The sequence below is a fragment of the Streptomyces sp. NPDC050548 genome (assembly GCF_044457385.1).
Classification (GTDB): domain Bacteria; phylum Actinomycetota; class Actinomycetes; order Streptomycetales; family Streptomycetaceae; genus Streptomyces.
The window spans coordinates 47,058-102,466 of record NZ_JBITGV010000029.1 but is presented as its reverse complement, the minus strand read 5'-3'; the positions used below and the strand labels follow the sequence as shown (position 1 = coordinate 102,466).

The window sequence follows — 55,409 nt, the reverse complement described above, 5'->3', positions numbered from 1 at the left end:
TGGACGGGTGGATCGGGCACGCGCGCGTGGTGGTGCATTTCTCGACGCGGGGCGACGACGGGCGGTGGGCGGTCGAGCTGCGGGACCCGGACGGGAAGGGCACCTCACGCGCGCGTGCGGGCGGCCCGGCGGGGACGGAGATACGGCTGCCCGGGGACGCGCGGCTGGCCTTGGAGGAGCCGCTGAGCGCTCGGGGCGAGCGGTTGTGGTGGGCGCGGGTGTCCGGTTCGGGGGTGGCCGAGCTGTTGGGTGAGCACGGGCGGCCCATCCGCTACTCCTATACGGAGCGGGATCAGCCGCTGTCCGTCTACCAGACGGTGTTCTCCTTGCCGGCCGAGGACGGGGTCGGCAGTGCGGAGATGCCGAGTGCCGCGCGGCCCTTCACGGCGCGGATGGTGGCGGAGCTGGTGAGTCGGGGGGTGCAGTTCGCGCCGATCACCCTGCACACGGGGGTGGCGTCGGCCGAGGTGCACGAGCCGCCGTATCCGGAGCGGTTCGCGGTGTCGGAGGCGTCGGCCCGGTTGATCAATGCCGTCCGCGCGGGGGACGGGCGGGTGATCGCGGTGGGGACCACCGCCGTGCGGGCCGTCGAGTCCGCAGTCGGCAGTGATGGGGTCGTACGCGCGCGTGCCGCGTGGACGGATCTCGTCGTCACACCGGAGCGGGGGGTGCGGGTGGTGGACGGGTTGCTGACGGGGCTGCACGAGCCGGAGGCCTCGCATCTGCTGATGCTGGAGGCGGTCGCCGGGCGGGCCGCTGTCGACCGCAGTTATGAGGAGGCGTTGTGCGGGCTCTACCTGTGGCACGAGTTCGGGGACGTGCACCTCATCCTCCCGGAGGAGGGTCCTCACCCAGTGAGTTGCTCCAGCAACTGCGGGTGAGGTTGCTGGGGCTCCGGTGTGAGCCCGCACATAGGGCGCAGATCACGTACTAGGACACATAGGAGATAAACCCGACCCGCTTGAGCGGGACAGACGGACCCATCTGTCCCGTTTTGCCCTTCCCTGCTCCACTACCGGGGATCGTACGTCACACCTTTGCCACAGGTTTTTGCGACCGCTAAGAATTGCAGCCGTCGCTCAGCGCCGCGGATCCCGTCCGCGGCGTTTGTGCCGGAAGCACCCGCGTCCCCGCCGGACGGTGAGCGACCTCCGCACCATTCGAAGAGGTCCATCCGCCATGCCCGAGAACACGAACACTCCCGGTCGTAGCCGCCTGGCCAAGCTGACGAAGCAGCACAGGATCGCGCTCGCCGGTGTCGCCACGCTCGGCGCCGCCGCCCTCGCCTTCTCCGCGGTGCCCAGCGACGCGGGGACGACCACCACCGACGCCGCGTCCACGGCGAAGGTGGCGTACAGCACGGAGCCCATCAAGGGTGTCAAGGCCAGCGTCACCGACCAGCTCGCCGGTGCCAGCCTCAAGACCGAGGCGATCCAGGCGAAGGCCGACGCGAAGGCGAAGGCGGCCAAGGCCAAGGCGGACGCCGCCGCGAAGAAGAAGGCCGCCGAAGCCGCCGCCAAGAAGAAGGCGGAGGCCGCGCGCAAGGCCAAGAAGGCCGCGAGCCGCTCCAGCCAGCGCGTCAAGCTCCAGCCCGTCGCCGCGACGACCTACGCCAACAACCTCAACGGCTGGATCAACCACGCCCTGGCGATCATGAAGGCGAAGGGCATCCCGGGCTCGTACAACGGCCTGTACAAGAACATCATGCGGGAGTCCTCGGGCAACCCGAGCGCCGTCAACGGCTGGGACGTCAACGCGGTCAACGGCACCCCGTCGATCGGTCTGCTCCAGGTCATCCAGCCGACGTTCAACGCGTACCACGTCTCCGGTACCTCGACGAACATCTACGACCCGGTCGCCAACATCACCGCCGCGGCCAACTACGCCGCCGCGCGGTACGGCTCGATCGACAACGTCAACAGCGCGTACTGAGACGTGTACTGAGGCCTCCGGCGGACCTCTGGGTCTCGGTACCGACATCGAAGGGCGGCACCCGTGTGAGGGGTGCCGCCCTTCGGTGTCGTACAGGATCCGCTGCTACTTGCGCATGACCTCGGGCTCGTGGCGGCGCAGGAAGCGGGCCACGAAGAAGCCGCAGATGACGCCGAGGGCGATCAGGGCGGCCATGTCCATGCCCCAGGCGCCGACGGTGTGCTCCCACAGCGGGTCCGTGCTGTCGCCGGGCTTCGGCGGGCTGATCTTGTTGAAGTCCAGCGTGGCGCCCGCGGCACCGACCGCCCAGCGCGAGGGCATCAGGTACGAGAACTGGTTGACGCCGATCGCGCCGTTGAGCGTGAACAGGCAGCCGGTGAACACGACCTGGATGATCGCGAACATCACCAGCAGCGGCATGGTCTTCTCGGCCGTCTTGACCAGCGAGGAGATGATCAGACCGAACATCATCGCGGTGAAGCCGAGACCCATGATCGGGATGCAGAGTTCGAGCATCGTCTGGCTGCCGAGGACCAGGCCCTGTTTCGGGATCTCCCGGCTGGAGAAGCCGATGACACCGACCATCAGGCCCTGCAGCGCGGTGATCACGCCGAGCACGAACACCTTGGACATCAGATACGCGGAACGGGACAGCCCCGTCGCGCGCTCCCGTTCGTAGATGACCCGTTCCTTGATCAGCTCACGGACCGAGTTGGCCGCGCCGGCGAAACAGGCGCCGACCGCGAGGATCAGCAGGACCGTGGTGGCCGTGCCGTTCGGGATGATGGTGCCGTTCGCCCTGGCCGGGTTGGGCAGCAGGCTGTTGCCCGAGTCGATGAGCAGGCTCACCGCGCCCAGCACGCCCGGCAGGATCACCATGAGGGCCAGGAAGCCCTTGTCGGAGGCGATCACCGTGACGTAGCGGCGGACCAGCGTGACGAACTGCGACATCCAGCCCTGTGGCTTCGGCGGTTTCATCGCCTGCATCGGCGGCATCTGTACGGACTGCGGAGCAATCGCGTCGATGTCGGCGGCGTACATCTGGTAGTGCTGCGAGCCCTTCCAGCGGCCCGCCCAGTCGTAGTCGCGGTAGTTCTCGAAGGCGGAGAAGACATCGGCCCAGGTGTCGTAGCCGAAGAAGTTCAGCGCCTCCTCGGGCGGCCCGAAGTAGGCGACGGCACCGCCCGGAGCCATCACCAACAGCTTGTCGCAGATCGCCAGTTCGGCCACGGAGTGGGTGACGACGAGGACCGTGCGGCCGTCGTCGGCGAGGCCGCGCAGCAGCTGCATGACATCGCGGTCCATGCCCGGGTCGAGGCCCGAGGTGGGCTCGTCCAGGAAGATCAGCGAGGGCTTGGTGAGGAGTTCCAGGGCCACCGAGACACGCTTGCGCTGGCCGCCGGAGAGAGAAGTGATCTTCTTCTCCTTGTGGATGTCGAGCTTCAGCTCGCGCAGCACCTCGTCGATGCGGGCTTCGCGCTCGTCGCCGGTGGTGTCGGCGGGAAAGCGCAGCTTGGCCGCGTACTTGAGGGCCTTCTTGACGGTCAGTTCCTTGTGCAGGATGTCGTCCTGCGGGACCAGACCGATGCGCTGGCGCAGCTCGGCGAACTGCTTGTACAGGTTGCGGTTGTCGTAGAGGACGTCGCCCTGGTTGGCGGGCCGGTAGCCGGTGAGCGCCTTGAGCAGGGTCGACTTTCCGGAGCCCGACGGGCCGATGACCGCGATCAGCGACTTCTCCGGTACGCCGAAGGAGACGTCCTTGAGGATCTGCTTGCCGCCGTCGACCGTCACCGTCAAGTGCCGGGCGGAGAAGGAGACTTCACCGGTGTCGACGAACTCTTCGAGCCGGTCCCCGACCAGGCGGAACGTGGAGTGGCCGACGCCGACGATGTCGTTCGGGCCGAGCAGCGCCGAGCCGCCCTTGGTGATCGGCTGGCCGTTGACGTACGTGCCGTTGTGCGAGCCGAGGTCACGGATCTCGAAGCGGCCGTCGAGCGTCGCGTGGAACTCGGCGTGGTGGCGCGAGACTTGGAGGTCGGAGACCACCAACTCGTTCTCCAGCGCACGGCCGATGCGCATCACGCGGTCCAGCGAGAACTGGTGGAACGTGGTCGGGCTGCGGTCGCCGTAGACCGGCGGCGCCCCCGCGCCGACACCGGCTCCCGGCTGCTGCGGAATCTGCGCGGCGGCCGACGGCTGGAAACGCTGCTGCTCAGGCGTCTGCTGCGGCGGCGCCTGCTGGGCCCAGCCGGGGCCCGCGCCCTGTGCCGCGTACGGCTGTTGCTGCGGCTGGGCCTGCGGACTCGCCACCGCGGCAGCGGCGCCGGACAGGCTCAGGCTCGGGCCGTCGGTCGCGTTGCCCAGATACACGGACGAGCCGGGGCCGATCTCCATCTGATGGATGCGCTGGCCCTGCACGAACGTGCCATTGGTGCTGCCGTGGTCGTCGATGACCCAACTCCGGCCGCTCCAGCTGATCGTGGCGTGCCGCCAGGAGACCCTGGCGTCGTCGACCACGATGTCCCCCTGCGGATCACGTCCGAGGGTGTAGGTCCTGGACGCGTCGAGCGTCCAGGTCCGTCCATTCAATTCCAGTACGAGTTCCGGCACTCCATGCCCCACTGAGTAGTCCCCCGAGTTACCCCCATCACAGGGAGTCTAGGGATGTCGAACATCGTCGGGAACTATTTCAGGCTGCACCCCCTGACCGAAAGTCGGGCCTTGTGAAGAGCACGCTGTTACACCTTCGGTGGTTCCGTTGACGGGGTTGAAACCGACCCGGAGAGTGGTAATCCACGCGAGGGGGACATGCGTGGTGTCCGCACCACGCCGTGCCGCGGATCGGGGGGTCTGCCATGAACTCAGCGACGAGTGTCAGGACGGCGCACTACGACACGAGGGTGCCCTGGGGTGACGTCCTGCTGTCCGCGATCGCCGCGGTGAGTTGGGCGTTGATAGGGATGGCCGGCACCGCGGCGCTCGGCCTGCATCTGCTGGGCGCCGACGCGACGGGCTCGCTCGGCCCGATGACCGCGGCGGTGGTGGCGCTCGGCGCGGGCGGTTCGGTCACCCCGACCGGCGACGTCTCGGCGTTCGGTCTGACCGGCGCCCAGGCGACCACGGCCGTGACGATCACGCCGTTGGGCGTGAGCCTGGCAGGAGCACTGCTTCTGTCGTACTTCTTCCTACGGTCCTTGCGGGCGGCCGGAGTTGTGATCGCACCGGCCGAACTCCTCGCGCGCGCGGGCTCGGTGGTCGCGCTCTTCGTGGCGATGCTCGGCGGCCTGGCCTGGGCCGGGCACGACGTCATCACGATCGACGGCAGCAAGCTGGGCCTCGACAAGATCACGGGCGGCGGTAGCGGCGGCGGGGTGAACATCCCCGGCATCGGTGACATCGGTGACATCGGCGGCCTGTTGCCCGGCAAGATCAGCGACCTGGTCAAGGCGAAGGCCGCGGTCGGCTTCACCGTCGACACGGCGCCGACCCTGCTGGGCGGCCTGGCCTGGTCGGCCGGCATCCTCCTCATCGCCCTGCTGGCCTCCCGCCGCACACCGCTCCCCCGTGGCTGGGAGGCCGTCCACCGTGTCGTACGGCCGGCCGCGTCCGCGCTCGTCGCGGTGCTGCTGGTCGCGGTGGCGGCCGGGCTCGCGGCGGCCGCGTACGCCGCGATCGGCGACGACCACCCGAAACGGATCGCGGGCGCCGCGCTGCTCGGCGCGCCCAACGGGGTCTGGCTCGGCATCCCGATCGGCCTCTTCGTCCCCTGGGACGGAAAGGCGACGGGCGAACTGGCGAAGCTGCTCCCCCACCCCCTCGACGACCTCCTGAGCGTGAAGTCCGATCAGCCGGTGACACTGGGACGACTGGCCGAACTGGACAACCGCGTATGGCTGTTGGGGGTCGCCGCGGCCCTGATGATGCTGCTGGCGGGCGTGCTCACCGCGGCGCGGACGCCACTGGGCGCGAAGGGCGTCGGTGGTGGTCCGGGGGCACTCGGTTTCGCCGGGCGGTGCGCCTTACGACTGGGGGTCGTGACCGCGCTGACGCTGCCGCTGCTGGCCTGGCTGACGGATGTGTCGGTGGACGCCTCGCTGTCGGTGCTGGGGTTCGACGCGTTCGGCGCCGGGATCGAGTTGCACGGGCATCTGGGCATGGCACTGCTGCTGGGCGCGGTGTGGGGTGCGGGTGCGGGAGGCGTCGGGGGGCTGCTCGCGTATGCGACGGGGGCGGCGGGACGGCGCGCCGCGCCGCTGGCACTGGGTGACGTGGGGGCGGCGGGGCCGGGAGCGGGGCTGGGGCCGGACACCGGGGCGCCGGGGTACGAAGGCCATCCGGAACACGCGCAGCCTGCGGGGAGCACGGGACACACGGGCCCCTATGTGCCGACCACGCCGTACCGCGCGCCCAACCCCGCGACGAACCCGTATCTCCAACTGCCCGATGAGCTACGGCAACCGGAGGGAGGCGGGGCGGCGGGCGGTGCGGGGGCGAGCGGCGCGCGGTCCGGCACCGGTGCTCGGTCTCCTGACTCTGGACCAGGGTGGCCGCCGGACTCAGGTCCGCCTCAAGAGGGTGCATGGCCGCCGGGCGGCGCGGGAACAGGCGGCGCGCGGCCCGGCGCCGGTACTCGGCCTCCCGGACCGGAATGGCCGCCGCAATCGGGCCCGCCCCAGGAGGGTGCCTGGCCGCCGGGTGCCCGGTCGCCGCGTGGAGGCGGTCGGCCGCCCGCCGGAGAGTCGTGGCCGTCCGGTGCGCCGGGTGGCGCGGGGCGGTCCGGGTCCGGCCCGGCGGACGACGACACTCGTCCCTACGGCGAACCGCAGTCCTACGACGAGCCTCGGTCCTACGGTGACCCGCCGTCGCCCGGCACCCCTGTGCCGCCCGCCGATCTGTACGGCGCTCCGACCATGGCCCAGCCCTACGAGCCGCCGTCCCGGCCGCCCCGGCGGCGGCCCGGCGCGCCTTCGCGGGACTGGCCGGGCGACGACTCGGACGACGGGCAGCAACCCCCGCCGCCACCGCCCCCTCCGGGGAGGCCCAAGGGGCGCCGGTGATCCACTTCGCTGTGACGCGAACCGTCGCGCCCCACTCGTCCGGCCGTATCCCCCGCACCCGGAGCCGTAGCGGTCGCCGTCTGCCCGGCGCCCCGCCAACTCCTGATCGGCACCGCACCCCACCGCGACCGCCTCGACGCGTCTCCTGACCGTCCCCGAACCGGCTCGTGACCGCCCGCCAATGCCTTCGTGATCGCCCCTTAAGATTCCCGCCACCGATCCGACACCCACTGTTCCGTGTCCGCTGGGCGGACCTCTGCGGCATAAGGCACTCCGTGCCGGATACGGTGGGTACACCATGAGCGCTTCGCAGACCTCTGACGTCCCCACCCTCCTCGTCAAGATCTTCGGCAAGGACAGGCCGGGCATCACGGCCGGACTCTTCGACACCCTCGCCGCCTACTCCGTCGACGTGGTCGACATCGAGCAGGTCGTCACCCGTGGCCGGATGGTGCTGTGCGCGCTGGTGACGCCGCCGCCCGCCGGGCTCGAAGGGGATCTGCGGGCCACCGTGCACAGCTGGGCCGAGTCGATGAAGATGCAGGCGGAGATCATCTCCGGCCTCGGCGACAACCGGCCGCGCGGGCTCGGGCGTTCGCTCGTGACCGTGCTGGGCCATCCCCTCACCGCGGAGTCCACCGCCGCGATCGCCGCCCGTATCACCAAGGCCGGCGGCAACATCGACCGAATCTTCCGGCTCGCCAAGTACCCCGTGACAGCGGTCGAGTTCGCGGTGTCCGGGGTGGAGACCGAGCCCCTGCGCACCGCCCTCGCCACCCACGCCGCGGCGCTCGGCGTCGATGTCGCCGTCGTGGCGGCGGGGCTGCACCGGCGGGCCCAGCGGCTCGTCGTCATGGACGTCGACTCCACGCTCATCCAGGACGAGGTCATCGAACTCTTCGCCGCGCACGCCGGCTGCGAGGACGAGGTCGCCGAGGTGACCGCCGCCGCGATGCGCGGGGAACTGGACTTCGAGCAGTCGCTGCACGCGCGCGTGGCGCTGCTCGCGGGGCTGGACGCCTCGGTCGTCGACAAGGTGCGCAGCGAGGTGCGGCTGACGCCCGGCGCGCGCACCCTGATCCGTACGCTCAAGCGGCTCGGCTATCAAGTCGGCGTCGTGTCGGGCGGGTTCACCCAGGTCACCGACGACCTCAAGGACCGGCTCGGGCTCGACTTCGCCCAGGCGAACACGCTGGAGATCGTCGACGGGAAGCTGACCGGCAAGGTCACCGGCGAGATCGTCGACCGCGCGGGCAAGGCGCGGCTGCTGCGCCGGTTCGCCGCGGAGGCGGGCGTACCGCTCGCGCAGACCGTGGCGATCGGCGACGGCGCCAACGACCTGGACATGCTCAACGCGGCCGGTCTCGGCGTCGCCTTCAACGCGAAGCCGGTCGTACGGCAGGCCGCGCACACGGCGGTGAACGTGCCCTTCCTCGACACCGTGCTGTATCTGCTGGGCGTCACCCGCGAAGAGGTCGAGGCGGCGGACACCCACGACGAGGACTGACCCCCGGACACTTCAGGACCTTCAGGGGCCCGGCACCGCTCGGTGCCGGGCCCCTTGTCGTGCGGGTCTGCGGGATTGCGGATCTACGGGTCTACTCGGACGGCGCCCAGTAGTCGGTCAGGGTCGCCACGCCCGGCTCCAGGGACTTCCAGGAGCCGTCGAAGGTCAGCACGGCGAAGGCGGCGGTCGAGAAGCCGCGGCGGGTCAGCCGCTCGCGGGCTTCGCCGGTGTCCGGTCCGGAGAGGATCTCGGTCAGGCCCTGGACGCCCGGGTTGTGGCCGATGAGGATCAGGTTCCGCGAGTCGTCGGGCGTCTCGTTCAGTACGGCGATCAGCTCGCCGGGTGAGGCTTCGTAGAGCCTCTCCTCGTAGACGGTTTTCGGCCGGTGCGCGAGTGCGTGGACGGCCAGCTTCCAGGTCTCCCGGGTGCGGGTCGCGGTGGAGCAGAGGGCCAGATCGAAGGGGATGCCGGTGTCGGCCAGTCTGCTTCCGGCGGTGGCCGCGTCCAGGCGGCCCCGCTCAGCGAGCGGCCGCTCGTGATCGGTCACCTCGGGCCAGTCGGCCTTCGCATGCCGGAAGAGGACAATCCTGCGGGGTTCTGCGACGCTCATGGGATCCAGCTTCGCATGAAACAGGCCACGGGGCGCAGGGAGTTGACGGGCGGCTTCGCCCGTGCTCAGCGGGCTATGAGCTGCTGCGCGCGCTCGAAGAGGTGGGTGATCATCGGGTCCGAGGCCGCCGCTTGCGCGTCCGTCGGGTTGAGCATCATCACGAGCAGCACGACGAAGGCGAGCGCCGGCAGGGCGAGGGCCCACCACGGCAACCTGATGTCGACGCCGCCCGTGGTCGCCGGGTGGGGCCGGGTGTGCGTTGGGGCCGACATGGGTGCCTCCGCTGGTCTCCGAGTGGTCCGCGATCCGCTTCTCGCGGTCACACTTCGAAGTTACGGAACGCGCGGCCCCCAACCCATCCGGAGATCCACCCACTTGACCCTGAGCCTCACCCCCTAGGGGATGGGGGGAGAACCCCACCATCGACTCAGACGCGTGTGGTCACGGGGACGCGATCGTCGCGATGATGGCGATGACGATGAAGATGGCGAAGAACGAGCCGAAGACGATGAGCATCTTCCGCTGGCCGTTCTGGGGGTTCGGGTCGAGCACTGGCATACGGCAAGTCTCGCACCCCTCGTCCGTGCGGTGTCCGCCGGGGCGGGTTCAGCGGGCCGCCTCGTCCTCCACCGTACGGTCGCGGCCCGCGAGGACGCCGACGGCCATCTGCGGGACCATCAGTCCGGCCATGAGGGCGATCGGCAGTCCCCAGCCGCCGCTGTGCTGGTAGAGCACGCCGACCAGGAGCGGCCCCGGGATGGAGATGAGGTACCCGGCGCTCTGCGCGAAGGCCGACAGCTGGGCGACGCCCGCGCCGGTCCTGGCCCGCATGCCGACCATCGTCAGGGCCAGCGGGAAGGCGCAGTTGGCGATGCCGAGCAGCAGGGCCCAGGCCCAGGCTCCGCCGGCCGGCGCGAGGTACAGGCCCGCGTATCCGGCGAGACCGCAGAGGCCGAGCACGACGACGATCGGCCCCTGGTGGGGCAGCCGGGTGGCCACGCGCGGGATGACGAAGGCCAGGGGCACGCCCATCGCCATGGTGACGGCCAGCAGCAGGCCGGCCGTGCTCGCGGAGACGCCCGCGTCCCGGAAGATCTGCGCCATCCAGCCCATCGTGATGTACGCGGCGGTGGCCTGGAGCCCGAAGAACACGGCGAGCGCCCAGGCGGTACGGCTGCGGGTGATCCGCAGTTCGGGCCGCGCCCGCTCGGTCTCCCGCGCGCGGGAGGGCGATTCCGCGGGCGCCTCCCGGTGTCGTACGAGAGCGGTCCACGGGACTACGGCGGCTGCGGCCAGCCCCGCCCACACGGCGAGGCCGGAGCGCCAACTGCCGCCCAGGGCATCGGTCATGGGCACGGCGACCGCGGCCGCGGCGGCCGTGCCGAGGGCGAGGGCCATCGAGTACAGGCCGGTCATGGAGCCGACCCGGTCGGGGAACCAGCGCTTGACGATCACCGGCATCAGGACGTTGCTCACCGCGATGCCCATGAGCGCGAGCGCGCTGCCGGCCAGGAAGCCCGCCGTACCGCCGACGTACGGCCGTATCAGCAGGCCCGCGGTGATGGCGACCATGCCGGCGCAGACCACCGTGCTCGGGCCGAAGCGGCGGGCGAGTCGCGGGGCCATGACGCCGAAGGCGGCGAAGCACAACGGGGGTACGGACGTGAGCAGTCCGGCGACGCTGCCGCTCATGCCGAGGCCGTCGCGGACCTCTTCGAGGAGGGCGCCGAGGCTGGTGATGGCGGGGCGGAGGTTCAGCGCGGCGAGCACGATGCCGACGACGACCAGACGCGTCGTCCACGCGCGCGTGGACGGTCCTCCGCTTGATATCGCAGGGTCGCTCGCGGCCGGGCCGCCGGTGTCGGTCGTCGTGGACTTCAGTGTCCGGGTTTCCTCGCTCGCCATGCCGACCATCATAGAATCATGGGATGATTGGTTGTCCACCCCCGGGCGGCCCGTTCCCGCCCCGCACATGCGAAGGTGTGCCATGCCCCTGAGCCACCCCCGTCGTTCGGCGCTCTCCGAGCAGGTCATCGCCGCGCTGCGGAACGAGATCACCTCGGGCGAGTGGCCGGTCGGCTCCCGGATCCCGACCGAGCCGGAGCTGGTCGAGCAGCTCGGGGTCGCCCGCAACACGGTCCGCGAGGCCGTCCGCGCCCTCGCGCACAACGGTCTGCTGGACATCCGCCAGGGCTCCGGCACCTACGTCGTGGCGACCAGCGAGCTGGCGGGCGTGATGCACCGCCGCTTCGCGGACGCCGACCCCCGGCACATCGCCGAACTGCGTTCCACCCTGGAGTCGGCGGCGGCGCAGCTGGCGGCCGAGCGGCGCACCGAGAAGGACCTCAAGCAGCTGGACGCCCTGCTGGTACGGCGTGAGGAGGCCTGGGAGTCCGGCGACACGGAGGCCTTCGTGACGGCCGACGCGACCCTGCACATGGCCGTGGTGTCCGCCTCGCACAACGACGTCATGACAGCGATGTACGCCGACCTCGGCGAGGTGCTGCGGGACTGGCTGCGCGCGGACGTCGGCGAGGAGCTGACTCCGGAGTCGTACATGGACCACACGCGGCTCGTGGACGCGATCCGCGCGGGTGACGCGCGGGCGGCTGCCGCGGAGGCCGCGGGCTATCCGTTCCTGTGTCGCCCGGGGCGGTTGGACCCGCCCGCTCCCGAGGGACTCAGCTCGCCCGCTTCTGGTGGCTGACCCACACCGCGCGGACATCCTCCCAGCAGCGGCCGGCCAGCCGTACGGTCTGCGCCGGACCCGCGTCGACGGCGGTGCCGTCGCTGTCGATGTCCCACCAGCGGTCGCACTCGATGTGCAGGGCGACGCGGTCGGTCAGGGGGTACGGGTTGTGGCAGTACGCGATCACATGCGAGCCGTGGACGGCGGTGCGGCACGCGGCGCCGAACAGCTGGGGGGCGGCGGCCGGTTTCCGGGCCTCCACGCGTGCGTGGGGCATCGCCTCGTACGCCAGGGAGATGACGAGCGCGACGGCGGCGGTCACTGAGGCCAGGCTGCGGGACAGGCGCACAAGGGGAACCTCCTCGGTGGTGCTGGGGAGGAAATCGCGTGGTGAACGCGTAATCCAGAGTGCGCAGTTGTGGCCCGACCCCGCCCGGTCTACGGGGCCGAACGGGTGACGCCCCGCTGCCCGCGCGGTGCGGGAAACGGGGCGTCGACGCCGTACAAGAAGTCGGGCCGGAAAGTCAGGCGCCGATGGCGTGCAGGCCGCCGTCCACGTGGATGATCTCGCCCGTGGTCTTCGGGAACCAGTCGCTCAGCAGGGCGACGATGCCCTTGCCGGCCGGCTCCGGGTCCTTGAGGTCCCACTCCAGGGGGGAGCGGTTGTCCCACACGGCGGCCAGGTCGCTGAAGCCCGGGATGGACTTGGCGGCCATCGAGGCGAGCGGGCCCGCGGAGATGAGGTTGCAGCGGATGTTCTGCTTGCCCAGGTCACGCGCCACATAACGGCTGGTGGCCTCCAGGGCGGCCTTGGCCGGACCCATCCAGTCGTACTGCGGCCAGGCGTACTGCGCGTCGAAGGTGAGGCCGACGACCGAGCCGCCGTTCTGCATCAGCGGCAGGCAGGCCATGGTCAGCGACTTCAGGGAGAACGCCGAGACGTGCATGGCGGTGGCGACCGACTCGAACGGCGTGTTGAGGAAGTTCCCGCCGAGCGCGTCCTGCGGCGCGAAGCCGATGGAGTGCACGACGCCGTCCAGGCCGCCCAGCTCCTCGCCGACGAGGTCGGCGAGGCGGGCGAGGTGCTCCTCGTTCGTCACGTCCAGCTCGATGACCTTGGTGGGCTTCGGCAGCTTCTTGGCGATGCGCTCGGTCAGGGTGGGCCGCGGGAAAGCGGTCAGGATGATCTCGGCACCCTGCTCCTGGGCCTGCTTGGCGGCGTGGAAGGCGATGGAGGACTCCATCAGCACACCGGTGATCAGGACGCGCTTGCCCTCAAGAATTCCGCTCATGGTGATCAGTGACCCATTCCCAGTCCGCCGTCAACAGGGATGACGGCTCCAGTGATGTACGAGGCGTCGTCGGAGGCGAGGAACCGCACCGTCGCGGCCACCTCCTCGGGCTGCGCGTAACGGCCGAGCGGCACCTGCTTCACGATGTTCTCGCGCTGCTCGTCGCTGAGCACCTTGGTCATGTCGGTGTCGACGAAACCGGGCGCGACGACGTTGAAGGTGATGTTGCGCGACCCCAGCTCGCGGGCGAGCGAGCGCGCGAAGCCGACCAGGGCCGCCTTGGAGGCGGAGTAGTTCGACTGACCGGCCGCACCCAGCAGGCCGACGACCGACGAGATGAGGACGACACGGCCCTTCTTGGCGCGCAGCATGCCGCGGTTGGCACGCTTGACGACGCGGAAGGTGCCGGTGAGGTTGGTGTCGACGACCGAGGTGAAGTCCTCCTCGGACATGCGCATCAGGAGCGTGTCCTTGGTGACACCCGCGTTGGCGACCAGGACCTCGACGGGGCCGTGCGCGGCCTCGATCTCCTTGTAGGCCTGCTCCACCTGCTCGGTGTCGGTGATGTCGCACTTCACGGCCAGGCAGCCCAATTCAAGGAGGGCGGCCGGCGGTTCACCCGAGCGGTACGTGATCGCGACCTTGTCTCCGGCGTCGGCGAACGCATGGGCGATGGCGAGGCCGATGCCCCGGTTGCCTCCGGTGACGAGAACCGAGCGGCTCAACGGATCACCCTTTCGATAGCTGTCCTGCGCGCCTGCCCGGTGCACCCTGGTCGGCAGACGGCCTTATCGAAAACCTATCGGTCGGCCCGCGCCACGGGACAATCGGGCACCGACAGTGGCACAGGGGACTCGCTGTCGGGTCTCTACAGAAAGTGCCGACGCCGAGCGGAAACGTGTGGTCCCCGCACCTGTCCGCGCGACATGATCGGACTCCACAGGCCACGACAGCAGGGAGACCTCCGTGCCTCATTCCATCGACGAAGCCTTCACGGCACTTCCGCTACGCGCCCTGGCCGATGCCGCGCTGGCACGCGCGCGTGCGCTCGGGGCGGAGCACGCGGACTTCCGGTTCGAGCGGGTGCGCAGCGCGTCCTGGCGGCTGCGGGACGCCCGCCCGGCCGGTACGTCGGACACCACCGACCTCGGGTACGCGGTGCGGGTCGTGCACGGCGGCACCTGGGGCTTCGCGTCGGGCGTGGACCTGAGCCTGGACGCCGCGGCCAAGGTCGCCTCGCAGGCGGTGGCGATGGCCAAGCTCTCCGCCCAGGTGATCAAGGCGGCCGGTTCTGACGAGCGCGTCGAACTGGCCGCCGAGCCCGTGCACGAGGAGCGGACGTGGATCTCGTCGTACGAGATCGACCCGTTCTCGGTGCCCGACGAGGAGAAGGCGGGGCTGCTGGCGGACTGGAGCGCCCGGCTGCTCGCGGCGGACGGCGTCAACCATGTCGACGCGTCGCTGCTCACCGTGCACGAGAACAAGTTCTACGCCGACACCGCGGGAACCGTGACCACCCAGCAGCGCGTGCGGCTGCACCCGCAGCTGAACGCGGTGTCGGTCGACGAGTCGAGCGGCGAGTTCGACTCGATGCGCACCATCGCACCGCCCGTGGGCCGCGGCTGGGAGTACCTCACGGGCACCGGCTGGGACTGGGACGAGGAGCTGGCGCGGATCCCCGAACTGCTCGCCGAGAAGATGCGGGCCCCGAGCGTCGAGGCGGGCCTCTACGATCTCGTCGTGGACCCGTCCAACCTCTGGCTGACGATCCACGAGTCCATCGGCCACGCCACCGAACTGGACCGCGCGCTCGGCTACGAGGCCGCCTACGCCGGCACCTCCTTCGCCACCTTCGACAAGCTCGGCAAGCTCAAGTACGGCTCCGAGCGCATGAACGTCACCGGCGACCGCACCGCCGAACACGGCCTCGCGACCATCGGCTACGACGACGAGGGCGTCGAGGGCCAGTCCTGGGACCTCGTCAAGGACGGCACCCTGGTGGGCTACCAACTCGACCGCCGCATCGCCAAGTTGACCGGCTTCGACCGCTCCAACGGCTGCGCGTACGCCGACTCCCCCGGCCATGTCCCCGTACAGCGCATGGCCAACGTGTCACTGCAGCCGGACCCGGCCGGGCTGTCCACGGAGGATCTGATCGGCGGGGTCGACCGCGGGATCTACGTGGTCGGCGACCGGTCGTGGTCGATCGACATGCAGAGGTACAACTTCCAGTTCACCGGGCAACGGTTCTTCAAGATCGAGAACGGGCGGATCACCGGGCAGCTGCGGGACGTCGCCTACCAGGCGACGACCACCGACTTCTGGGGGTCCATGGCGGCCGTCGGCGGTCCGGGGACCTACGTCCTGGGCGGCGCCTTCAACTGCGGCAAGGCCCAGCCGGGCCAGGTCGCGGCGGTCTCGCACGGCTGCCCGTCCGCACTGTTCACGGGAGTCAACATCCTCAACACCACTCAGGAGGCCGGTCGATGAGCGCCCGTACGAACAAGCCGCACGAGATCGTCGAGCGCGCCCTCGAACTGTCCCGGGCCGACGGCTGTGTCGTGATCGCCGACGAGCACTCCACCGCCAACCTCCGCTGGGCGGGCAACGCGCTGACCACGAACGGTGTCACGCGCGGGCGCACGCTCACCGTCATCGCGACCGTCGACGGCAAGGAGGGCACCGCCTCGGGGGTCGTGTCCCGGTCCGCCGTCACCCCGGAGGAGCTGGAGCCGCTGGTGCGGGCCGCCGAGGCAGCCGCGCGCGGGGCCGAGCCCGCGGAGGACGCGCAGCCGCTCGTCACGGGCGTGGCCGCGTCGCCCGACTTCACGGACGGCCCCGCCGAGACCTCGTCCTCCGTGTTCACCGACTTCGCCCCGGCACTCGGCGAATCGTTCGCACGCGCGCGTGCGGGCGGTCGCGAGCTGTACGGCTTCGCCAACCACGAGCTGGTGACCAGCTACCTCGGTACGTCGACCGGGCTGCGCCTGCGCCACGACCAGCCCAACGGCACGCTGGAGCTGAACGCCAAGTCCCCGGACCGTACGCGCTCGGCCTGGGCCGGCCGCTCGACCCGGGACTTCAAGGACGTCGACCCGGCGGCCCTGGACGCCGAGTTGGCCGTACGACTGGGCTGGGCCGAGCGGAAGATCGAGCTGCCCGCCGGGCGGTACGAGACGCTGCTGCCGCCGACCGCGGTCGCGGACCTGTTGATCTACCAGATGTGGTCGGCGTCGGGGCGCGACGCGGTCGAGGGGCGCACGGTGTTCTCCAAGCCGGGCGGTGGCACCCGCGTCGGCGAGAAGCTCAGCGAGCTGCCGCTGACGCTGCGCAGCGACCCGAACGAACCGGGCCTGGAGTCCGCCCCGTTCGTGCTCGCGCACACCTCCGGGGGCGACCAGTCGGTGTTCGACAACGGGCTGCCGCTGACGGCCACCGACTGGGTGCGCGAGGGCGAGCTGCGACACCTGTTGACCAGCCGGCACAGCGCGGGTCTCACCGGGCTGCCGGTGGCGCCGTCGATCGACAACCTGATCCTCAGCGGGGGCGAGGACCGCTCCCTGGAGGAGATGGTCGCGAACACCGAGCGCGGACTGCTGCTCACCTGCCTCTGGTACATCCGCGAGGTCGACCCGGCGACCCTGCTGCTCACCGGGCTGACCCGGGACGGCGTCTACCTCGTCGAGAACGGCGAGGTGGCGGGCGAGGTGAACAACTTCCGGTTCAACGAGTCGCCGGTGGATCTGCTGGGGCGGGCGACCGAGGCCGGGCGCACGGAAAAGACGCTGCCCAGGGAGTGGAGCGACTGGTTCACTAGGGCTGCGATGCCCGCGCTGCGGGTGCCGGACTTCAATATGAGCTCTGTCAGTCAGGGCGTATAACCTCGTACCTGATCCACGAGACCATCCCAAGGAGATACGAGAACCGTGACGGACATCGTCGACGAGCTGAAGTGGCGCGGGCTGTTCGCCCTGTCCACCGACGAAGATGCTTTGCGCAAGGCGCTCGCGGACGGTCCCGTCACGTTCTATTGCGGTTTCGACCCCACCGCGCCCTCCCTCCACCTGGGACACCTGGTGCAGGTGCTCACCGTGCGCCGGCTGCAGCGGGCCGGCCACCGGCCGCTGGCGCTGGTCGGCGGCGCCACGGGTCAGATCGGTGACCCCCGCCCGACGGCGGAGCGCACGCTGAACGATCCGGAGACGGTCGCCGGCTGGGTCCGGAAACTGCGCCACCAGATCGAGCCGTTCCTGTCCTTCGAGGGCGAGAACGCGGCGGTCATGGTCAACAACCTGGACTGGACGGCGAACCTCTCCGCGATCGAGTTCCTGCGGGACATCGGCAAGCACTTCCGCGTCAACAAGATGCTGGCGAAGGACTCGGTCGCCAAGCGTCTGGACTCCGAACAGGGCATCAGCTACACGGAGTTCAGCTACCAGATCCTCCAGGGCATGGACTTCCTCCAGCTCTACCGGAGGTACGGCTGCACGCTCCAGCAGGGCGGCAGCGACCAGTGGGGCAACCTCACGGCGGGCCTGGACCTGATCCACCGCCTGGAGCCGGACGCCACGGTGCACGCCTACGGCACACCGCTGATGACCAAGGCCGACGGCACGAAGTTCAGCAAGTCCGAGGGCACCGCCATCTGGCTCGACCCGGAGATGACCACGCCGTACGCGTTCTACCAGTTCTGGCTGAACACGGACGACCGGGACATCTCCACGTACGCGCGCATGCTGTCCTTCAAGTCCCGTGCGGAGCTTGAGGAGCTGGAGCGGCAGACCGAGGAGCGCCCCCAGGTCCGTGCCGCGCAGCGCGCGCTGGCCGAGGAGCTGACGACGCTGGTGCACGGCGCCGAGCAGACGGCCGCGGTCACCGCCGCGTCCAGGGCTCTCTTCGGGCAGGGCGAGCTGGCGGAGCTGGACGAGAAGACGCTGGCCGCGTCCCTCTCCGAGGTCCCGCACATCCAGGTGGCCGAACTCGGCCCGGTCGTCGACCTGTTCGCCGAGGTCGGCCTGGTGGCGAGCAAGTCCGCCGCGCGGCGGACCGTGAAGGAGGGCGGGGCCTACGTGAACAACGCGAAGGTCACCGCGGAGGACGCCGTGCCGGGCACGGAGGATCTCCTTCACGGGCGGTGGCTGGTGCTGCGGCGGGGCAAGAAGAACCTTGCCGCCGTGGAGGTCACGGGGGCGTGAGCGCAGGACGAAGGGGCGGTTCCCGGTTCGGGAGGCCGCCCCTTCGTCGTACGGATGTCAGGCTCGTTGTTTGTTCTTGCCGATTGTCGCCATGTAGGCCATGTCGACCACGAAGACGATGATGATCGCGGCGATGAGCTGGAACGCGTGGCGGCTCCAGTCGATGCCCCTGGTCGCGTCGACGCCGAACGCCCGGGCGATCGCGTTGCCGACGATGGCGCCGAGAATGCCGCAGATGGTGGTCAGCCAGAGCGGACTGTGCTGCTTGCCCGGGATGATCGCCTTCGCGATCAGACCCAGCACGAATCCCACGATGATCGCCCACAACCAGCCCATGGCTGCCTCCTTGTACGGCTCGACGTGAGCATTACGCCAAGTGTGGGCCCGGTCGCGCTACGCCGCATGTCGGGTACGGCCGTACGTGGTGCGGCGCAGGTCGCTCGCCCGGACCCGGGGTGCCCCGGTCTCGAAGGCGGCGCAGGCGCGGCGTAACGTTGGAGGTGTCGGGGCCCGGTTCCCGGATCGGGTGCGAACCGGGGTGCGGGCCGGGGAGAGTCCGATGCGGGCGGATGGTGGAATGTGATGCGGAAGCTGCACGGCGAAGGCAACGCCCAGGTGTTCCGGATCACCGGAGCCCGGACGGGACTCGCGGAGGACGTCCGCGGTCGGCAGCGCCGGTATGTCATCTCGATGTCGATCCGTACGGTGTCGGTGATTCTCGCCTGTTCCCTGTGGAACGTCGAACGGCACGTCGCGATCGTCGCGTTGGTGCTCGGTGTGCTCCTCCCCTATGTCGCCGTGGTGATCGCGAACGCCGGGCGGGAGAACGCGCCCGGTCTGCCGTCGACGTTCGTCACCGCGCCGCTGCGGCCGATGATCACGCCGCCGCGGCCGGACGAGGGCGTCGCGGAACCCGTCCCGGAAGGGGTCGTGCCCGAGCCTACGCCGGGTGCGCGGGGCGAACCGTAGGGCCGGTCGTGACCATGGGGAACGTGCCATAAACGGAAGTCGGCTCCGCACCAAGCTCAAGAAAAGCTCAGATCAATCATGTTGTTCCGGTGCCGAGCGACCGGTTACCCGTGACATACTTCGTACGCGCTCCGCATCCCCCGTCGGAGCGACAGACCGACGCCGGGCAGCTCCCCCCGTGGCTGCTCGGCGTCGCCTTTTCAGCGCATCTGTGAGACGAATTCCGTGAGTTCCCGTGAGTGACGAGACACCGATCTGCTCCGCGAAGGACTGCCGCGCGGACGCCGTGTGGGTCCTCGTGTGGAACAACCCGAAGGTCCACACGCCGGAGCGGCGCAAGACGTGGCTCGCGTGCGAGGAGCATCGCGAGCATCTGTCCCAGTTCCTCGGTGTACGCGGCTTCCTGAAGGACGTCGTCAAGTTCGAGGACTGGGAAGCGCCCGAGATCCCGTAAGGCTCACCGGAAGTTCCGCAGCGCCTCTTCGCCTACGACCGCTGCTCAGCCGCCGATCGCCGACATCGGTCGGTCCGGCTGGAGGAACGACGGGTCGTCCAGGCCCGAGCCCGCCTTCTTGCCCCACATCGCCTGGCGCCAGATACGGGCGATCTCCTCGTCCGGGGCGTCGGAGCGCAGGGCCGTGCGGAGGTCGGTCTCCTCGCGGGCGAACAGGCAGTTGCGTATCTGGCCGTCGGCAGTGAGGCGGGTGCGGTCGCAGGCCCCGCAGAACGGGCGGGTGACCGAGGCGATGACGCCCACGCGGTGCGCGCCGCCGTCCACGATCCAGCGCTCGGCCGGGGCCGAGCCGCGCTCGTCGGTGCCTTCGGAGGTCAGCTCGAAGCGGGTGCGGAGGGAGGCGAGGATGTCGCCGGCCGTGACCATGCCCTCGCGCTTCCAGCCGTGCTGGGCGTCCAGGGGCATCTGCTCGATGAAGCGCAGTTCGTAGTCGTGCGCCACGGCCCAGGACAGCAGGTCCGGGGCCTCGTCGGCGTTGAGCCCGGGCATCAGCACCGAGTTGATCTTCACCGGGGTCAGGCCCGCGTCGTGGGCGGCTTCCAGGCCCGCGAGGACGTCCTTGAGTCGGTCGCGGCGGGTGAGGGTCTTGAAGACGTCCGGGCGCAGGGTGTCCAGGGAGACGTTGACCCGGTCCAGGCCCGCCTTCTTCAGGGCGGTCGCCGTGCGCTTGAGGCCGATGCCGTTGGTGGTGAGGGACATCCGGGGGCGGGGCTCCAGGGCCGCGACCCGCTCGACGATGCCGACCAGGCCGGGGCGCAGCAGGGGCTCGCCGCCGGTGAAGCGGACCTCCTCGATACCGAGGGAGGTGACCGCGATGTCGATCAGGCGGACGATCTCGTCGTCCGTGAGGAGGTCGGGCTTCGCCAGCCACTGCAGGCCCTCCTCGGGCATGCAGTACGTGCACCGGAGGTTGCACCGGTCGGTCAGCGAAACCCTCAGGTCGGTGGCCACTCGGCCATAGGTGTCGATGAGCACGTGGGCCTCCTCCCTCGATTCGGATCGCATGTTTTCCGACACCTGCGAGCCTACGCGACACCTCTGACAACGAGAGCGGCCCGATCCCACGAGGTACGACGAGGCCGCGTCGTAGGGATCTACGACGCGGCCGTCGGCGTGGGGAGACTCGGAGCGGCTCAGTGGGCTCCGGTGCCGGTCAGGGACCGTACCTCCAGCTCCGCGTACTTGGCGGTGTCGGGCTCCTCCTTGGAGAGGATCGTGCCGAGCCAGCCCAGCAGGAAACCGACCGGGATGGAGATGATGCCGGGGTTCTCCAGGGGGAACCAGTGGAAGTCGACGTCCGGGAACATCGAGGTGGGTTTGCCGGAGACGACCGGCGAGAACAGGACCAGGCCGACCGCGGTGACGAGGCCGCCGTAGATCGACCACAGGGCCCCGGAAGTGGTGAAGCGCTTCCAGAAGAGGCTGTAGAGGATCGTCGGGAGGTTGGCGGAGGCGGCGACCGCGAAGGCGAGGGCGACCAGGCCGGCGACGTTCAGGTCGCGGGCGAGGGCGCCGAGGAGGATGGAGACGGCGCCGATGCCGACCGTGGCGTACCGGGCGGCGGACATCTCCTGTTTCTCCGTCGCCTGTCCCCGCTTGATGACGTTGGCGTAGATGTCGTGGGCGAAGGAGGAGGACGAGGCCAGGGTGAGGCCGGCGACGACCGCGAGGATCGTGGCGAAGGCGACCGCCGAGATGCTGGCCAGGAGGATGGCGCCCCAGTTGGAGTCGACTCCGCCCAGGTGGAGGGCCAGGAGGGGGGCCGCCGTGTTGCCCGCCTTGTTGGAGGCGATGATCTCGTCCGGTTTGATCAGTGCCGCGGCGCCGAAGCCGAGGGCCAGCGTCATCAGGTAGAAGGCGCCGATGAGGCCGATGGCCCAGTTGACCGACTTACGGGCGGCCTTGGAGGTGGGCACCGTGTAGAAGCGGATCAGGATGTGCGGCAGGCCCGCGGTGCCGAGGACCAGGGCGATGCCCAGGGAGATGAAGTCCAGCTTGGTCGTGCCGGTGGCGCCGTACTTGAGGCCGGGGTTCAGGAAGGCGGAGCCCTTGCCGCTGTTGTCGGCGGCCTTGCCGAGCAGGTCGGAGATGTTGAAGTTGAACTTGAGCATCACCAGGAAGGTGAGCAGCAGGGCACCGGCGATGAGCAGGCAGGCCTTGACCATCTGGACCCAGGTGGTGCCCTTCATGCCGCCGATGGTGACGTACACGATCATCAGGACGCCGACCAGGGCGACGATGCCGATCTTGCCCGCGTCGGATGTGATGCCCAGGAGCAGGGAGACCAGGACGCCCGCGCCTGCCATCTGGGCCAGCAGGTAGAAGATCGACACCACGATGGTGGAGGTGCCGGCCGCCGTACGGACCGGGCGCTGGCGCATGCGGTAGGCGAGGACGTCGCCCATGGTGTAGCGGCCGGAGTTGCGCAGCGGTTCGGCCACCAGGAGGAGGGCGACCAGCCAGGCGACCAGGAAGCCGATGGAGTACAGGAAGCCGTCGTAGCCGAAGAGGGCGATGGCGCCGGCGATGCCGAGGAAGGACGCGGCTGACATGTAGTCGCCGGAGACGGCCAGGCCGTTCTGGAAGGCGGTGAACTGCCGGCCGCCCGCGTAGAAGTCGGCGGCGTTCTTGGTCTGGCGGCCCGCCCAGACGGTGATGACGAGCGTCGCGGCGACGAAGACCGCGAACAGGGTGATGATCAGCGGCCGGTGCTGGCTCGCCTCGCCGGCGGCCAGGGTGATCGCGGGGCTCATGCGCCGCCCTCCATCCGGGACTTGATGGCTTCGGCCTTGGGGTCGAGCTTCGCGGCGGAGTACCGCGAGTACCACCAGGCGATGAGGAACGTGGTGAGGAACTGGCCGAGGCCCAGAACGAGGGCGACGTTGATGTTGCCGACGACCTTGGTGTCCATGAAGTCGTCCGCGTAGTTGCACAGCAGGACGTACAGGAGATACCAGGCGATGAAGGCGACGGTCAGCGGGAAGGCGAAGGAGCGGTGGGCGCGGCGCAGTTCGGCGAACTCCGCGCTCTCCTGGACCTGTTCGAACTCCTCGGTACTGGGGAGTTTGTGTTCGGCTTTCGAGGGTGGTGGTGTCTCGGTGGCCACGGTGTCTCCTCGCGTTGCGGACATGCTGGTTGCGACCTCACAGACCTACGGATCACGCCACCAGGAGCGATCGATCGACTCCCCTACGTGAAATCGAGGGGTTCTCGATCCTGCTGGCGCTTCCTGCCCAGGGTCACGGCGCCACGCGTGGACCGGTTCAACTCCTTTGACTTCTTTCAGGACTCGCCTTGGGGAAGTCATTGCTGGCCAGCCCTCGCGGGAGATAACTTCAGCTGGCACCACTAGTCATGTACCTGCCCGAGAGGCACCACGTCTCGGGCCTTTTCGTTTCAGGATGATGTGGAGATCCCATGGCTCATCTGCGCCCCAGACACCGGCTCGCCCTCGCCGTACCGGTCGTGCTGTCGCTGACCGCCTCGCTCGGTTTCCTCCCGTCGGCGGCTTCGGCGGTCCCGATCACGGAGACCACCGCGCAGACCGCCGACGCGCCCAACCTCTCGTATGTGGTCAACACCCGGCTGGACCACCGGACGATCAACACGGTCAAGAAAGCGATCAATGCGGCCGGCGGCAGCATCGTGGAGACGTACGAGCAGATCGGCGTGATCGTCGTGCACTCGGCGAACCCCGACTTCGGGCTGATCATCCGCAAGGTGCCCGGTGTGCAGTCGGCCGGTGCCACGCGCACCGCGCCGCTGAGCCTCGCCTCGACGACGGACGAGGGCGCGGTGCAGTACCTCTCCAAGGAACAGGCCGCGAAGACGACGAAGGCCTCCGCCGCGGCCGGTGACAGCGAGCCCCTCGAAGCCGACCAGTGGGACCTGCCCGCGATCGGCGCCGACAAGGCCGCGAAGATCAACCCGGGCAGCAAGAGCGTGACGGTCGCCGTCATCGACGTCGGCGTCGACGACACCCACCCGGACATCGCCCCGAACTTCTCCCCCTCGCAGTCCGCCAACTGCGTGGGCGGCAAGGCCGATACGACGTACGGCTCCTGGCGTCCCGTGGACTCCGCCCACTACCACGGCACGCATGTCGCGGGTGAGATCGCCGCCGCCCGCAACGGCATCGGTGTGGCGGGGGTCGCCCCGGGCGTGAAGGTCGCCGGGATCACGGTGGCCGAGCCGGACTCGACCCAGCTGTTCTACCCGGAGAGTGTGGTCTGCGCGTTCGTGTTCGCCGCGGATCACGGCGTGGAGATCACCAACAACAGCTACTACGTTGATCCTTGGCTGTACAACTGCATGGACGACCCCGATCAACGTGCCATCGTCGACGCGGTCAACAGGGCCCAGTTGTACGCGCAGCACAAGGGCACGCTCAATGTCGCGGCGGCCGGCAACTCCAACGACGACCTCGACTCCGACGCCCTGATCGACGCCTCCAGCCCCGACGACTCGACCGCGACGACCCGTACGGTCGACCCGCACGAGTGCTTCGACGTACCGACCCAGTTGCCGGGTGTCGTCACGGTCAGCTCGGTCGGCGTCACCAAGGCCAAGTCGTACTTCTCCAGCTACGGCAAGGGCGTGATCGACGTGGCGGCGCCGGGCGGGGACGCCCGGCAGATCCCGGACACCCCGTCGAAGAACGGCCGCATCCTGTCCACGCTGCCGAACAACACGTACGGCTATCTCCAGGGCACGTCGATGGCGACCCCGCACGTCGCCGCCGTGGCCGCGCTGCTCAAGTCCACGCACCCGTACGCCTCTCCGGCCCAGTTGCAGGCGCTGCTGAAGGCCGAGGCGGACAACCCGGGCTGCCCGACCGACGTGTACGACACCAACGGCGACGGCATCGCGGACGCGACCTGCGTCGGCGGCAAGCGCGTCAACGGCTTCTACGGGTTCGGCATCGTCAACGCGCTGCGGGCGGTGAAGTAGACAGGACACCCGCCAACGGGCCGGGCGGATCTCCGCCCGGCCCGTTCATGTCTGCATCACCACCCACATATATTGATTGAATCAATACTGCATAGTGCAGTCATGACTGACATCAAGGTGGCATGGGACGCGCTGGGCGGCGATCCCGCACTGGTCCCGCGTATCTCGACCGTCGCGCGCCACGGAGCGCTCGAAGCGCGGCTTCCCGTACGGGAGTTGGCGCGGGCCTGCGTGGGAGCGTGCGCGCTGGCCGCCGCCGAGTTGGGGGCGCGGCGGGCCGGGCGCACGGAGGTGCCCGGGGTGCGGGTGGACGACGGGACCGTCGCCACGGCGTTCGTCAGCGAGCGGCATCTGCTGATCGACGGGCGGGCGCCGGCCTCCTTCGCACCGCTGTCACGGTTCTGGCGGACGGCCGACGGCTGGGTCCGCACCCACGCGAACTATCCGCACCACCGGGCGCGACTGCTGGACGCGTTGCAGCTGCCGGATGACGCCTCCGCGGAGGACATGGCCGACGTGCTCGCCGAACGGTCCGCGTCCGAGGTGGAGGAGACCGTGTACGGCGCCGGAGGCCTCGCGGTCGCGCTGCGCACGGCGGCGGAGTGGGCCGTACACCCGCAGGGAGTCGCGGTGGCCGGGCGACCTCTCGTCGAGCGCGAGCGGCTCGGTACAGCACGCGCGCGTGCGCTGCCGCCCCTCGACGGCGATCCGCTGCTGCCGGCCGCCGGAGTGCGTGTGTTGGATCTGACCCGCGTGATCGCCGGCCCGGTCGCCACGCGCACGCTCGCGCTGCTGGGCGCGGACGTCCTGCGCGTCGACGCCCCGCAGTTGCCGGAGGATCCCGACGCGCACGCGGACACCGGTTTCGGGAAGCGGTCGACCCGGCTGGATCTCGGCCTGGCGGCCGACCGGAGGACCTTCGAGGAACTGCTCGGGCAAGCCGATGTGGTCGTCACCGGGTATCGGCCAGGCGCCCTGGACCGGTTCGGGCTCTCCCCCGAGGCGCTGGCCGGCCGTCGGCCCGGGCTGATCGTGGCGCAGCTGTCGGCGTGGGGCGCGTACGGGCCGTGGGGCGGGCGGCGCGGGTTCGACAGCCTGGTGCAGGTCGCCACCGGCATCGCGGCCACCGAGGGGTCGCCGGAGCGGCCCGGCGCGCTGCCCGCGCAGGCCCTCGACCACGGGACCGGGTATCTGCTGGCGGCCGCGGTACTGCGGGCATTGACGGAACAGACGGAGCAAGGTCATGGCCTCGTCCTGCGACTGGCGCTCGCGCGAACCGCCGCCTGGCTGATGACACCCGGAGGAGTCGGGCCCTCGTACGAGGAGAGCGGGACGGCGTACAACCAGCCGGATGCCTGGCTGGTCGAGACTGGCAGCGGTATCGGGCGGCTGCGGCACGCGCTGTCGCCGGTCTCCTTCGCCGGTGGGCCCGTGAACTGGGCGCGTCCGCCGGGTCGTTGGGGCACGGACCCGGCTCGTTGGGCTTGATCCGGGGGCGGGCCGGAAACGTAACTATGAGCGGAATCCGGTTCCGCCAGTTGTTTTGTTGCACTTGCCCGGTTCTGTGGCGGCTGGTGAAGATCTTGGGGTGACCTTGATACGACCGACTGTCGAAGCGGCCGACACCAGTGGCCCCGGGCGGCGCCCCGGTACGCGCCGGGCCGTCGCCGTACTGGCCCTGGTGCTGCTCGCCGCGCTGATCCCGCTGCTCGGCCCGTCCGCCGCGCTGCACGGCACCGGGGAGGCCGCCGCGCCCGGTGTCGGTGGCATCGCGCTGCTGCGGGCGGTGTTGTTCGGCGCGCTGTGCGTGCCGTTGGGCGAGTTGTTCGTGAACCGGCTGGCGCGCACCGTGCCCGGTGCTCCTCCGAACGGCCCCGGGAGTTGGGCCCTGTACGCGGCCGGTGCCGGTTTCGTCGCCGCACTGGGGCTCGCGTCGGTCGTGGCCACGGGCAATCTGGTGCCGCACAGCCTCGCCGAGATCGACGTCGGCGGCCTCTACCAGTCCCGCGACGGCAAGCTGGCACTCCTGGAGGTCAACGCGTTCGCCGTGGCGGCCCTGTGCGCCCGTTCGCGCCGGCCCGCCGTACAGGTGTGGCCCCTTGCCGCCGTGGTCCTCGCGGAGGCGCTGCGCGCGCACCCGGTGGGCGAGCACAGCCAGTTGGTCGGCTCGGAGCTGACCCTGGTGCATCTGACGTGCGCGGCGCTGTGGGTCGGCGGACTGCTGCACGTGCTGCGGACGTTGCGGCGGTGGCGGGACGCCGAGGCGGGGGCCGCGTTGTTGGGCCTCTACGCGCGCGTGGCCGCCGTGCTGCTGGCCGCGATCACCGCCACGGGGGTGTGGAGTTCGCTGCGCAGGATGCCGGCCGGCACGATCCTGGACCAGCTGACGACGACGGCGTACGGGCGCACCCTGCTCGCCAAGGTGCTGCTCGTCGCCACCGTCGCCGTGCTCGCGCTGTGGGCGCGCCACCGGCTGCGGCGGTCCACCGATCCGTTGGCCGCCTGCTCACCCGCGCGGGCCGAGGTCGTCGTCCTGGGGGTGGTGGTCGTGGTCTCCGGACTGTTGACCGCCCTGCCGGTGCCGATCCGCTGGCATTGATCGAATCCGGTGTTGACCGGCTCCGGCATTGATCAACTCCGACTCGGCATCGATCAACTGTTGACGACCAGGACCTTCAGGGCCGTGCGCTCGTCCATCGCCTTGTAGCCGTCGGGTACGCCCGCCAGGCCGACCGTCAGGTCGAAGACCGGCGAGGGGTCGATGGCGCCGTCCAGGATGTCGGGCAGCAGTTCCGGGATGTACGCACGGACCGGCGCGACTCCGCCGCGCAGCGCGATGTTCCGGTCGAACATGACCCCGAGGTCGAGGCCGGTGCCGCTGCCGTGCGGCACGCCGACGAAGCCGATGGCACCGCCGTCCCTCGTGATGTTGACCGCCGTACGCATGGACTGCTCGGTTCCGACGGCCTCGACGACGGAGTGCGCGCCCTGGCCTCGGGTGAGTTCGCGGACGGCCTCGACGGCGGCCTCGCCGCGTTCGGCGACGACATCGGTGGCGCCGAAGTCGCGCGCGATGTCCGTGCGGGTCTCGTGGCGGCCGAGGGCGATGATCCGCTCGGCGCCGAGGCGCTTGGCGGCGAGCACGGCGCACAGGCCGACGGCTCCGTCGCCCACGACGGCGACAGTGGCACCCTTGCGGGCGCCCGCGCCGAGGGCCGCGTGGTGGCCGGTGCCCATGACGTCCGACAGGGTCAGCAGGGCGGACAGCAGGTGGTCGTCGGAGGCCGCCTCCTTGGGGAGTCGTACGAGCGTGCCGTCGGCGAAGGGGACGCGTACCGCCTCGCCCTGGCCGCCGTCGTAGCCCACCGCGCCCCAGAAGCCGCCGTGCACACAGGAGGTGGTGAGGCCCTCGCGGCAGTACGCGCAGACGCCGTCGGACCACATGAAGGGCGCGACCACGAGGTCACCGGCCCTGACGCCGCTCACCTCGGAGCCGGTCTCCTCCACGATCCCGAGGAACTCGTGCCCGATCCGCTGCCCCGGCTGCCGGGCCGCCTCACCGCGATACGCCCACAGGTCGCTGCCGCAGATGCAGGCGCGCAGCACCCGGACCACGGCGTCGGTGGGCAGCTGCACCATCGGCTCGGGCACGTCCTCCACGCGCATGTCGAACGGGGCGTGGATGGTGGTGGCGCGCATGGCGAGGGTCCTTCTCGTCGCTGGTCTGCTGGTGCGGTGCGCTCAGGGGGTGGTCGAGCGCACTTCACGGTACGCCGCGGTCGGTGCGGGCCGCGCATCGAGGGCGCCCCGGACCAGCAGGAACTGCGCCGCCGCATAGGTCAGCATGATCCAGAAGTCGGGCCGGGGCGGCTGCGGCCAGTCGGCGACGCCGGTCGCGATGAGGGTGTCGGAGAACACGAAGAGCGCCCCGCCGATCCCGGCGACCGGGCCGAGCCTGGTGGCCGCGGTGTACGCCATGGCGGTCAGCAGGGTGCTGTAGCCGGCGACGGGGACACGGAGGCCGGACGGCAGGCCGGGCCACAGCAGGACGACCAGGGTGACGAGGGCGACGGCGTAGCCGCCGGCGAGCAGACCCGCACGCGCGCGTGGCGGACCGTGGCGCCGGAACAGGACGAGGTAGCAGACGTGGCCGGCGGCGAAGGAGGCCATCCCGGCCATGAAGGCGGGATCGCTGTCCGAGAGCAGCAGGACGTCGCCGCCCCAGCCGCACAGCAGGGCGGCGACCAGGAGCCGGGGGCCGCCCGCGCGGGCGGCGAACGCGGCGAGCAGCGGCACGATCACCGGCTTGGTGACCAGATGGCCGGTGCGGAAGCCCACGGCGAGGGAGACGAGGTCGAGGGCTGTGGCGAGGACGAAGGCGCCCAGGAGCGCCCGGGACGCTCTCACGCGGCCACGGACTGCTCGGTCTGTTCCACCGCGACCACCGGCTGCCAGCCCGGTCCCCGGAACACCCGCCCCGAGCGCTCGCGCCAACTGGTCGCCGCCTTCAGGTCCTTGGCGATGGCGACGTACTCATGGGTGGCGACCTTGATCGGGTTGAACGTGTTGATGTTCTTCGTCAACCCATAGACGGGCCGCTCAACCTCGGGGACGAACGACCCGAAGAGCCGGTCCCAGACGATGAGGATGCCGCCGAAGTTGCGGTCCAGATAGCCGCCCTGGGAGGCGTGGTGGACCCGGTGGTGGGACGGAGTGTTGAAGACGAACTCAAACCATCGGGGCATCCTGTCGATCCGCTCGGTGTGGATCCAGAACTGGTAGACGAGGTTCACCGAGGAGCAGAACGCCAGCGCGGCGGGATGCACGCCCAGGGCGACGAGCGGGACGTAGAACGGCCATACCGTGAGGGTCGTCCAGGGCTGGCGCAGGGCCGTGGTGAGGTTGAACCTGCGGCTGGAGTGGTGGACGACGTGACAGGCCCAGAGGATGCGGATCACGTGGTGGCCGCGGTGCGACCAGTAGTAGAAGAAGTCCTGCCCTAGCAGCATCAGCGGGATCGTCCACCACAGCACGGGCACGCGCAGCGGGGTGAGTTCGTAGATCGCGGTGTAGATCGCGACGATCGGGATCTTCCAGAGGAAGTCGAAGACGAGGCTCCCGAGGCCCATGCCGACGCTCGTGGCGGCGTCCTTCGCCTCGTAGCCCGCCGCGTCCTCGTCGGGGTGGACGCGCACGCTGATCATCTCGATCACGGTGAGCAGCACGAAGGCGGGTATCGACCAGAGCACGGCATCGGGCAGGTTCGGCATGAGTGAACCGTAGGACCGCGAATCGGTCACGCCTAGACGTTGTTACCCACAAGTATTTCCTGGGGTACGCGCTTGCTTGTTGGCGATCTCCGCCAACAGGCCCGCCGCGCCCGGGCCGTGGGCCCGCTACACCCCCACCGCCCCCAGCAGTGCCCCCGCCGCATAGGTGACCCCCATCGCGAGCGCCCCGCCCATCACGTTCCGCAGCATCGCCGGCCTCGTGTCCGCCGCGCCGAGCCGTGCGCTGCTCCAGCCCGTCAGGAGCAGTGCGGCCAGTGACGACACCACGGTGACGCCGAGCCGCCAGCCGGCCGGGGGCAGGACGATCGCCAACAGCGGCAGCAGCGCGCCGACCGTGAAGGACAGGAAGCTCGCCCAGGCCGCGTGCCAGGGGTTGGTGAGGTCGTCGGGGTCGATGTTGAGCTCCACGCGCGCGTGGGTACGCAGCGCGTCGCGTTCCGTGAGCTGGGCCGCCGCCTCCATGGCCACCTCGCGGGACAGACCGCGGTCCTGGAGGAGTTCGGTCAACTCCTCCAGCTCGGCCTCCGGTTGCTCCTTCAGCTCGCGCTTCTCCTGGGCCAGGGCGGCCTTCTCCGAGTCGCGCTGGGTGGAGACGGACACGTACTCCCCCGCCGCCATCGACATGGAGCCGGCGAGGAGACCGGCGAGGCCGGCCGTCAGCAGCGCCGAGCGGTCGTCCGTGGCACCGGCCACGCCGACGACGAGCCCCGCGGTGGACACGATGCCGTCGTTGGCCCCAAGTACCGCCGCCCGCAGCCAGTTCAGCCGCGAGCCCAGTGTGCCGCTGTGGGCTTCGTCGTGGGTCTCGTCCTTGGTCGGTTCCGTCACACTCCGGAGGATCCCACCGTTCGCGTCACCACACTCGTACCGACGCCCCCCGCGCGAACACCGGGCTCGTGGCGTCCGCCGGCGGTTCGACGAGCGGTTCCGCGATCTCGGCCACCGTGGGGCCGACCTTCGCCGCGATCGGGTCCAGGAGGTCCAGGTCGAAGCCGTACACGCGGGCCGCGTTGCCGCCGAGCATCGCGGCGACCTCGTCGCTCGGCACGCGCGCGTAGGCGAAGCGCAGGCCCTCCCTGGAGTACGGATAAGTGCCCTCGTCGTGCGGGTAGTCGCTGCCCCACATGATCTTCTCGATGCCGATGCGGTCGCGCAGGGGCACCTCGTGCGGGCGCATGAAACTGGCGCCCACGAAGCAGTTGTCGCGCCATACCTCCGACGGACCCTTGCCCATCGAGGCGGCGAGTCCAGCGCCGAACCTGGACTCCGCGGTGGCCGCCTTCGACGCCGCCGCGACCAGGCGCCCGTGGTAGTAGTCCAGCATGTCGAGCACCCCGGGTATCCAGCCGGAGCCCTGCTCGGTCAGCACCAGCTTCAGGTCCGGGTGGCGGCGGAAGGCACCCCCGAAGATCAGGTGCCACAGGGCGCGGTGCGAGAACCATGTCGTCTCGACCATGAACACCGCGCGGGCGGCCGGTTCGTCGCCGAGGGGCGGGGCGGCCGAGCCTGCGTGGTGGTTGACGGGCACGCCGAGTTCCGCGCACACGGCCCAGATCGGGTCGTACGTCGACGAGTACAGCTCCGGCAGCCCCGAGCCCGGTGGGGTGCCGGGGAGCAACAGGCCGCCCCTGAGGCCGACTTCGACCGCCCACCGGATCTCCTGGACGGCCTCCTGGACGTCGTTCAGGAGGATCTGGAAGACACCCGCCCGTCGGCCCGGCGCGGCCGCGCAGAAGTCCGCCAGCCAGCGGTTGTGGGCGCGCAGGCCGGCCCAGCGGCGCTCGAACTCCTCGGCCGTCGGCGCGGGCGCCATGAGGGAGCCGGACGGGAAGAACGGCGGGACGGTGTTCGGGAAGACGACCTCGGCGACGATCCCGTCCTGCTCCAGCTCCGCGATCCGCCGCGCGGAGTTCCAGTTCTTGTCGGCCGTGTCGGCGACCAGGTCCTCGTACGGGTTGACGTAGGTGGCCGCCCACGCGTCGAACTCGTCGTGGTACCGCTTCTCCAAGTAGGGCCGGTAGTCGAGGAGATCGGCGCCCGCATGGCAGTCCGCCGAGATGACCGTGTACCGGTCCTCACTCGCGGGCCTCGTGGGGTCTGTGGCGGTCATGGCGTCACCCCCAGGACCGGGAAGTCGTGGTCGGTCAGCCAGTGCCGCCCGACCTCGCGGGAGCGCGCCCAGGACGCCGTCACGGCCTCCTGGTCGTCCTGCTGGCCGAGTTCGGCGGGGGTGGGGCCGATCCGGCGGGCCAGCGGCTCCAGGGCCGCCACGTCGAAGCCGAAGGCGTCGGCCGCCGCCAGGCCCAGCATGCGGCGGGTCTCGTCGACCGGGATGTCGTGGAAGGTGCGCTTCAGCCACGCGCGCGTGTCGGGCCAGGTGCCTTCGGGGTGCGGGAAGTCGCTGCCCCAGAGGATGTTCTCGACGCCGATCTCGTAGCGCTGGGCCAGTTCGCGGCGCTTGGTGTTGGTGGCGCAGATGAAGACCTGCCGGTCGAGGTACTCGCTGGGCGGCCGTTTCAGCTCCGCGAACGGCGAGAGCTTCTTGCCCCCGTGGGCACCCAGGTAGAGGCGGTCCATGAACCACAGCTGGTTCGGCAGCCACCAGCAACCCGACTCCGCGACACCGAACTTGAGCCCCGGGTGGCGTTCGAAGACCCCGGACCAGAGCAGGAACCACAGCGGCCGGGCGGGCCACCAGGTCACCTCGCTGACGTAGATGCCCAGGTGATCGCCGTACTCGTGGCGGGGTGCCGCCCCGGAGTGGGTCAGTACGGGCATCGCGCACTCGGCGGCGGCAGCCCACACAGGGTCGTAACGGCGGTCGTGGTAAGGCTCCTTGTCGACCCACATCGAGGGGATCATCAGGGCGCCGAGCCCTGACTCCTTGGCACGGTGGATCTCCGCGACGACCTTCTCCGTAGGAGCCGTCACCGGCAACAGCGCGACACCGCAGTGCCGTTCGGGGTTCTCCGAGACGAACTCGGCGAGCCAGCGGTTGTGCGCCTGCGCGCCCGCCATGCCCAACTCCGGGTCCTGGTCCCCGGAGAGGCCGAGTCCGACCCCGAAGGGCGCGGCCGTCCGACTGTCCACGGCGTCGGCGTCCGGGAAGACCACCTCGGCGGCCACCCCGTCCCCGTCCAGCTCCTTGAGGCGCTGCGCGGTGTCCCAACCCCCGCGCAGGCCCTCCTCGTTGTCCTGGAACCACTTGGTGGCGAACGCCTCGTTGCGGATGCCGAGCCGGGTCATCTCCTCGCGGCGCCGGTCGCGTCCGGCGAGGAACCCGTCGAAGTCCCGGTGGAACCGGGCGTCCAGATAGGGCCGGTACTCCTCGGTGGGCAGCCCGGCGTGGCAGTCGGAGGAGATGATCAGGTACGGCTCCTGGTCGGTCACAACAGCCCCCTCAGTCCAGGATGAAGCTTTCGAGGTACGACGGGTTCGCCCGGTCGAGCATCGAGGCCGCCCGGGCCCTGATCCGGGCATCGCTGTGCTCGCTCTCCGGGAGCAGCCAGAAGCGGTCCGCGCGGATGCCGTCCACGACGAGGTCGGCGACCTCCTCGACGGGCGTGAAGGCGACCTCCTTGCCCGCCGCCTTCATGGCCGTCTCCCACTGGTCGAGGCTGCGGTAAGGGGTCCTACGGGGGCGCTCTTTCGCGTACCGCTCGGGCCGGTTGCGGTGCGACTCCCACAGGCCGGTGCGCAGCATGTGCGGCCCCGGGAAGAGCACCGAGGCGCCCACGCGCGCGTGCTCCGCCTTCAAGTGGGCGTACAGGGACTCGGTCATCGTCACCACGGCCGCCTTGGTGACCGCGTACACGGAGGCGGTGGGCAGCGGGGCGATACCTCCGTCCCCGGAGGACGTGTTGACGACATGACCGGGTTGATTCGACTTGATCATCCTCGGTACGAACGCCTGGATGCCGTGGAACACACCCCACACGTTGACGGCGAACGCCCACTGCCAGTCGTTCGGTTCGTGCTCCCACATCCGGCCCTCGGCACCCGAGCCGACCCCCGCGTTGTTGCACAGGACATGGACGGCGCCGTACGTGTCGTAGGCCGACTCGGCCAGATCCAGGACCTGTTGGCGTACGCCGACGTCGACCACGCGCGCGTGCACGTCGGCACCGTCCGCGCGCAGACCGGCGGCGGCCTTGTCGAGGGCGCCCTCCTCGACGTCGGCGAGCACCACCTTGAGCCCGTCGGCGGCGAACCGCCGTGCCATCGCGAGCCCGATCCCGCTCGCGGCCCCGGTGACGACGGCGACCTGACCCTCCCTCAGCTCCATCAGACGCTCCCCTCCGGCGGCCCGTCGTGGACCTGTTGCGGGTCGTCGTAGCGCTGGTGGATGTACGGCAACAGGGCCCGCGCGTCGACCCGTTCGACGACCCTGCCGCGCTGGTCGCTGGTCTTCTCGCCGATGGTGATGTCGACGAGGGTGCGTACGGGGAGGTCGGCGACCGGGTCGTACATGGACTCACGCAGGACGACGTCCCCGGTGACGCGCTCCAGGCGGCGGACCTTCTCGTTGCGCAGGCAGTGCACGAGCACCGGCTCGGCGTCGAAGCCCGAACCGTCCACCGCGGGAAGGAACTTGAAGTAGAAGTCGGTCTTCTGCGTCGGCCCGGGGAGGGGCAGCTCCTCGCTGACCGCGCCGCGCACCTCGACGAAGGCGATGCCGTGCCGGGCCAGGGAGGCGTGCACGACGAGGCCCACGCGTTCGACGGCCACCTCGCCGAGCTTCTTGGGTTCGCCGAAGACCTCACGGCCTCCGGTGAGGGCACGTTCGTGGGTCATCGGCATGACCAGCGGGTACCAGCCCTCGACGCCGTCGTGCGCGGCGGCGACCGCGAACGAGCCCGCGCCCAGGGGATATCCGGTCAGCTCGACCTTGCTGATGTTCACCCGGACCAAGGGCCGCCCGGTGGGCTTGAGGGGCGGCGGCAGGACCGCCGCGACCGCGTCCGGGTCGCTCTCCCAGACGGCCACCACACCGGTGGACCAGATGTCAGGGAGCTTCGCGCTCGCTGTGCGTGCGGCGGCGATCTCCGCCTCGGTCCGTGCGCCGTACCGTACGCGTGCCATACGCCGTACCGCCCTTCGTAGGCCGTCATCCGTCAGGCGGGCAGCACGCTTGCACCGGGCGGGCAAAAGGTCCATAGCCACGCGCGCGTGCGTTCGGCGGACCCGAACGGGCGGACGGGACAAGGCACCTGAGGGACAGGGCTGTCAGTGACGGCCCGTATCCTCAGTGACCATGCTCGAAGACCACTCGCCCGCAGTGTCCGCAGCCGCTCCGTGGCCGGCCGCGTATCCCCAGGGGTATGCGGTAGTTGACGTGGAGACCACCGGTCTGGCCCGGGACGACCGGATAATCTCCGCGGCCGTGTACCGGCTGGACGCGCTCGGCGAGGTCGAGGACCACTGGTACACGATGGTCAACCCGGAGCGCGATCCCGGCCCCGTGTGGATCCACGGTCTGACGAGTGACGTACTGGAGGGCGCCCCCCTCTTCAAGGACATCGCCGAGGAGTTCGCGACCCGCCTTGAGGGCCGGGTGCTGGTCGCGCACAACGCGGTCTTCGACTGGCAGATGATCGCGCGGGAGTACGCACGCGTGCAGATCGAGCCGCCGGTCCGGCAGCGGCTCTGCACCATCGCGCTCTCCAAGGAACTGGCCCTCCCACTGCCCAACCACAAGCTGGAGTCCCTGGCGGCACACTTCGGTGTCGTGCAGCAGCGCGCGCACCACGCGCTGGACGACGCGCGCGTGCTCGCCGAGGCGTTCCGGCCGAGCCTGCGGGCGGCGGCGAGCAGCGGCGTACGGCTGCCGCTGCACGAGTGCCGGCCGCTGACCGAGTGGACCGCCGACCGGCCCGCGCCGCGGATCGGGCAGCAGGCGGGCGGCTACAGCGGCTACGGGGCGGGCAGTTGGCGTCCCGCGCGCAAGCGGCCCGCGTGCCCGTACCCGAACCCGGGGCGGTTCGAGGACGGCAAGCCGCTGAAGCAGGGGATGCGGATCGCGTTCTCCGGGGACACGTCCGTCGAGCGCGAGCTGCTGGAGGACCGCGCGGTGGAGGCCGGGCTGCATGTCGCGACGAGCCTGTCCCGGCTGACCAGCCTGCTCGTCACGAACGACCCGGACTCGGGCACCTCGAAGGTGGTCAAGGCCCGCCAGTTCGGCACACCCGTGGTGGACGAGGCGGCGTTCGGGCAGCTGCTCCGGGACGTCGAGCAGGCGGACTGAGCGCGCCGCGGGGAGCCGTACGGACGGGTGATTGGGGCGCGACTCGCCCCGCGTCCGCTCGCCCGTGCCGGGCGGACGGCCCACCCTGTGGCGCATGGCGAGATGTGAAGTGTGCGGCAATGATTACGGCATGAGCTTCGAGGTGCACGCGCAGGGCGCGGTGCACGTCTTCGACTGCTTCTCGTGCGCGATCCACCGCATGGCCCCGATCTGCGAGCACTGCCGGGTGCAGATCATCGGCCAGGGCGTGGAGGTCGAGGGCCACTGGTTCTGCGGCGGCCACTGTGCGCGGGCGGAGGGGAAGGTGGGGATCGTCGACAAGGTGTGAGCCGCCGGCCCGAAGGAGTCCCTTCCGGTACCCCCCTCAATGCGCCCCACGACCGAGTTGTACGGTCGTGGGGTGTACCGCTTCCTGATGTCCCGGCAGTGGGTGATCCTCGCGTTGATCACCCTTCTTCTGATCCCCACGATGATCAGGCTGGGCATCTGGCAGATGCACCGCTACGAGATGCGCAGTGCCCGCAACCAGCTGGTCACCAACGCACTGCATGCCAAGCCGGTCCCCGTGGAGACGATCAGCACCCCCGGACACGCGGTCACCCGGAGCGAGAAGTACCGCACCGTCACCGCGACGGGCACCTTCGAGACCTCCAAGGAAGTCGTCGTCCGGCGCCGCACCAATGACGACGACGAGGTCGGCTTCCATGTACTCACCCCGTTCGTGTTGACGGACGGCAAGGTGGTGTTGATCAACCGTGGATGGATCCCGGCGAACGGCGCGCAGACCGCCTTCCCGAAGATCCCCGCGCCGCCGAGCGGCACGACCACGATCACCGGGCGTCTGATGGCCGACGAGACGACCGCGGCGAGCGGCATCAAGGACATCAAGGGCCTGCCCGACCGCCAGATCATGTTGATCAACAGTGCGGAACAGGCGAAGCGGCTGCACGCCCAGGTGCTCGGCGGCTATGTCGAGCAGACGGCGCCCGAGGCGAAGGGCGGCACCCCGGAGCAGATCTCCGACCCGGGCAAGGAAGACGCCCCGCTGAACTACGCGTACATGATCCAGTGGTGGCTGTTCGCGGCGGCCGTCCCGGTCGGCTACGTCGTCCTGGCGCGGCGCGAGGCCCGCGACCGCCGGGAGGCGGCGGCCAAGGAGCAGGAGACGGAGCAGGCGGAACCGGCGACGGTCTGATCCGCGCGCTTCACCCGCCCGGCCCCGACCTGGGATTGCGTGGTCGATACTCCGGGAACCCGCACCCCGTGCACCCACGTATCGAGGACTACGCCCTCATCGGCGACGAACAGACCGCGGCCCTGGTCGGCATGGACGGCTCGGTCGACTGGCTGTGTCTGCCGCGCTTCGACTCGGCGGCCTGCTTCGCGAGACTGCTCGGCGACGAGGAGAACGGCCACTGGCGGATCGCTCCCGCGGGCGCGGACCGCTGCACCCGTCGCGCCTACCGCCCCGACACCCTGGTCCTGGACACCGAGTGGGAGACCGCCGAGGGCACGGTACGCGTCACCGACCTGATGCCCCAGCGCCACCGCGCCCCCGATGTCGTACGCGTCGTGGAGGGCGTGAGCGGCAAGGTCACCGTCCGCAGCACGCTCCGTCTGCGCTTCGACTACGGCGGGGTCGTGCCGTGGGTGCGCAGGGCGGACGGGCACCGGGTGGCGGTGGCGGGCCCCGACTCGGTGTGGCTGCGCAGCGAACCCGAGGTGCGCACCTGGGGCGAGGACTTCAGCACCCTCTCGGAGTTCACCGTCGAGGCCGGTGAGAAGGTCGCCTTCGTCCTCACCTGGCATCCCTCGCACGAGCCGCGTCCGGCGCTCGTCGACCCGTACAAGTCGCTGCGGACCAGCGTCACGGACTGGGAGCACTGGGCGGCCCGCTGCCGCTACGACGGCCCCTACAGGGACGCGGTCGTACGCTCCCTGATCACCCTCAAGGCCCTCACCTACCGCCCGACCGGCGGCATCGTCGCCGCGGCGACCACCTCGCTGCCCGAGGAGATGGGCGGCGTACGCAACTGGGACTACCGATACTGCTGGCTGCGCGACTCCAGCCTCACCCTCGGCGCCCTCGTCACCGCGGGCTACCACAAGGAGGCCGAGGCCTGGCGCGACTGGCTGCTGCGCGCGGTCGCGGGCGATCCGGCGGACCTGCAGATCATGTACGGCGTGGCGGGCGAGCGGCGGCTGCCCGAGTTCGAACTGCCGCACCTGTCCGGCTTCGGCGGCTCGGCCCCCGTACGGATCGGCAACGGCGCCGTCAACCAGCTCCAACTCGACGTCTACGGGGAGGTGATGGACTCCCTGTGGCTGGCCCGGCGCGCGGGTCTGTCGCCCAAGCCGCACATGTGGTCGCTGCAGAGCGTCCTCCTGGAGTGGCTGCGCGCCCAGTGGCAGCAGCCCGACGAGGGCCTGTGGGAGGTGCGCGGCGGGCGCCGGCACTTCGTGCACTCCAAGGTCATGGTGTGGGTGGCCGCCGACCGGGCCGTACGCACTCTGGAGGAGTACGCCGACCTCCCGGGGGACCTGTCGGGCTGGCGCGAGCTGCGGGACGCGGTGCACAAGGACGTGTGCGAGAACGGCTACGACCCGGTACGCAACACGTTCACGCAGTACTACGGGTCGCAGGAACTCGACGCGGCCCTGCTGCTCATCCCCCGCTTCGGTTTCCTGCCACCCGACGATCCCCGGGTCGTCGGCACGGTCGACGCGGTCCAGGCGGCGCTCGGCCACGACGGCTTCGTACGCCGCTACGACACCGCCGCCGACGTCCCGGTGGACGGTCTGCCGGGCGACGAGGGCACCTTCCTGGCGTGCTCGTTCTGGCTCGTGGACGCGCTGCACATGACCGGACGTACCAAGGAGGCCCGGGTGCTGTTCGAGCGCCTGGTGGGGCTCGCGAACGACGTGGGGCTGCTCGCGGAGGAGTACGACCCGGTGGCCGGCCGTCAACTGGGCAACTTCCCGCAGGCGTTCAGCCACATCGGGCTGGTGAACACCGCCCTCGCGCTGTTCGGGGACGAGAAGGCAGGATAGGGGCCATGGATCTTGGACTGAAGGACCGCGTGTACGTCGTCACGGGGGCCACCCGTGGACTGGGCAACGCCGCCGCGCGCGAGCTGGTGGCCGACGGCGCGAAGGTCGTCGTCACCGGGCGGGACGAGAAGCGGGCCACCGAGGCGGCGGCCGCACTGGGGCCGAACGCGGTGGGCATCGCCGTCGACAATGCCGACGCGGAGGCGCCGGCTCGGCTGATCGCCGCCGCGCGGGAGCACTTCGGGGGCTTCGACGGCATTCTCGTGAGCGTCGGCGGGCCGCCGCCCGGGTTCGTCGCCGACACCACCGACGAGCAGTGGCAGGCCTCGTTCGAGTCGGTGTTCCTGGGCGCGGTACGGCTCGCCCGCGCGGCCGCCGGGGAGCTGGAGGCGGGCGGGGTCATCGGCTTCGTGCTGTCCGGTTCGGTGCACGAGCCGATCCCCGGGCTGACGATCTCGAACGCGCTGCGGCCCGGCCTGGCCGGTTTCGGCAAGTCCCTCGCGGACGAGCTGGGGCCGCGCGGCATCCGTGTCGTCGGACTGCTGCCCGCCCGCATCGACACGGACCGTGTGCGCGAGCTGGACGGCCTCTCCGCGGACCCGGAGGCCACCCGCGCGGCCAACGAGTCGCGGATCCCGCTGCGGCGGTACGGAACGCCGGACGAGTTCGGACGCGTGGCGGCGTTCCTGCTGTCGCCGGCCGCGTCCTATCTGACGGGGATCATGGTGCCGGTCGACGGCGGGATGCGGCACGGGTTCTGAGCCGACCGGTCCCCGGGCCCGTTCACGGCGTACCACCGCACACGGGTGATTTCTGGGACGTCCTGTTCCAGGACTCACCCAGGACGAGCTGGCTGACGGCGCCGCCAGTGGGACTCCGCGCGGAGGAGGCCAATGCTCCTCTGCTGCTGCGGACCCAGTTCCTGCCCGCCGGATCCGTGAACTCCAGCCACAGCGATGCCAGTTCGCCGTCCGTGAACCGCGCGGAGGGGAATCGACGACGCATGCTGTCCCGCAGGGCGGCATCGGGGATCTTGATCTGCCTGCACGGCGCCAGCGCGTACAGATCCCACCAGAGGTGCCTGTCGGGCAGGAACAGGCGCATCTGGACGGGATGAGGATTGCCGTTCATCACGACGACCTCGGACGGTGTCCGGTAGAAGTCGACTTGTTCGGCGGACGCCTTCCGGCTCGACTCGGCCGCGCTCCGCTCCACCTCATCGGCTCGCTGCTCGGCTCTGACGCCGAGCACCAGCCCTCCGAGCGCCGCGACGACGGTGAGCAGCGCGCCCACGCCTCGCCCGATCTCGGTCCAGGTCGGGACGCTTGCCGCGGTCGCCGCGGGATCAGCCGCCGCATCGCCGGAATCACCCGCAGGAGTCGGCTCGTCATCTGCCGGCTCGGGCTGTCCCCCGCCACTCGCTTCAGCCATGCACCCGAGGCTATAGGCGCGGTACCCGCCCCCGGAGCGCATGATCGGAACGGACGGATCATCGGCCCGAAGAGGACATCACCGGTCCGACCCGGGTGGCGAACAGTCAGGAAACCGGACCGTCAACTGACCCGCTCCGCACGGTGCTTGACCCCCGTCAGCTGTACCTCCGTCGGGAGTGCGTCCAGGCCCGCCGAGTCGCGGGCGTGGGCCAGGGCGTTGGCCGTCAGGTGGTCGAGGGCGACTCCGGGGTCCACATGGGGTTCCAGGCTGAGCTGGACGCGGGCCTCGGGTGCCGTGCGGGTGCCGGCGAGCCGCACGTGCGCGTGGGCCACGCCGTCCAGGTCGCCCGCGTCGGTGGCGAGGACGCCCTCCAGGGCCCGGCCCCGCAGCAGCGCGCCCTCGCCGTCGCCGGTGTGGACGGCGACCTCGGTGAGCCTGCGCCGCCGTAGGACCGCGACGAGCCACCACAGGGCCAGCAGGACGAGGACCGCGAGCGCGGCGAGGACCGTCGGCCACCACCAGCCGTCGGCCCGCCAGCGGGTCCGCCGGGCCTCGCTCAGCAGGACGTCGTGGCGCCCGTCGTAGATCCACCACGACGGCGGCTTCACGCCCAGTCCTACGGCCAGCGCGGAGCCGCCGAGCACGAGCAGTGCGAGACCGACGACAGCGGTCACCACCCGGTTGACGATCCTGAGCACCGGCCTCACCTCTTCCGTCCGGAACGGCCGACGTGCAGCGACAGCGCGAGTGGCCGGGCCAGCCCCAGACCGGTGATCGCGTCGCTGAGCACGGTGTCCAAGTCGGCCCGTACGTCGTCGAGTTCACGGAAATGGGACACCGCGCGGACATCGGCTTTCGTCCGGCTCGTGCGTACTCGGACCGACTGCACGCCCGAGACCTCCATGGCTCGGTCGCGCAGCACCATCGCGGCGGCGGAGCGTTGCAGGCCCGCCCGGACGTCGGCGTGGGTGCGGCGCATCGGCAGCACCTGGCGCAGGCCGGGCGTGAGTGCGAGCACGATCAGCCAGAGGCCGAGGGCGGCTGCGATGCCGGCGCCGACGAGGACCCAGGTGTCGTCGAGTGGCCGTTCGGCGAGTTGCCGGGTCAGTTCGCGGCGCCAGTGGGCGGAGGGCCGTTTGGCGCGCACGGCGGTGATGTCGTAGAGGAGGGCGCCCGCGCCGACGACCAGCAGGACGGCGACGATGCCCGCGGGGACGCGGCGCGTCGACCAGAAGCGGCCGTCCTTGCCGCCGCCGTCAACCAGGGGTGCGGGACCGCGGTCCGCCGCCGGGTCGTACCCGCCGTGTCCGGGGTCGTTCTCCTTCTCGATGACCGGTAGTCGTTGGGTCGTGCCTTCGGAGCCCTGGGGCTCGCTCATCGCGTCCTCCCCTGTGCCGCGCGGTGTGCCTGTGCCGGATGCAGCCGTTCCACCTGGACGGCGACCTCGGGCACCTCCATGCCCACCAACGCGCGTACCCGCTGAACCACCTGCCGACGCACCCGAAAACAGCGGTCGCCGATGTCGCAGGGATAGTCGAGTTCGAGGTGCACGCGCACGCGTACCGATTCGTGGTGTACGACGACGGTCGCATGCGGCGGCGCGGCGTCCGGGTGCAGTGGTCCCAGCGCCTCGCGCGCGGCCTGCGCGGCGATCTTCGCGACGACCCGGTCGGCGATCCGGGTGGCGCCCCGCTCGCCCGGCGCGACGACCGCCGGGGGTCTGCCTCGTTCGTCGACCGCGCCGGCCCCGCCGCTCACGGACGTCACCGCCGCCGGTCGTCGCGCGAGCGGAAGAAGTCGCCGAGTTCCAGGTCCCCTTCGAGGAACCGGCCGACGACGAACCCGATGGCGCCCAGGGCGGCCACCAGCAGAAACGCGCCGAACCCGCCGAAGTATCCGGCGAAGCCCAGCGCCATTCCGGCGATCATGCCGACCACGGCCCTGCTCATCCTGCGCTCCTCAGCTCGTTCGTCGGCCCGCTGTTCATGGGTTCATCCGTCGGTCCGGTCACTGGAGACGGGGCTCCGGTTCGTCGTCCTCCTCGTCGGGCAGCTTCACGTCGCTGACCGCGATGTTGACCTCGACGACTTCGAGTCCGGTCATCCGCTCCACGGCCGCGATGACGTTCTCCCGTACGGCCCGGGCCACATCCGCGATCGACACCCCGTAGTCGACGACGATCTCCAGATCGAGGGCGGTCTGCACCTCGCCGACCTCGGCCTTCACGCCCCGGGACACCGACTTCGAACCGCCGGGCACCCGGTCGCGCACGGCCCCGAAGGTGCGGGAGAGCCCGCTGCCCATGGCATGCACGCCCAGGACGTCCCGGGCGGCCAGCCCGGCGATCTTCTCCACGACCCCGTCGGCGATGGTGGTACGCCCTCGGGACGCCGGGTCGCCTCCGCCGCGTCTGGTGGGGGTCTTCCGGGTCTGCAGCGGCTCCCGCTCGCCGTCGGGGTCCTGCGTCCGGTTCCGCTCCGTCATGTCGGTCATCGCCGTACGTCCCTTTCGGTCGTCGTCCTTCGACCACGGTAAGTGCGGTTCCATTCTCCCGCGCCGGGGATGCGGCAGGCTGGAGGAATGACGGCGGACTCATGGACTGGGAATCAGGGGCGGCGCGCAGCGCCTTCGAATAGGGCGGTGGTGGGCGACGGGCGGGCGGTACGGCAGCAGTTGGGGCTCGGCAGGCTGTTGCCCCTGGGTGACCGGCGGGACGGCGCGTGGATCGCGGAGCGGGCGGCGGAGGCCGTGCTGCGGGGCGTGGCACAGCACGTAGAGGGCGTGCGGCTGGGCGCGCTGCGGATCGCGCTCGCGGATCCGGAGGACGTGCACGAGCCCGCCGTGCCACCGCCGCCGGGGGCCCTGCCGCCCGGGCCGCTGCGGATCACGGCGGACTTCGCGGCCGTGGCGACCGAGCCCCTTCCGGAGACCGCGTCCCGGCTGCGCGCGGCGCTGGCGGGGGCCGCTGTGGAGCGGCTCGGGCTGGTGGTGGCGGAGGTTGATCTACAGGTGACGGCCCTGCTGGACCATATGGACGACGTTGATCGTGTGGACGATGTGGATCGTTCCGCCGCCGACATTGATCATGTTGATGAAATTGACCAGATGGTCAATGTTGACGACGGCGGCGAGTCCCTGATCATCGCGGCCGCGCTCGGCGTCCCGGGCGTGACCCGGCTGACCGGTGCGCTGGGCGGGCTGGGGCGGGCGGTGCACATCGAGGAGCGGCAGGGCGAAGGAGCGCTGTCGCGGCTCCACGCGCGCGTGGAGATCGCCGTACGCGCGGACCACCGGGCCCTGGAGGTGGCCCGGGAGGTCCGCGCGAGGGTCGGCGAGGTGCTGCCCGGTCACCCGACCGTGGCGGTGCTCGTCACGAGGATCGACTGAACCACGATCGGCTGAGGTCTTATTCGCCGACGCCGGCCAGGTCCCGCAGTCGTCGGGCCTGGGCGGCCCGCTCGGCGGCGCGCTGGTCGTCGTACGCACGCCCCTGGACGCCCTGGAGCAGCGCCTTGGTCTCGATGACGGCGTCGCGCGGCGCAGCCAGCAGAGCTGTCGCGAGGTCGCGTACGGCGTCGTCGACCTGGTCGGCGGGCACGGCGATGTTGGCCAGGCCGGTGCTCACCGCTTCCTCGGCCGCGACGAAGCGCCCGGTCGCGCAGATCTCCAGCGCGCGGGCGTAGCCGACGAGCCCCACCAGCGGGTGGGTGCCGGTCAGGTCGGGCACCAGTCCGAGGCTGGTCTCGCGCATGGCGAACTGCACATCGTCGGCGACGACGCGCAGGTCACAGGCGAGCGCGAGTTGGAAGCCGGCCCCGATGGCATGCCCCTGTACGGCGGCGATGGACACGATGTCGCTGCGTCGCCACCAGGTGAAGCCCGCCTGGTACCCGGCGATGGCCTCGTCCAGCACGGCGTCACTGCTGTGCGCGAGGTCGATGAACGACGGTTCGCCGTCGAAGCCCTCGGGCGTGAACGCCTGCCGGTCGAGTCCGGCCGAGAAGGACTTGCCCTCGGCACGCAGCACCACGATTCGTACGGAGCCCGGCAGCAACCTCCCGGCCTCCGCCAACGCCCGCCACAGAGCAGGACTTTGAGCGTTGCGCTTGGCCGGGTTGGTCAGCGTCACCGTGGCGATCGCGTCGTCGACGGTGAGCCGTACGCCGTCCTTGTCGAGTACGGGACCGAGGTCCTTGTCGTCCTGTTCGGGCGAAGCCATGGGGCGCCTCCGATGTGTGCGGTCAACAGAGCAGAGCTAAGTGACTGCACAGTAACCACCCGGCCGGTCAGTCGTCCGACCGGGTGGTCACCATCGAAGCCGTTGAGCCGCTCGGGGTCAGGCCGAAGCCTTCTTGCCCCGGGTCGCCCCGCCACGCCCACGGAGCGTGACGCCCGACTCACTGAGCATCCGGTGGACGAAGCCATACGAGCGGCCGGTCTCCTCGGCCAGCGCCCGGATGCTCGCACCGGAGTCGTACTTCTTCTTCAGGTCTGCCGCGAGCTTGTCGCGCGCGGCGCCGGTTACCCGGCTGCCCTTCTTCAGAGTCTCGGCCACCCGTGCCTCCTCATGGGAAGTGCGCTCTTGGTCTCCTCATGATCACCCCTCCAAGCGTTCATGGCCACCCATTCGGCAAGGTCCGTGAGACAAGGTTTTGACGACAGGAGCGCGTCCCCACAAGTGGAATGTGGAATTCCGTACGGTCGCGTCCGCCCGGCCGAACGAGTTGCTCCGCGAAACACCTGGTCAGAGACGCGGAACGGCCGAGCCCTTGTCGATAAAGGACTCGGCCGGAAAATCGGTGTACGACACACCTCGGTACGAGGAGATCTCACACAGATGGTGGATCACCGGTAGGCCGAATGATCCATACGCCGTTGATCAAGCATTCGATCAAGCCTGTTCGATCAGGCCAGGGCGACGAGATCCGCGTAGTCCGCGCCCCACAGGTCCTCGACTCCGTCCGGCAGCAGGATGATCCGCTCCGGCTGCAGAGCCTCCACGGCTCCCTCGTCGTGGGTGACGAGGACGACGGCGCCCTTGTAGGTGCTCAGCGCCCCGAGGATCTCCGCACGGCTGGCCAGGTCGAGGTTGTTCGTCGGCTCGTCCAGGAGCAGGACGTTCGCCGCGGACACGACCAGGGTGGCGAGGGCGAGGCGGGTCTTCTCACCGCCGGAGAGGACCCCGGCGGGCTTGTCGACGTCGTCTCCGGAGAACAGGAACGAGCCGAGCGTCTTACGGACCTCGACCAGGTCCAGGTCGGGGGCGGCGGAGCGCATGTTCTCCAGGACCGTGCGCTCCGGGTCGAGGGTCTCGTGCTCCTGCGCGTAGTAGCCGAGCTTGAGGCCGTGCCCCTTGATGACCTCGCCGGTGTCCGGTTCCTCGACACCGCCGAGGAGCTTCAGGAGGGTCGTCTTGCCGGCGCCGTTCAGGCCGAGGATGACGACGCGCGAGCCCTTGTCGATGGCCAGGTCGACGTCGGTGAAGATCTCCAGGGAGCCGTAGGACTTCGACAGGCCCTCCGCCATGAGCGGGGTCTTGCCGCAGGGCGAGGGCTCCGGGAAGCGCAGTTTGGCGACCTTGTCGGAGACGCGCACGGCTTCCAGCCCGGCGAGCAGCCGGTCGGCGCGCTTGGCCATGTTCTGCGCGGCGACCGTCTTGGTGGCCTTGGCGCGCATCTTGTCGGCCTGCGAGTGCAGGGCGGCGGCCTTCTTCTCGGCGTTCTGCCGCTCGCGCTTGCGGCGCTTCTCGTCGGCCTCGCGCTGCTGCTGGTAGAGCTTCCAGCCCATGTTGTAGACGTCGATCTGGGCGCGGTTGGCGTCCAGATAGAACACCTTGTTGACGACGGTCTCCACGAGGTCGGCGTCGTGGGAGATCACGATGAAGCCGCCGCGGTACGTCTTCAGGTAGTCGCGCAGCCAGACGATCGAGTCGGCGTCGAGGTGGTTCGTCGGCTCGTCGAGCAGCAGCGTGTCCGCGTCGGAGAACAGGATGCGGGCCAGCTCGATACGGCGGCGCTGACCGCCGGAGAGCGTGTGCAGGGGCTGGCCGAGCACCCGGTCGGGCAGGTTGAGCGCGGCGGCGATGGTGGCGGCCTCGGCCTCGGCGGAGTAGCCGCCCTTGGTGAGGAACTCGGTCTCCTGGCGCTCGTACTGGCGCATGGCCTTGTCGCGGGTGGCGCCGCTGCCGTTGGCGATGCGCTGTTCGTTCTCCCGCATCTTGCGGATCAGGGTGTCCAGGCCGCGCGCGGAGAGGATGCGGTCGCTGGCGAGCACGTCCAGGTCGCCGGTGCGGGGGTCCTGCGGGAGGTAGCCGACCTCGCCGGAGCGGGTGACGGTGCCGCCGGCGGGCTGTCCCTCACCGGCCAGGACCTTGGTCAGGGTGGTCTTGCCGGCGCCGTTGCGGCCGACCAGGCCGATGCGGTCGCCCTTGGCGATGCGGAAGGTCGCGGACTCGATGAGGACGCGGGCGCCGGCGCGCAGCTCGATACCGGAGGCGGAGATCACGGTCAGACTCCAGAGCGGGGTCGTAGGCGGAAGGGGCGGCTGAGGACGTTCCCGCCGTCTAATGCGCGAGGAGAATGGCCATGGGCCAAGTCTAACGGGGCAATGCAAGCGTTTTTCCGGTGCGCGGGTGTGTTCGGCGCCACCAAGGACGTCCCCCGTTCGGCCGATCGCCCGGCGCCCCCGCGCGGGCCGCGGGCGAGGATGGGCGCCAGGGGGTCCACACGCGCGGAGAGCGGGCCCATGCAGTTCGACGACGACGCCGATCTGGACACCTCCGAGGTGCAGGACGTGCGCGGCAGCCGGATTCCCGGCGGGCGCGCGACCGTGGGCGGGGGCCTCGCGGGGCTGATCGCACTCCTCCTGGGGCTGTTCTTCGGCGTCGGCCCCGACAACCTGGGGTTGTCGTCGGGCAGCGACTCACCTGCGGCGACCGCGTCCTCGCCGGCCCAGGTGCAGTCGAGCTGCCGTACCGGACAGGACGCGAACACCAAGGAGGACTGCCGCATCGTGGCGGTGGTCAACAGCGTGCAGGACTTCTGGGCGCAGGAGTTCGCGCGGCGCGGCGGGACATACACCCGCTCACTCACGGTCTTCTTCAGCGGACAGGTCGCCACCGCGTGCGGGACGGCGACCTCGGCGGTGGGGCCGTTCTACTGTCCGGGCGACCGGAAGGTCTATCTGGACCTGGGGTTCTTCGACGAGCTGCGGACGAAGTTCGGCTCCAGCGGCGGCCCGTTCGCGCAGGCGTATGTCGTGGCGCACGAGTACGGGCACCACGTGCAGGACCTGATGGGCACGCTCAGCCGGTCGCAGGACGGGCGGACCGGCGCCAACAGCAACGCGGTGCGGGTCGAACTGCAGGCGGACTGCTACGCGGGGGTCTGGGCGCATCACGCGACGACCACGAAGGACGAGTCGACCGGACGACCGCTGATCACCAGCCTCACGGAGGCCGACATCCGGGACGGGCTGGACGCGGCGGCGGCCGTGGGCGACGACCGGATCCAGGAGCGGTTCCAGGGCCGGGTCACGCCGGAGACCTGGACGCACGGGTCGGCGGCGCAGCGCCAGCAGTGGTTCCACCAGGGCTACCGGACCGGGGACATGGCGCGGTGCGACACCTTCCGCTGACGGCCGGGGCGCCGGTGCGCGGGGCGTTGTCAGTGGCGGGTGCAAGACTCGTCGAAAGCGATCAAAGCGGCGAAAACGCCAAGAGGACCCGACACCCGGTACCCGATGCACAAGGAAGTGATCGGCATGACAGGCAAGGACAGCGGGCGTCCCAGCATCTACCCGTCGCTGCTGTACACGGACGCGAAGGCGGCGATCCGGCAGCTCACGGAGGCCTTCGGCTTCACCGAACTCGCGGTGTACGAGGGCGAGGACGGCTCGGTGACGCACGCCGAGCTGGTGCAGGGCAACGGCGCGGTGATGCTCGGCTCCAAGGGCCGCGGCGGGCGTTTCGACGAGGCGATGAAGAGCGCGGGACCCGTCGGGGTGTACCTCGTCGTGGACGACGTCGACGCCCACCACCGACGGGCCGTGGAGCACGGCGCGGAGATCCTGATGCCCCCGACGGACCAGGAGTACGGATCCCGGGACTACATGGCCCGGGACATCGAGGGCAACATCTGGAGCTTCGGTACCTACGCCCCGGAGATACCCGGGACGGCAGGTGCCTGACCCGGCCTAGCTGCCCCCTGTGTGCACCTGGAAGGCGGCCCGGCGCACGGCCTTGGCCAGCGCCGGGTCGGGGTGGGCGGCGGCGAGCGCGACCAGGACCTGCACGGTGCGCGGGTGGCCCACGGCGCGCACCTCGTCGAGGAGCATGGGCACGGTCGGCTGGATCGCGGACTCCAGGTGGCGCACGAGCAGCGGGGCCTCCCCGTGATCGGCGACCGCGGCGGCGGTGTCGACCCACATCCAGGTGGCCTCCTCGCGGGTGAGGACCTCGTGGGCGTCCTCCGGATCGATCCCGTCGTGCTCCGCGAGCCACAGCAGGGCGTACGGCCGCAGTGTCGCCTCGTCCACCGCCGCGCGGACGTCGGGCTCGGCGGGGGCTCCGACGACGCGCAGCGCCTCGAAGGCGAGGCCGCGCAGCAGGGCGTCCTCACCGCGGGCGGCGTCGATCAGCTCGCCGACCGCGCTGCCCACGGTGCGGGCGGCGAGCCAGGCGCGGTACTCGGCGCGGGCGGCGTTCGGGCGGAGCTGGGAGCAGCCGCGGAGCATGTCCTCGGCGGACTGCTCGATGTTCCCGGCGGGGCTCTGCGCGGCCACGCAGATCTGCTCCAGCTTGACCCAGACCGCCCAGCTGCCGAGCGGGGTGAGGGTGGCCTGGGCATCGCCGTAGGTGAGGGCACCGACGGAGGCGAGGGCGTGCAGGGCCCAGTCGAGGAGGGGATCGAGAGGGGCGTCGGCGGCGGCCGACGGCTGCTGGACCGGCTCGGGCTGCGGGCCGTAGGGGATCTCGCAGCGCTCGGTGCGCAGTTCGGTGACGCGCTGTTCGAGGAGGTCGAGGAGCTGGGCGACGGGGACGGGCCCGGCGGACAGCTGGAGGAAGGAGAGCACCTGAGGCATGGCAGAGACGACCTCGGCGACGGCTGAGGGCTCGTGCTCCCGTGGTTCCGGGTGGGCGAGCGACCAGGCGTCGAAGAGGGCGACCCAGCCGCGCAGTACGGCGCTGTCGTCGCGGTCCCAGGCACGCAGCCGCCAGCCGGGGCGGGCGCTGTCGCCATGCACCTCGACGAGGCCGGCGAGACGGGCGGTGTCCCAGTCGGCGCGGACCTGGGCCGGAGTCAGACCCAGGTCCTGGGCCGCGAGTTCGGCGGTCGCCTCGGAGAGGGTGCCTTTGCCGTCGGGGCTCGCGCCGTCACGGCCGGGTCGTAGTGCGGCGTCGGCCCAGTGGGCGACGCGGGCCGCTCCGGCCAGGCCGGAGCGTGCCATTCTGGCCAGTTCCGCGGGGGCCGGTGTGCCCTCCGGAGGGCGGGGTGCGGGGCGGCGCGAGCGCCGCTGGTTCATCGCTCGGGGGGCGGCGGCCAGGGGTCGCGGGCGGACGAGTCGAAGCCTGGAGTCGCGCGGGATACGGGACGTCACGGGTGCAGTCTTCCGGTTGACGGTCCGAAAACCCAAACGGAATGTCACGGCGGGCGACGGGGAGGGCCAAGGCAGGGGGTCCCGCGGGCTGCTGGGGGCCGGGTTCAGGCCAGTGGTACAGGGCTAAACGGAAGGTCGGAAGGGGGGTGGGCCGGTGAGTGGGCCGGGGTCACATCAGCGGAGTCAGGAAGCGGCGCAGGATCTCCTCGTAGGTTGCCGGGTCGGCGTTCCACATGGCGCCGTGCGGGGCCCGGGCGACCGGCTGGAGGGTGATCAGGGCGGGGCGGCGGGCGGCGAGGCGGCGGGAGAGGGACCAGGGGGCGACGGTGTCGTCGGGTCCGTGGAAGATCAGGGTCGGGACCCTGAGCCGGCCGGGGTCGGCGGCCTCGGCGATGCGGTCGCCGTGCAGACCGGTGCGGCCCTGGGCGGCGCGGACCGCGAGCGGCAGCAGCGCGCCCGGGGTGTGCCGGGCGGTGGCGAGGGCGCGCAGCGTGGTCTCCCAGTCCAGCACCGGCGAGTCGAGCACCAGGCCGGAGACGCGGTCGCGCATCCCGGAGTGGGCGGCGGCGCGCAGCGCCATGGTGGCGCCGGTGGACCAGCCGTAGAGGACGACGTGCTCGGCGCCGTAGCGCACGGCGTAGCGGATCGCGGCGTCCAGGTCGCGCCACTCGGTCTCGCCGAGATGGTTGAGGCCGTCGGGATTGCGGGGTGCGCCGAGGTCGCCGCGGTAGGCGGGGGCAAGGACCGGGAAGCGGTTGCGGTGCAGGAACTCCATGACGTTCAGGGCGAGTTCGCGGGTGGTGGCCAGGCCGTGCACCGCGATCACCCAGGTGCCGCGCGCTCCGGGTACGAACCAGGCGGGCAGGGAGCCGAGTTCACCGGGGATGTCGATGTCGGCGTGGTCGAGGCCGAGGGCGGCGCTCGGGTTGCCGATGTGGACGTTGGGCGTGAGCCACACCTTGTCGCGGGGGTGCAGCGTGCCGTGGGTGACGCGTTCGAGGCGGCGTACGACGGTGTCGGCGATGGGGGTCCCCCCGGTCGAGCGAAGCCGAGACCGGGGGAGGGACGCCGTGTCGATCACGGGGCCTACGACCGCGTGGGAGCCGTCACCGGCGAGGCCGTAGGTGCCGGGGCGCAGGGAGGCCAGGTCCCGGGTGAGGGTGATCTGTCCGGCGGCGGTGGCGTGCACCGTGAGCCGGGGTTCGGTCGGCAGGGGACGGCCGGGCGGCGCCTTGAGTGCGGCGTCGCTGGCGTACCGGCCGGCGGCGACGCCCACCGCACCGGCCGCGAGGGCCACGGAGACGGCCGCGGCCGTCGCTTTGACTGTGCGCACGGCTCCAGTGTCCCGGCGGACCCGGCTACCGGCCAGCCGGAGGAGGCGCCGGATGGACGCGGGCCCGGGAAGAGCCGGGGCGGAGCGGGAACAGCCGCGTCAGCCGTCTCGGTTCCGTCGCCCCCTTCAGCCGACTCGGTTCCATCCGCCCCGACAGCCGTCCCGGTACCGCCGCCCCCGCCAACCGTCAGCCCCGCCGACCCGCCGCGGTCGCCAACCCGTCAGCCCCGCCAACCCGCCCACCGATCTCACCCCCGCTGCCCGTACCCCCGCAACCGCTCCCCCGCCTCCGCCACCTGCTCCCCCGACAGCAGCGTCGGCGACAGTCCGGGCACCGACGACGCCGTCAGCCACAACCGGCACATCCACTCCAGCTGGGCCGTACGGTCGAATGCCTGGTCCAGGGAGTTGCCGTAGGCGATCGTGCCGTGGTTCTGGAGGAGGCAGGCGGAGCGGTCGGCGAGGGCGTGGAGCATGTTCTCGGCCAACTCCTCGGTGCCGTATGTCGCATACGGGGCAACCCGGACCGGGCCGCCGAGGGCGCCGGACATGTAGTGGACCGAGGGGAGTTCGGGGACGAGGGTCGAGACGGCCGTCGCGTGGACGGCGTGGGTGTGGACGACGGCGTGGGCGTCGGTGCTGCGGTATACGGCGAGATGCATGGGCAGTTCGCTCGTCGGGAGGAGGGCGCCGAGGACCTGTCGGCCGTCGAGGTCGACGCCGACCGTGTCGTCGGGTGTCAGCCGGTCGTAGCGGACACCCGAGGGCGTGACCAGGACGATGTCGCCGACGCGCACCGAGACGTTCCCCGAGGTGCCGACCACCAGGCCGTCGGACACCGTCCGGCGGGCCGTCACGACGAGTTCGTCCCAGGCGTCCGCCTCCTCGGCGTGCACACGCCTCCGCCAGGGCTCCCCCACAGCCTGTGCGTCCTCGCGGGCATCCCGCCCGCCCCGCTTGTCCCGTTCGTCCCGCCGCCGCTCAGCCATGCCGCGATCCTGCCAGCCGGTTCCCCAACACGCGCTCGGGCCGGGGCACTTTAAGCCGGAAGCCGCGCATCCGAAAGAGTACATATAGGCATGTAACGCCCACTCAAGCCGCTTGGCTGGAGACCGATCGGCGTCGACAGATCTTCCAATAGCCTCTGGGGGATTTGTCGTGCACGTCGCCATTCCCGGGGGAAACATGGCCCGTGATCGCAAACCGCCCCGCCGCCGCACGCACCGCGGCACCCGTCACCGCGCCCGCCTCGTCGCGGCCGCCGTCGCCGCACTCACCGCAGGCGGAACCGCACTCGCGCTCGCGTTCGCCGAGATTCCGGCCGCCGCCGCGAGTCCCGCCAAGGGCCACGACGTCTCCTCGCACCAGAAGAACGTCGACTGGCCGAGCGCGAAGGCGAAGGGCGCCACGTTCGTCTACGTCAAGGCGACCGAGTCCACCGACTACGTCAGCCCCTACTTCGCCCGGCAGTACAACGGCGCCCGCGCCGCCGGCATCGTCCGGGGCGCGTACCACTTCGCGCTTCCGGACAAGTCGTCGGGCGCGGCCCAGGCCGCCTACTTCGTGGCGCACGGCGGCGGCTGGAAGGCGGACGGCTGGACGCTGCCGCCGGCGCTCGACATCGAATACAACCCGTACGACAGCAAGCACGGCTGCTACGGCCTGGGCAAGGCGAAGATGGTCGGCTGGATCAAGGCCTTCAGCGCCGAGGTGAAGCGCGAGACCGGCCGCCGTCCGGTGATCTACACGACCGCCCACTGGTGGAACACCTGCACGGGCAGCAGCACCGCCCTGGCCTCGACACACGCGCTGTGGATCGCCCGCCACGAGTCGGCGGACGCGGGCTCACTGCCCGCCGGCTGGTCGTACTGGACCTTCTGGCAGTACGACAACAGCGGGAGCCTGCCGGGTGATCAGAATCTCTTCAACGGGACGACGAGCCAACTGAAGAAGTTCGCCCGGGGTTACTAGGCCGTACAGACACTCCAGAGACCCCCTCAGTTCATCTTCCGTTCACTCAGGTTTCCTACGGTCAACGCACCAATGACTTCGAACGATTGCCTGGGTAAATGGAAAGCTTCTCGCTGATTCTCGCGATTGTGGTGGTCACCGCACTCGCGTTCGATTTCACGAACGGTTTCCACGACACCGCCAACGCGATGGCCACCACCATCTCGACCGGTGCACTCAAGCCCAAGGTCGCGGTGGCCATGTCGGCCACCCTCAACCTGGTGGGCGCTTTTCTCTCCGTGGAGGTCGCCAACACGATCTCCAAGGGTCTTGTCGACGAGAGCGGCATCCGTCCCGAGGTCATCTTCGCCGCCCTGGTCGGCGCGATCCTCTGGAACCTGGTGACCTGGCTCGTCGGCCTTCCGTCCAGTTCCTCGCACGCCCTGATGGGCGGTCTGATCGGCGCCACCATCGCCTCGGCCGGCACCGGCGCGGTCCACGGCGACGTCCTGGTCACCAAGGTGCTGCTGCCCGCGGTCGCCGCCCCGATCGTCGCGGGCGTCGCGGCGATGCTCGCCACCCGCTTCTCCTACACGCTGAGCCGGAACGCGGACGGCAAGGCCGCCGACAAGGGCTTCCGCGTCGGCCAGATCGCCTCGGCCGGCCTGGTCTCGCTGGCCCACGGCACGAACGACGCGCAGAAGACGATGGGCATCATCACCCTCGCGCTGATCGCCGGCGGTTCCATCGCCCCCGACTCGGACCCGCCCACCTGGGTCATCCTCTCCGCGGGCCTCGCCATCGCGATGGGCACGTACATCGGCGGCTGGCGCATCATCCGCACCATGGGCAAGGGCCTGACCGACCTCCGGCCGCAGCAGGGCTTCGCCGCCCAGACCAGCGCCGCCGCGGTCATCCTGGCCTCCTCGCACATCGGCTTCTCGCTCTCCACCACGCACGCCGTCTCCGGCTCGGTGATGGGCGCGGGCCTGGGCCGCAAGGGCGGTGTCGTCCGCTGGTCGACCGCGACCCGGATGTTCGTGGCCTGGGGTCTGACGCTGCCGGCCGCCGCGCTGGTCGGCGCGCTCGCCGAGTCCGTGACCGACCTCGGCGACTGGGGCACCGCACTGGTGGCCGTCTTCCTGGTCGCCTCCAGCACCGCGATCTGGCTGTTCTCCCGCCGCCAGGTGGTCGACGCCTCGAACGTCAACGAGTTCGAGGAGCCGGCCGGCGTGGTCACCGCCGCGATCGCCGCCGTCACCCCGCCCCCGTCGGTCGCCCTCTCCGAAGGCCTCACTGCGACGATCCCCTCGCCGCCCGTGACCCCGGCCCCCGTCGCCACGCCCGACCCGGCCACCCCGGCGACCCCGCCGGCCGCCGCCGTCTGAGCCCGCGCCCCCGGTTAGAAGGAACGAATCAGCATGGACATCGACTGGGCAGCCCTCGGCTCCGTCTTCGGCGTCAGCCTCGTGGCCACCGTGGCCCTGGTGGCCGTCTTCACCCTCGGCATCACCGCCCTCTCGCGCCGCGAACGGGCCACCGCCCAGGGCGACTCCGCGACCCTCGCCCTGACCGGTGCGTACGCCTGCTTCGCGGCCTGCGCGGCGGCGGTGGCGTACGGGATCTACATCATCGTGGCCTGACCGGCCGCCAGTTGGACCCACCGTGGGGGGGGGGGGGGGGGGGGGGGGGGGGGGGGGGGCGCGGCCCGCCCGCCCCCCCCCCCCCCCCCCCCCCCCCGCCCGCGCCGCCCCCCCCCCCCCCCCCCCCCCCCCCCCCCCCCCCCCCCCAACA

General features: G+C 70.7%; 56 protein-coding genes (1 of these 56 only partly in view). 24 read left to right on the top strand and 32 right to left on the bottom strand.

Annotation, left to right across the window (positions count from 1 at the left end; translation table 11 throughout):
• Positions 1 to 881, top strand: partial view of an S-adenosylmethionine:tRNA ribosyltransferase-isomerase gene (locus ACIBJH_RS45800; RefSeq protein ID WP_399122953.1) — the 3' portion only. The gene continues 205 nt to the left of window position 1, outside the view; 881 of the gene's 1,086 nt are visible here — the last part of the coding sequence; the start codon falls outside the window, past its left edge; its stop codon occupies positions 879 to 881.
• 298 nt (positions 882 to 1,179) lie between these two features.
• Positions 1,180 to 1,932 (top strand): transglycosylase SLT domain-containing protein, encoded by a 753-nt coding sequence (locus ACIBJH_RS45795; protein WP_399122951.1) that lies wholly within the window; start codon positions 1,180 to 1,182, stop codon positions 1,930 to 1,932.
• Between the two features lie 105 nt (positions 1,933 to 2,037).
• On the opposite strand, the gene ACIBJH_RS45790 is transcribed toward ACIBJH_RS45795, so the two are convergent.
• Complete coding sequence (locus tag ACIBJH_RS45790; RefSeq protein ID WP_399122968.1) at positions 2,038 to 4,542, bottom strand: FHA domain-containing protein; 2,505 nt, start codon at positions 4,540 to 4,542, stop codon at positions 2,038 to 2,040.
• Positions 4,543 to 4,787: 245 nt separating this feature from the next.
• Between ACIBJH_RS45790 and ACIBJH_RS45785 the strand changes: the two genes are divergently transcribed.
• Together ACIBJH_RS45785 and serB are read left to right on the top strand one after the other, a co-directional pair.
• A complete protein-coding gene (locus tag ACIBJH_RS45785; protein ID WP_399122950.1) occupies positions 4,788 to 6,989 on the top strand; it encodes a streptophobe family protein in 2,202 nt (733 codons plus the stop codon).
• 298 nt (positions 6,990 to 7,287) lie between these two features.
• Positions 7,288 to 8,496, top strand: a complete 1,209-nt coding sequence (gene serB, locus ACIBJH_RS45780) for a phosphoserine phosphatase SerB (RefSeq protein WP_262061881.1) — start codon at positions 7,288 to 7,290, stop codon at positions 8,494 to 8,496.
• Positions 8,497 to 8,587: 91 nt separating this feature from the next.
• On the opposite strand, the gene ACIBJH_RS45775 is transcribed toward serB, so the two are convergent.
• The 4 genes from ACIBJH_RS45775 to ACIBJH_RS45760 form a co-directional block, all read right to left on the bottom strand.
• The gene (locus tag ACIBJH_RS45775; protein ID WP_399122949.1) at positions 8,588 to 9,106 is read right to left on the bottom strand and encodes a SixA phosphatase family protein; all 519 of its coding nucleotides are present in this window, start codon (positions 9,104 to 9,106) and stop codon (positions 8,588 to 8,590) included.
• A 65-nt stretch (positions 9,107 to 9,171) separates the two neighbouring features.
• Positions 9,172 to 9,378, bottom strand: a complete 207-nt coding sequence (locus tag ACIBJH_RS45770; RefSeq protein ID WP_200711686.1) for a hypothetical protein — start codon at positions 9,376 to 9,378, stop codon at positions 9,172 to 9,174.
• A 169-nt stretch (positions 9,379 to 9,547) separates the two neighbouring features.
• Entirely contained in the window at positions 9,548 to 9,664 is a 117-nt protein-coding gene (locus ACIBJH_RS45765; RefSeq protein ID WP_019060691.1) for an SGM_5486 family transporter-associated protein, read from the bottom strand.
• Between the two features lie 48 nt (positions 9,665 to 9,712).
• A complete protein-coding gene (locus ACIBJH_RS45760; RefSeq protein ID WP_399122948.1) occupies positions 9,713 to 11,023 on the bottom strand; it encodes a CynX/NimT family MFS transporter in 1,311 nt (436 codons plus the stop codon).
• Between the two features lie 70 nt (positions 11,024 to 11,093).
• On the opposite strand from ACIBJH_RS45760, the gene ACIBJH_RS45755 reads away from it, so the two are divergent.
• Complete coding sequence (locus tag ACIBJH_RS45755; protein ID WP_399122946.1) at positions 11,094 to 11,813, top strand: FadR/GntR family transcriptional regulator; 720 nt, start codon at positions 11,094 to 11,096, stop codon at positions 11,811 to 11,813.
• Here ACIBJH_RS45755 and ACIBJH_RS45750 read toward each other — a convergent pair.
• The 3 genes from ACIBJH_RS45750 to fabG all read right to left on the bottom strand — a co-directional run bounded on the left by ACIBJH_RS45750 (position 11,788) and on the right by fabG (position 13,812).
• Entirely contained in the window at positions 11,788 to 12,144 is a 357-nt protein-coding gene (locus ACIBJH_RS45750) for a hypothetical protein (RefSeq protein ID WP_399122944.1), read from the bottom strand. The two genes, ACIBJH_RS45755 and ACIBJH_RS45750, sit on opposite strands and share 26 nt — an antisense overlap.
• Before the next feature lie 175 nt (positions 12,145 to 12,319).
• A complete protein-coding gene (gene fabI / locus ACIBJH_RS45745) occupies positions 12,320 to 13,087 on the bottom strand; it encodes an enoyl-ACP reductase FabI (protein WP_399122943.1) in 768 nt (255 codons plus the stop codon).
• Between the two features lie 5 nt (positions 13,088 to 13,092).
• Positions 13,093 to 13,812 carry a 3-oxoacyl-[acyl-carrier-protein] reductase gene (gene fabG / locus ACIBJH_RS45740; RefSeq protein ID WP_399122941.1) on the bottom strand — a complete coding sequence of 240 codons (720 nt, stop codon included), beginning with the start codon at positions 13,810 to 13,812 and terminating at the stop codon, positions 13,093 to 13,095.
• 241 nt (positions 13,813 to 14,053) lie between these two features.
• Here fabG and ACIBJH_RS45735 point away from each other — a divergent pair, with 241 nt between their 5' ends.
• From ACIBJH_RS45735 to tyrS, 3 genes are read left to right on the top strand one after another with little or no spacing between them, the layout of a single operon-like run.
• Positions 14,054 to 15,577, top strand: a complete 1,524-nt coding sequence (locus ACIBJH_RS45735; protein ID WP_200711692.1) for a TldD/PmbA family protein — start codon at positions 14,054 to 14,056, stop codon at positions 15,575 to 15,577.
• Positions 15,574 to 16,968, top strand: a complete 1,395-nt coding sequence (locus ACIBJH_RS45730) for a metallopeptidase TldD-related protein (protein WP_399122939.1) — start codon at positions 15,574 to 15,576, stop codon at positions 16,966 to 16,968. The genes ACIBJH_RS45735 and ACIBJH_RS45730 overlap by 4 nt, the downstream gene beginning before the upstream one ends.
• Positions 16,969 to 17,013: 45 nt before the next feature.
• Positions 17,014 to 18,282, top strand: coding sequence for a tyrosine--tRNA ligase (tyrS, locus tag ACIBJH_RS45725; RefSeq protein ID WP_399122937.1), 1,269 nt, complete (start codon positions 17,014 to 17,016; stop codon positions 18,280 to 18,282).
• A 57-nt stretch (positions 18,283 to 18,339) separates the two neighbouring features.
• Here the strand turns inward: tyrS and ACIBJH_RS45720 are convergent, their stop codons facing one another.
• A complete protein-coding gene (locus tag ACIBJH_RS45720; RefSeq protein ID WP_399122936.1) occupies positions 18,340 to 18,618 on the bottom strand; it encodes a GlsB/YeaQ/YmgE family stress response membrane protein in 279 nt (92 codons plus the stop codon).
• A 246-nt stretch (positions 18,619 to 18,864) separates the two neighbouring features.
• Here ACIBJH_RS45720 and ACIBJH_RS45715 point away from each other — a divergent pair, with 246 nt between their 5' ends.
• Both ACIBJH_RS45715 and ACIBJH_RS45710 read left to right on the top strand, forming a co-directional pair.
• Positions 18,865 to 19,251: a DUF3099 domain-containing protein gene (locus tag ACIBJH_RS45715; protein ID WP_399122935.1), complete on the top strand. Its 387-nt coding sequence runs from the start codon at positions 18,865 to 18,867 to the stop codon at positions 19,249 to 19,251.
• 235 nt (positions 19,252 to 19,486) lie between these two features.
• Complete coding sequence (locus tag ACIBJH_RS45710; protein WP_399122934.1) at positions 19,487 to 19,705, top strand: hypothetical protein; 219 nt, start codon at positions 19,487 to 19,489, stop codon at positions 19,703 to 19,705.
• A gap of 45 nt (positions 19,706 to 19,750) precedes the next feature.
• On the opposite strand, the gene moaA is transcribed toward ACIBJH_RS45710, so the two are convergent.
• The 3 genes from moaA to ACIBJH_RS45695 all read right to left on the bottom strand — a co-directional run bounded on the left by moaA (position 19,751) and on the right by ACIBJH_RS45695 (position 22,871).
• Positions 19,751 to 20,740 (bottom strand): GTP 3',8-cyclase MoaA, encoded by a 990-nt coding sequence (gene moaA, locus ACIBJH_RS45705; protein WP_399122967.1) that lies wholly within the window; start codon positions 20,738 to 20,740, stop codon positions 19,751 to 19,753.
• Between the two features lie 158 nt (positions 20,741 to 20,898).
• Positions 20,899 to 22,518 carry a cation acetate symporter gene (locus ACIBJH_RS45700; protein ID WP_399122933.1) on the bottom strand — a complete coding sequence of 540 codons (1,620 nt, stop codon included), beginning with the start codon at positions 22,516 to 22,518 and terminating at the stop codon, positions 20,899 to 20,901.
• Entirely contained in the window at positions 22,515 to 22,871 is a 357-nt protein-coding gene (locus ACIBJH_RS45695) for a DUF485 domain-containing protein (RefSeq protein ID WP_399122932.1), read from the bottom strand. Before ACIBJH_RS45695 ends, ACIBJH_RS45700 begins: the two co-directional genes overlap by 4 nt.
• A 311-nt stretch (positions 22,872 to 23,182) precedes the next feature.
• Between ACIBJH_RS45695 and ACIBJH_RS45690 the strand changes: the two genes are divergently transcribed.
• From ACIBJH_RS45690 to ACIBJH_RS45680, 3 genes are all read left to right on the top strand, one after another.
• Positions 23,183 to 24,715 carry a S8 family serine peptidase gene (locus tag ACIBJH_RS45690; RefSeq protein ID WP_399122931.1) on the top strand — a complete coding sequence of 511 codons (1,533 nt, stop codon included), beginning with the start codon at positions 23,183 to 23,185 and terminating at the stop codon, positions 24,713 to 24,715.
• A gap of 102 nt (positions 24,716 to 24,817) precedes the next feature.
• Positions 24,818 to 26,203: a CoA transferase gene (locus ACIBJH_RS45685; RefSeq protein WP_399122930.1), complete on the top strand. Its 1,386-nt coding sequence runs from the start codon at positions 24,818 to 24,820 to the stop codon at positions 26,201 to 26,203.
• Between the two features lie 100 nt (positions 26,204 to 26,303).
• The gene (locus tag ACIBJH_RS45680) at positions 26,304 to 27,314 is read left to right on the top strand and encodes a CopD family protein (RefSeq protein WP_399122929.1); all 1,011 of its coding nucleotides are present in this window, start codon (positions 26,304 to 26,306) and stop codon (positions 27,312 to 27,314) included.
• Positions 27,315 to 27,367: 53 nt separating this feature from the next.
• Here ACIBJH_RS45680 and ACIBJH_RS45675 read toward each other — a convergent pair whose 3' ends face one another.
• The 8 genes from ACIBJH_RS45675 to ACIBJH_RS45640 form a co-directional block, all read right to left on the bottom strand.
• Positions 27,368 to 28,414, bottom strand: coding sequence for a zinc-dependent alcohol dehydrogenase family protein (locus tag ACIBJH_RS45675; protein WP_399122927.1), 1,047 nt, complete (start codon positions 28,412 to 28,414; stop codon positions 27,368 to 27,370).
• Positions 28,415 to 28,456: 42 nt separating this feature from the next.
• Positions 28,457 to 29,122 carry a lysoplasmalogenase gene (locus ACIBJH_RS45670; RefSeq protein ID WP_399122926.1) on the bottom strand — a complete coding sequence of 222 codons (666 nt, stop codon included), beginning with the start codon at positions 29,120 to 29,122 and terminating at the stop codon, positions 28,457 to 28,459.
• Positions 29,119 to 29,985, bottom strand: coding sequence for a sterol desaturase family protein (locus ACIBJH_RS45665; RefSeq protein ID WP_399122925.1), 867 nt, complete (start codon positions 29,983 to 29,985; stop codon positions 29,119 to 29,121). Before ACIBJH_RS45665 ends, ACIBJH_RS45670 begins: the two co-directional genes overlap by 4 nt.
• A gap of 126 nt (positions 29,986 to 30,111) precedes the next feature.
• Positions 30,112 to 30,834, bottom strand: a complete 723-nt coding sequence (locus tag ACIBJH_RS45660) for a VIT family protein (protein ID WP_399122924.1) — start codon at positions 30,832 to 30,834, stop codon at positions 30,112 to 30,114.
• Positions 30,835 to 30,859: 25 nt separating this feature from the next.
• The gene (locus ACIBJH_RS45655; RefSeq protein ID WP_399122923.1) at positions 30,860 to 32,116 is read right to left on the bottom strand and encodes an amidohydrolase family protein; all 1,257 of its coding nucleotides are present in this window, start codon (positions 32,114 to 32,116) and stop codon (positions 30,860 to 30,862) included.
• Complete coding sequence (locus ACIBJH_RS45650; protein ID WP_399122922.1) at positions 32,113 to 33,396, bottom strand: amidohydrolase family protein; 1,284 nt, start codon at positions 33,394 to 33,396, stop codon at positions 32,113 to 32,115. The genes ACIBJH_RS45655 and ACIBJH_RS45650 overlap by 4 nt, the downstream gene beginning before the upstream one ends.
• 10 nt (positions 33,397 to 33,406) lie before the next feature.
• Positions 33,407 to 34,291 carry an SDR family NAD(P)-dependent oxidoreductase gene (locus ACIBJH_RS45645; protein ID WP_399122921.1) on the bottom strand — a complete coding sequence of 295 codons (885 nt, stop codon included), beginning with the start codon at positions 34,289 to 34,291 and terminating at the stop codon, positions 33,407 to 33,409.
• Positions 34,291 to 35,088: an acetoacetate decarboxylase family protein gene (locus ACIBJH_RS45640; protein WP_399122919.1), complete on the bottom strand. Its 798-nt coding sequence runs from the start codon at positions 35,086 to 35,088 to the stop codon at positions 34,291 to 34,293. The genes ACIBJH_RS45645 and ACIBJH_RS45640 overlap by 1 nt, the downstream gene beginning before the upstream one ends.
• 172 nt (positions 35,089 to 35,260) lie before the next feature.
• Between ACIBJH_RS45640 and ACIBJH_RS45635 the strand changes: the two genes are divergently transcribed.
• The 5 genes from ACIBJH_RS45635 (at position 35,261) to ACIBJH_RS45615 (ending at position 40,062) form a co-directional block, all read left to right on the top strand.
• Complete coding sequence (locus ACIBJH_RS45635; protein WP_399122918.1) at positions 35,261 to 36,250, top strand: DEDDh family exonuclease; 990 nt, start codon at positions 35,261 to 35,263, stop codon at positions 36,248 to 36,250.
• A 94-nt stretch (positions 36,251 to 36,344) separates the two neighbouring features.
• A complete protein-coding gene (locus ACIBJH_RS45630) occupies positions 36,345 to 36,578 on the top strand; it encodes a hypothetical protein (protein WP_399122917.1) in 234 nt (77 codons plus the stop codon).
• Between the two features lie 72 nt (positions 36,579 to 36,650).
• The gene (locus ACIBJH_RS45625; RefSeq protein WP_399122916.1) at positions 36,651 to 37,445 is read left to right on the top strand and encodes an SURF1 family protein; all 795 of its coding nucleotides are present in this window, start codon (positions 36,651 to 36,653) and stop codon (positions 37,443 to 37,445) included.
• 68 nt (positions 37,446 to 37,513) lie between these two features.
• The gene (locus ACIBJH_RS45620; protein WP_399122915.1) at positions 37,514 to 39,301 is read left to right on the top strand and encodes a glycoside hydrolase family 15 protein; all 1,788 of its coding nucleotides are present in this window, start codon (positions 37,514 to 37,516) and stop codon (positions 39,299 to 39,301) included.
• 5 nt (positions 39,302 to 39,306) lie between these two features.
• Positions 39,307 to 40,062, top strand: coding sequence for an SDR family oxidoreductase (locus ACIBJH_RS45615; RefSeq protein WP_399122914.1), 756 nt, complete (start codon positions 39,307 to 39,309; stop codon positions 40,060 to 40,062).
• A gap of 22 nt (positions 40,063 to 40,084) precedes the next feature.
• Here ACIBJH_RS45615 and ACIBJH_RS45610 read toward each other — a convergent pair whose 3' ends face one another.
• The 6 genes from ACIBJH_RS45610 to ACIBJH_RS45585 form a co-directional block, all read right to left on the bottom strand.
• A complete protein-coding gene (locus ACIBJH_RS45610; protein ID WP_399122913.1) occupies positions 40,085 to 40,732 on the bottom strand; it encodes a hypothetical protein in 648 nt (215 codons plus the stop codon).
• 122 nt (positions 40,733 to 40,854) lie between these two features.
• Complete coding sequence (amaP, locus tag ACIBJH_RS45605; RefSeq protein WP_399122911.1) at positions 40,855 to 41,433, bottom strand: alkaline shock response membrane anchor protein AmaP; 579 nt, start codon at positions 41,431 to 41,433, stop codon at positions 40,855 to 40,857.
• 5 nt (positions 41,434 to 41,438) lie between these two features.
• Positions 41,439 to 42,113 carry a DUF6286 domain-containing protein gene (locus tag ACIBJH_RS45600; protein WP_399122910.1) on the bottom strand — a complete coding sequence of 225 codons (675 nt, stop codon included), beginning with the start codon at positions 42,111 to 42,113 and terminating at the stop codon, positions 41,439 to 41,441.
• Positions 42,110 to 42,502, bottom strand: coding sequence for a hypothetical protein (locus tag ACIBJH_RS45595; protein WP_399122909.1), 393 nt, complete (start codon positions 42,500 to 42,502; stop codon positions 42,110 to 42,112). The genes ACIBJH_RS45600 and ACIBJH_RS45595 overlap by 4 nt, the downstream gene beginning before the upstream one ends.
• Positions 42,499 to 42,684 (bottom strand): hypothetical protein, encoded by a 186-nt coding sequence (locus tag ACIBJH_RS45590; protein WP_019060657.1) that lies wholly within the window; start codon positions 42,682 to 42,684, stop codon positions 42,499 to 42,501. The genes ACIBJH_RS45595 and ACIBJH_RS45590 overlap by 4 nt, the downstream gene beginning before the upstream one ends.
• Before the next feature lie 58 nt (positions 42,685 to 42,742).
• A complete protein-coding gene (locus ACIBJH_RS45585) occupies positions 42,743 to 43,228 on the bottom strand; it encodes an Asp23/Gls24 family envelope stress response protein (protein ID WP_399122907.1) in 486 nt (161 codons plus the stop codon).
• 87 nt (positions 43,229 to 43,315) lie between these two features.
• Here ACIBJH_RS45585 and ACIBJH_RS45580 point away from each other — a divergent pair, with 87 nt between their 5' ends.
• Entirely contained in the window at positions 43,316 to 44,122 is an 807-nt protein-coding gene (locus ACIBJH_RS45580; RefSeq protein ID WP_399122906.1) for a nucleopolyhedrovirus P10 family protein, read from the top strand.
• A 19-nt stretch (positions 44,123 to 44,141) separates the two neighbouring features.
• Here the strand turns inward: ACIBJH_RS45580 and ACIBJH_RS45575 are convergent, their stop codons facing one another.
• The 3 genes from ACIBJH_RS45575 to ACIBJH_RS45565 all read right to left on the bottom strand — a co-directional run bounded on the left by ACIBJH_RS45575 (position 44,142) and on the right by ACIBJH_RS45565 (position 47,239).
• Complete coding sequence (locus ACIBJH_RS45575; RefSeq protein WP_399122905.1) at positions 44,142 to 44,954, bottom strand: enoyl-CoA hydratase/isomerase family protein; 813 nt, start codon at positions 44,952 to 44,954, stop codon at positions 44,142 to 44,144.
• Between the two features lie 117 nt (positions 44,955 to 45,071).
• Positions 45,072 to 45,290: a helix-turn-helix domain-containing protein gene (locus ACIBJH_RS45570; protein ID WP_019060653.1), complete on the bottom strand. Its 219-nt coding sequence runs from the start codon at positions 45,288 to 45,290 to the stop codon at positions 45,072 to 45,074.
• Positions 45,291 to 45,640: 350 nt separating this feature from the next.
• Positions 45,641 to 47,239, bottom strand: a complete 1,599-nt coding sequence (locus tag ACIBJH_RS45565; protein WP_200711722.1) for an ABC-F family ATP-binding cassette domain-containing protein — start codon at positions 47,237 to 47,239, stop codon at positions 45,641 to 45,643.
• A gap of 240 nt (positions 47,240 to 47,479) precedes the next feature.
• On the opposite strand from ACIBJH_RS45565, the gene ACIBJH_RS45560 reads away from it, so the two are divergent.
• A complete protein-coding gene (locus ACIBJH_RS45560; protein WP_399122904.1) occupies positions 47,480 to 48,370 on the top strand; it encodes a neutral zinc metallopeptidase in 891 nt (296 codons plus the stop codon).
• A gap of 126 nt (positions 48,371 to 48,496) precedes the next feature.
• Positions 48,497 to 48,922, top strand: a complete 426-nt coding sequence (locus ACIBJH_RS45555; RefSeq protein WP_399122903.1) for a VOC family protein — start codon at positions 48,497 to 48,499, stop codon at positions 48,920 to 48,922.
• A gap of 6 nt (positions 48,923 to 48,928) precedes the next feature.
• On the opposite strand, the gene ACIBJH_RS45550 is transcribed toward ACIBJH_RS45555, so the two are convergent.
• The 3 genes from ACIBJH_RS45550 to ACIBJH_RS45540 all read right to left on the bottom strand — a co-directional run bounded on the left by ACIBJH_RS45550 (position 48,929) and on the right by ACIBJH_RS45540 (position 52,654).
• Positions 48,929 to 50,332: a hypothetical protein gene (locus ACIBJH_RS45550; RefSeq protein ID WP_399122902.1), complete on the bottom strand. Its 1,404-nt coding sequence runs from the start codon at positions 50,330 to 50,332 to the stop codon at positions 48,929 to 48,931.
• A 169-nt stretch (positions 50,333 to 50,501) separates the two neighbouring features.
• Entirely contained in the window at positions 50,502 to 51,665 is a 1,164-nt protein-coding gene (locus ACIBJH_RS45545) for an alpha/beta hydrolase family protein (RefSeq protein WP_399122901.1), read from the bottom strand.
• A 248-nt stretch (positions 51,666 to 51,913) separates the two neighbouring features.
• Positions 51,914 to 52,654, bottom strand: a complete 741-nt coding sequence (locus tag ACIBJH_RS45540) for a class II aldolase/adducin family protein (RefSeq protein ID WP_399122900.1) — start codon at positions 52,652 to 52,654, stop codon at positions 51,914 to 51,916.
• Positions 52,655 to 52,850: 196 nt separating this feature from the next.
• Here ACIBJH_RS45540 and ACIBJH_RS45535 point away from each other — a divergent pair, with 196 nt between their 5' ends.
• From ACIBJH_RS45535 to ACIBJH_RS45525, 3 genes are all read left to right on the top strand, one after another.
• Positions 52,851 to 53,636 (top strand): lysozyme, encoded by a 786-nt coding sequence (locus ACIBJH_RS45535; protein WP_399122899.1) that lies wholly within the window; start codon positions 52,851 to 52,853, stop codon positions 53,634 to 53,636.
• A 98-nt stretch (positions 53,637 to 53,734) separates the two neighbouring features.
• Positions 53,735 to 55,003: an anion permease gene (locus tag ACIBJH_RS45530; protein ID WP_399122898.1), complete on the top strand. Its 1,269-nt coding sequence runs from the start codon at positions 53,735 to 53,737 to the stop codon at positions 55,001 to 55,003.
• A 33-nt stretch (positions 55,004 to 55,036) separates the two neighbouring features.
• The gene (locus ACIBJH_RS45525) at positions 55,037 to 55,258 is read left to right on the top strand and encodes a hypothetical protein (RefSeq protein ID WP_388115118.1); all 222 of its coding nucleotides are present in this window, start codon (positions 55,037 to 55,039) and stop codon (positions 55,256 to 55,258) included.
• Positions 55,259 to 55,409 lie beyond the last annotated feature (151 nt).

Coding starts and splice junctions, on each gene's coding strand:
- ACIBJH_RS45795 (WP_399122951.1), top strand. CDS start 1,180: ATGCCCGAGAACACGAACACTCCCGGTCGTAGCCGCCTGGCCAAGCTG.
- ACIBJH_RS45785 (WP_399122950.1), top strand. CDS start 4,788: ATGAACTCAGCGACGAGTGTCAGGACGGCGCACTACGACACGAGGGTG.
- serB (WP_262061881.1), top strand. CDS start 7,288: ATGAGCGCTTCGCAGACCTCTGACGTCCCCACCCTCCTCGTCAAGATC.
- ACIBJH_RS45775 (WP_399122949.1), bottom strand. CDS start 9,106: ATGAGCGTCGCAGAACCCCGCAGGATTGTCCTCTTCCGGCATGCGAAG.
- ACIBJH_RS45770 (WP_200711686.1), bottom strand. CDS start 9,378: ATGTCGGCCCCAACGCACACCCGGCCCCACCCGGCGACCACGGGCGGC.
- ACIBJH_RS45765 (WP_019060691.1), bottom strand. CDS start 9,664: ATGCCAGTGCTCGACCCGAACCCCCAGAACGGCCAGCGGAAGATGCTC.
- ACIBJH_RS45760 (WP_399122948.1), bottom strand. CDS start 11,023: ATGATGGTCGGCATGGCGAGCGAGGAAACCCGGACACTGAAGTCCACG.
- ACIBJH_RS45755 (WP_399122946.1), top strand. CDS start 11,094: ATGCCCCTGAGCCACCCCCGTCGTTCGGCGCTCTCCGAGCAGGTCATC.
- fabI (WP_399122943.1), bottom strand. CDS start 13,087: ATGAGCGGAATTCTTGAGGGCAAGCGCGTCCTGATCACCGGTGTGCTG.
- ACIBJH_RS45730 (WP_399122939.1), top strand. CDS start 15,574: ATGAGCGCCCGTACGAACAAGCCGCACGAGATCGTCGAGCGCGCCCTC.
- ACIBJH_RS45720 (WP_399122936.1), bottom strand. CDS start 18,618: ATGGGCTGGTTGTGGGCGATCATCGTGGGATTCGTGCTGGGTCTGATC.
- ACIBJH_RS45715 (WP_399122935.1), top strand. CDS start 18,865: ATGCGGAAGCTGCACGGCGAAGGCAACGCCCAGGTGTTCCGGATCACC.
- ACIBJH_RS45700 (WP_399122933.1), bottom strand. CDS start 22,518: ATGAGCCCCGCGATCACCCTGGCCGCCGGCGAGGCGAGCCAGCACCGG.
- ACIBJH_RS45690 (WP_399122931.1), top strand. CDS start 23,183: ATGGCTCATCTGCGCCCCAGACACCGGCTCGCCCTCGCCGTACCGGTC.
- ACIBJH_RS45685 (WP_399122930.1), top strand. CDS start 24,818: ATGACTGACATCAAGGTGGCATGGGACGCGCTGGGCGGCGATCCCGCA.
- ACIBJH_RS45675 (WP_399122927.1), bottom strand. CDS start 28,414: ATGCGCGCCACCACCATCCACGCCCCGTTCGACATGCGCGTGGAGGAC.
- ACIBJH_RS45665 (WP_399122925.1), bottom strand. CDS start 29,985: ATGCCGAACCTGCCCGATGCCGTGCTCTGGTCGATACCCGCCTTCGTG.
- ACIBJH_RS45655 (WP_399122923.1), bottom strand. CDS start 32,116: ATGACCGCCACAGACCCCACGAGGCCCGCGAGTGAGGACCGGTACACG.
- ACIBJH_RS45645 (WP_399122921.1), bottom strand. CDS start 34,291: ATGGAGCTGAGGGAGGGTCAGGTCGCCGTCGTCACCGGGGCCGCGAGC.
- ACIBJH_RS45640 (WP_399122919.1), bottom strand. CDS start 35,088: ATGGCACGCGTACGGTACGGCGCACGGACCGAGGCGGAGATCGCCGCC.
- ACIBJH_RS45635 (WP_399122918.1), top strand. CDS start 35,261: ATGCTCGAAGACCACTCGCCCGCAGTGTCCGCAGCCGCTCCGTGGCCG.
- ACIBJH_RS45630 (WP_399122917.1), top strand. CDS start 36,345: ATGGCGAGATGTGAAGTGTGCGGCAATGATTACGGCATGAGCTTCGAG.
- ACIBJH_RS45615 (WP_399122914.1), top strand. CDS start 39,307: ATGGATCTTGGACTGAAGGACCGCGTGTACGTCGTCACGGGGGCCACC.
- ACIBJH_RS45610 (WP_399122913.1), bottom strand. CDS start 40,732: ATGGCTGAAGCGAGTGGCGGGGGACAGCCCGAGCCGGCAGATGACGAG.
- ACIBJH_RS45600 (WP_399122910.1), bottom strand. CDS start 42,113: ATGAGCGAGCCCCAGGGCTCCGAAGGCACGACCCAACGACTACCGGTC.
- ACIBJH_RS45590 (WP_019060657.1), bottom strand. CDS start 42,684: ATGAGCAGGGCCGTGGTCGGCATGATCGCCGGAATGGCGCTGGGCTTC.
- ACIBJH_RS45585 (WP_399122907.1), bottom strand. CDS start 43,228: ATGACCGACATGACGGAGCGGAACCGGACGCAGGACCCCGACGGCGAG.
- ACIBJH_RS45580 (WP_399122906.1), top strand. CDS start 43,316: ATGACGGCGGACTCATGGACTGGGAATCAGGGGCGGCGCGCAGCGCCT.
- ACIBJH_RS45575 (WP_399122905.1), bottom strand. CDS start 44,954: ATGGCTTCGCCCGAACAGGACGACAAGGACCTCGGTCCCGTACTCGAC.
- ACIBJH_RS45560 (WP_399122904.1), top strand. CDS start 47,480: ATGCAGTTCGACGACGACGCCGATCTGGACACCTCCGAGGTGCAGGAC.
- ACIBJH_RS45555 (WP_399122903.1), top strand. CDS start 48,497: ATGACAGGCAAGGACAGCGGGCGTCCCAGCATCTACCCGTCGCTGCTG.
- ACIBJH_RS45540 (WP_399122900.1), bottom strand. CDS start 52,654: ATGGCTGAGCGGCGGCGGGACGAACGGGACAAGCGGGGCGGGCGGGAT.
- ACIBJH_RS45535 (WP_399122899.1), top strand. CDS start 52,851: ATGGCCCGTGATCGCAAACCGCCCCGCCGCCGCACGCACCGCGGCACC.
- ACIBJH_RS45530 (WP_399122898.1), top strand. CDS start 53,735: ATGGAAAGCTTCTCGCTGATTCTCGCGATTGTGGTGGTCACCGCACTC.
- ACIBJH_RS45525 (WP_388115118.1), top strand. CDS start 55,037: ATGGACATCGACTGGGCAGCCCTCGGCTCCGTCTTCGGCGTCAGCCTC.